The organism is Clostridioides sp. ES-W-0018-02 (genome assembly GCF_020658175.1).
GTDB lineage: Bacteria > Bacillota > Clostridia > Peptostreptococcales > Peptostreptococcaceae > Clostridioides.
The window spans coordinates 1-57,671 of the sequence record NZ_JACVVY010000002.1 but is presented as its reverse complement, the minus strand read 5'-3'; the positions used below and the strand labels follow the sequence as shown (position 1 = coordinate 57,671).

At 28.3% G+C, this 57,671-nt stretch carries 49 protein-coding genes (1 of these 49 running past the window's edge); 9 read left to right on the top strand and 40 right to left on the bottom strand.

What is annotated here, in order from left to right:
- From glsA to IC219_RS06660, 7 genes are all read right to left on the bottom strand, one after another.
- Window positions 1-277, bottom strand: partial view of a glutaminase A gene (glsA, locus tag IC219_RS06690; protein ID WP_227483645.1) — the 5' portion only. Its footprint begins 653 nt before the window's first position; only the first 277 of its 930 coding nucleotides appear in the window; the start codon lies at window positions 275-277; the stop codon falls past the left edge of the window.
- Window positions 278-622: 345 nt separating this feature from the next.
- A complete protein-coding gene (locus tag IC219_RS06685; protein WP_227433612.1) occupies window positions 623-2,290 on the bottom strand; it encodes a nucleoside kinase in 1,668 nt (555 codons plus the stop codon).
- Window positions 2,291-2,363: 73 nt separating this feature from the next.
- Window positions 2,364-3,119: a sugar phosphate isomerase/epimerase family protein gene (locus tag IC219_RS06680; protein ID WP_227433613.1), complete on the bottom strand. Its 756-nt coding sequence runs from the start codon at window positions 3,117-3,119 to the stop codon at window positions 2,364-2,366.
- 9 nt (window positions 3,120-3,128) lie between these two features.
- Window positions 3,129-3,665, bottom strand: coding sequence for a signal peptidase I (lepB, locus tag IC219_RS06675; protein WP_227433614.1), 537 nt, complete (start codon window positions 3,663-3,665; stop codon window positions 3,129-3,131).
- Window positions 3,666-3,839: 174 nt separating this feature from the next.
- Window positions 3,840-4,376 (bottom strand): signal peptidase I, encoded by a 537-nt coding sequence (gene lepB, locus IC219_RS06670; protein WP_227433615.1) that lies wholly within the window; start codon window positions 4,374-4,376, stop codon window positions 3,840-3,842.
- A 100-nt stretch (window positions 4,377-4,476) separates the two neighbouring features.
- Window positions 4,477-5,787 (bottom strand): RsmB/NOP family class I SAM-dependent RNA methyltransferase, encoded by a 1,311-nt coding sequence (locus IC219_RS06665; protein ID WP_227433616.1) that lies wholly within the window; start codon window positions 5,785-5,787, stop codon window positions 4,477-4,479.
- Window positions 5,788-5,828: 41 nt separating this feature from the next.
- Window positions 5,829-6,581, bottom strand: a complete 753-nt coding sequence (locus tag IC219_RS06660; RefSeq protein WP_227831367.1) for a PrsW family intramembrane metalloprotease — start codon at window positions 6,579-6,581, stop codon at window positions 5,829-5,831.
- 250 nt (window positions 6,582-6,831) lie between these two features.
- On the opposite strand from IC219_RS06660, the gene sleC reads away from it, so the two are divergent.
- Window positions 6,832-8,103 carry a spore cortex-lytic germination protein SleC gene (sleC, locus tag IC219_RS06655; protein ID WP_227433618.1) on the top strand — a complete coding sequence of 424 codons (1,272 nt, stop codon included), beginning with the start codon at window positions 6,832-6,834 and terminating at the stop codon, window positions 8,101-8,103.
- A gap of 218 nt (window positions 8,104-8,321) precedes the next feature.
- On the opposite strand, the gene IC219_RS06650 is transcribed toward sleC, so the two are convergent.
- The 23 genes from IC219_RS06650 to IC219_RS06540 form a co-directional block, all read right to left on the bottom strand.
- The gene (locus IC219_RS06650; protein WP_227433619.1) at window positions 8,322-8,978 is read right to left on the bottom strand and encodes a hypothetical protein; all 657 of its coding nucleotides are present in this window, start codon (window positions 8,976-8,978) and stop codon (window positions 8,322-8,324) included.
- A gap of 363 nt (window positions 8,979-9,341) precedes the next feature.
- Window positions 9,342-9,917, bottom strand: a complete 576-nt coding sequence (locus IC219_RS06645; protein ID WP_227433620.1) for an indolepyruvate oxidoreductase subunit beta — start codon at window positions 9,915-9,917, stop codon at window positions 9,342-9,344.
- Entirely contained in the window at window positions 9,917-11,698 is a 1,782-nt protein-coding gene (gene iorA / locus IC219_RS06640; protein ID WP_227433621.1) for an indolepyruvate ferredoxin oxidoreductase subunit alpha, read from the bottom strand. The genes IC219_RS06645 and iorA overlap by 1 nt, the downstream gene beginning before the upstream one ends.
- Before the next feature lie 426 nt (window positions 11,699-12,124).
- Complete coding sequence (locus tag IC219_RS06635) at window positions 12,125-12,520, bottom strand: hypothetical protein (protein ID WP_227433622.1); 396 nt, start codon at window positions 12,518-12,520, stop codon at window positions 12,125-12,127.
- A gap of 411 nt (window positions 12,521-12,931) precedes the next feature.
- Window positions 12,932-13,339 carry a hypothetical protein gene (locus tag IC219_RS06630; RefSeq protein ID WP_227433623.1) on the bottom strand — a complete coding sequence of 136 codons (408 nt, stop codon included), beginning with the start codon at window positions 13,337-13,339 and terminating at the stop codon, window positions 12,932-12,934.
- Window positions 13,340-13,552: 213 nt separating this feature from the next.
- Window positions 13,553-14,875 carry a M56 family metallopeptidase gene (locus IC219_RS06625; protein ID WP_227831368.1) on the bottom strand — a complete coding sequence of 441 codons (1,323 nt, stop codon included), beginning with the start codon at window positions 14,873-14,875 and terminating at the stop codon, window positions 13,553-13,555.
- A gap of 10 nt (window positions 14,876-14,885) precedes the next feature.
- A complete protein-coding gene (locus IC219_RS06620) occupies window positions 14,886-15,245 on the bottom strand; it encodes a BlaI/MecI/CopY family transcriptional regulator (protein ID WP_227433625.1) in 360 nt (119 codons plus the stop codon).
- Between the two features lie 204 nt (window positions 15,246-15,449).
- The gene (locus IC219_RS06615) at window positions 15,450-16,229 is read right to left on the bottom strand and encodes a DUF975 family protein (RefSeq protein ID WP_227831369.1); all 780 of its coding nucleotides are present in this window, start codon (window positions 16,227-16,229) and stop codon (window positions 15,450-15,452) included.
- A gap of 287 nt (window positions 16,230-16,516) precedes the next feature.
- Window positions 16,517-17,128: a hypothetical protein gene (locus IC219_RS06610; RefSeq protein ID WP_227433627.1), complete on the bottom strand. Its 612-nt coding sequence runs from the start codon at window positions 17,126-17,128 to the stop codon at window positions 16,517-16,519.
- A gap of 92 nt (window positions 17,129-17,220) precedes the next feature.
- Window positions 17,221-18,210, bottom strand: coding sequence for an ornithine cyclodeaminase family protein (locus tag IC219_RS06605; protein WP_227433628.1), 990 nt, complete (start codon window positions 18,208-18,210; stop codon window positions 17,221-17,223).
- Window positions 18,211-18,337: 127 nt separating this feature from the next.
- A complete protein-coding gene (locus IC219_RS06600) occupies window positions 18,338-19,201 on the bottom strand; it encodes a DUF3298 and DUF4163 domain-containing protein (protein ID WP_227831370.1) in 864 nt (287 codons plus the stop codon).
- A gap of 119 nt (window positions 19,202-19,320) precedes the next feature.
- Window positions 19,321-19,902 (bottom strand): CheB methylesterase domain-containing protein, encoded by a 582-nt coding sequence (locus tag IC219_RS06595; RefSeq protein WP_227483650.1) that lies wholly within the window; start codon window positions 19,900-19,902, stop codon window positions 19,321-19,323.
- Between the two features lie 39 nt (window positions 19,903-19,941).
- Window positions 19,942-20,745 (bottom strand): CheR family methyltransferase, encoded by an 804-nt coding sequence (locus IC219_RS06590; RefSeq protein WP_227831371.1) that lies wholly within the window; start codon window positions 20,743-20,745, stop codon window positions 19,942-19,944.
- A 36-nt stretch (window positions 20,746-20,781) separates the two neighbouring features.
- Window positions 20,782-21,222 carry a chemotaxis protein CheW gene (locus tag IC219_RS06585; protein ID WP_227433632.1) on the bottom strand — a complete coding sequence of 147 codons (441 nt, stop codon included), beginning with the start codon at window positions 21,220-21,222 and terminating at the stop codon, window positions 20,782-20,784.
- A gap of 12 nt (window positions 21,223-21,234) precedes the next feature.
- A complete protein-coding gene (locus IC219_RS06580) occupies window positions 21,235-23,361 on the bottom strand; it encodes a chemotaxis protein CheA (protein WP_227831372.1) in 2,127 nt (708 codons plus the stop codon).
- A 61-nt stretch (window positions 23,362-23,422) separates the two neighbouring features.
- Window positions 23,423-25,126 (bottom strand): methyl-accepting chemotaxis protein, encoded by a 1,704-nt coding sequence (locus IC219_RS06575; protein WP_227433634.1) that lies wholly within the window; start codon window positions 25,124-25,126, stop codon window positions 23,423-23,425.
- Window positions 25,127-25,167: 41 nt separating this feature from the next.
- The gene (locus tag IC219_RS06570; protein ID WP_227433635.1) at window positions 25,168-26,127 is read right to left on the bottom strand and encodes a diguanylate cyclase; all 960 of its coding nucleotides are present in this window, start codon (window positions 26,125-26,127) and stop codon (window positions 25,168-25,170) included.
- Window positions 26,128-26,273: 146 nt separating this feature from the next.
- Window positions 26,274-26,780, bottom strand: coding sequence for a chemotaxis protein CheW (locus IC219_RS06565; RefSeq protein WP_227853321.1), 507 nt, complete (start codon window positions 26,778-26,780; stop codon window positions 26,274-26,276).
- Window positions 26,781-26,820: 40 nt separating this feature from the next.
- Window positions 26,821-27,306, bottom strand: coding sequence for a chemotaxis protein CheD (locus IC219_RS06560; RefSeq protein WP_227831373.1), 486 nt, complete (start codon window positions 27,304-27,306; stop codon window positions 26,821-26,823).
- The gene (locus tag IC219_RS21970; protein WP_227824789.1) at window positions 27,303-27,887 is read right to left on the bottom strand and encodes a chemotaxis protein CheC; all 585 of its coding nucleotides are present in this window, start codon (window positions 27,885-27,887) and stop codon (window positions 27,303-27,305) included. The genes IC219_RS06560 and IC219_RS21970 overlap by 4 nt, the downstream gene beginning before the upstream one ends.
- Before the next feature lie 97 nt (window positions 27,888-27,984).
- Window positions 27,985-28,347: a response regulator gene (locus IC219_RS06550; protein ID WP_227433638.1), complete on the bottom strand. Its 363-nt coding sequence runs from the start codon at window positions 28,345-28,347 to the stop codon at window positions 27,985-27,987.
- 598 nt (window positions 28,348-28,945) lie between these two features.
- A complete protein-coding gene (locus IC219_RS06545; RefSeq protein WP_227433639.1) occupies window positions 28,946-29,446 on the bottom strand; it encodes a GyrI-like domain-containing protein in 501 nt (166 codons plus the stop codon).
- Window positions 29,447-29,573: 127 nt separating this feature from the next.
- Window positions 29,574-30,485: a helix-turn-helix transcriptional regulator gene (locus IC219_RS06540; RefSeq protein WP_227433640.1), complete on the bottom strand. Its 912-nt coding sequence runs from the start codon at window positions 30,483-30,485 to the stop codon at window positions 29,574-29,576.
- Between the two features lie 353 nt (window positions 30,486-30,838).
- Here IC219_RS06540 and IC219_RS06535 point away from each other — a divergent pair, with 353 nt between their 5' ends.
- The 4 genes from IC219_RS06535 to IC219_RS06520 all read left to right on the top strand — a co-directional run bounded on the left by IC219_RS06535 (window position 30,839) and on the right by IC219_RS06520 (window position 34,595).
- Window positions 30,839-31,690 carry a DUF3100 domain-containing protein gene (locus IC219_RS06535; protein ID WP_227483653.1) on the top strand — a complete coding sequence of 284 codons (852 nt, stop codon included), beginning with the start codon at window positions 30,839-30,841 and terminating at the stop codon, window positions 31,688-31,690.
- 3 nt (window positions 31,691-31,693) lie between these two features.
- Complete coding sequence (locus tag IC219_RS06530) at window positions 31,694-32,164, top strand: hypothetical protein (RefSeq protein ID WP_227831374.1); 471 nt, start codon at window positions 31,694-31,696, stop codon at window positions 32,162-32,164.
- A gap of 12 nt (window positions 32,165-32,176) precedes the next feature.
- Window positions 32,177-33,487, top strand: coding sequence for a M20 family metallopeptidase (locus IC219_RS06525; protein WP_227824621.1), 1,311 nt, complete (start codon window positions 32,177-32,179; stop codon window positions 33,485-33,487).
- A gap of 244 nt (window positions 33,488-33,731) precedes the next feature.
- On the top strand, window positions 33,732-34,595 hold the full coding sequence (locus tag IC219_RS06520) for a MerR family transcriptional regulator (protein WP_227831375.1): 864 nt from the start codon (window positions 33,732-33,734) through the stop codon (window positions 34,593-34,595).
- 376 nt (window positions 34,596-34,971) lie between these two features.
- Here the strand turns inward: IC219_RS06520 and IC219_RS06515 are convergent, their stop codons facing one another.
- Window positions 34,972-36,033, bottom strand: coding sequence for a GGDEF domain-containing protein (locus IC219_RS06515; protein ID WP_227831376.1), 1,062 nt, complete (start codon window positions 36,031-36,033; stop codon window positions 34,972-34,974).
- Between the two features lie 864 nt (window positions 36,034-36,897).
- On the opposite strand from IC219_RS06515, the gene IC219_RS06510 reads away from it, so the two are divergent.
- A complete protein-coding gene (locus tag IC219_RS06510; RefSeq protein WP_227433646.1) occupies window positions 36,898-38,439 on the top strand; it encodes an AbgT family transporter in 1,542 nt (513 codons plus the stop codon).
- A 34-nt stretch (window positions 38,440-38,473) separates the two neighbouring features.
- Window positions 38,474-39,592, top strand: coding sequence for a M20/M25/M40 family metallo-hydrolase (locus IC219_RS06505; protein WP_227433647.1), 1,119 nt, complete (start codon window positions 38,474-38,476; stop codon window positions 39,590-39,592).
- Between the two features lie 178 nt (window positions 39,593-39,770).
- Here the strand turns inward: IC219_RS06505 and IC219_RS06500 are convergent, their stop codons facing one another.
- From IC219_RS06500 to IC219_RS06470, 7 genes are all read right to left on the bottom strand, one after another.
- On the bottom strand, window positions 39,771-41,057 hold the full coding sequence (locus IC219_RS06500) for a transcriptional regulator (RefSeq protein ID WP_227433648.1): 1,287 nt from the start codon (window positions 41,055-41,057) through the stop codon (window positions 39,771-39,773).
- Window positions 41,058-41,339: 282 nt separating this feature from the next.
- Window positions 41,340-44,462, bottom strand: coding sequence for a bifunctional diguanylate cyclase/phosphodiesterase (locus tag IC219_RS06495; protein ID WP_227831377.1), 3,123 nt, complete (start codon window positions 44,460-44,462; stop codon window positions 41,340-41,342).
- A gap of 779 nt (window positions 44,463-45,241) precedes the next feature.
- A complete protein-coding gene (locus IC219_RS06490; protein WP_227433650.1) occupies window positions 45,242-45,946 on the bottom strand; it encodes a response regulator in 705 nt (234 codons plus the stop codon).
- Window positions 45,937-47,544 (bottom strand): ATP-binding protein, encoded by a 1,608-nt coding sequence (locus IC219_RS06485; RefSeq protein WP_227433651.1) that lies wholly within the window; start codon window positions 47,542-47,544, stop codon window positions 45,937-45,939. The genes IC219_RS06490 and IC219_RS06485 overlap by 10 nt, the downstream gene beginning before the upstream one ends.
- Before the next feature lie 263 nt (window positions 47,545-47,807).
- On the bottom strand, window positions 47,808-48,986 hold the full coding sequence (locus IC219_RS06480) for a hypothetical protein (protein ID WP_227483656.1): 1,179 nt from the start codon (window positions 48,984-48,986) through the stop codon (window positions 47,808-47,810).
- Between the two features lie 228 nt (window positions 48,987-49,214).
- Window positions 49,215-49,709, bottom strand: a complete 495-nt coding sequence (locus tag IC219_RS06475; RefSeq protein WP_227433653.1) for a threonine/serine exporter family protein — start codon at window positions 49,707-49,709, stop codon at window positions 49,215-49,217.
- Window positions 49,710-50,471 carry a threonine/serine exporter family protein gene (locus IC219_RS06470; protein ID WP_227483657.1) on the bottom strand — a complete coding sequence of 254 codons (762 nt, stop codon included), beginning with the start codon at window positions 50,469-50,471 and terminating at the stop codon, window positions 49,710-49,712. It abuts the gene before it with no gap.
- Window positions 50,472-51,157: 686 nt separating this feature from the next.
- Here IC219_RS06470 and IC219_RS06465 point away from each other — a divergent pair.
- The gene (locus tag IC219_RS06465; protein ID WP_227483658.1) at window positions 51,158-53,992 is read left to right on the top strand and encodes a sigma-54-dependent transcriptional regulator; all 2,835 of its coding nucleotides are present in this window, start codon (window positions 51,158-51,160) and stop codon (window positions 53,990-53,992) included.
- A gap of 41 nt (window positions 53,993-54,033) precedes the next feature.
- Window positions 54,034-55,278: a D-alanyl-D-alanine carboxypeptidase family protein gene (locus IC219_RS06460; protein ID WP_227831378.1), complete on the top strand. Its 1,245-nt coding sequence runs from the start codon at window positions 54,034-54,036 to the stop codon at window positions 55,276-55,278.
- A 455-nt stretch (window positions 55,279-55,733) separates the two neighbouring features.
- Here the strand turns inward: IC219_RS06460 and IC219_RS06455 are convergent, their stop codons facing one another.
- Together IC219_RS06455 and IC219_RS06450 are read right to left on the bottom strand one after the other, a co-directional pair.
- The gene (locus IC219_RS06455; protein ID WP_227831379.1) at window positions 55,734-56,939 is read right to left on the bottom strand and encodes an IS256 family transposase; all 1,206 of its coding nucleotides are present in this window, start codon (window positions 56,937-56,939) and stop codon (window positions 55,734-55,736) included.
- Window positions 56,940-57,278: 339 nt separating this feature from the next.
- Window positions 57,279-57,671, bottom strand: a 393-nt coding sequence (locus tag IC219_RS06450) for a hypothetical protein (protein WP_227861660.1), incomplete at its 5' end; no start/stop codon positions are given.

The following is a 57,671-nucleotide window of genomic DNA, read 5'->3' as shown; positions in this document are numbered from 1 at the left end:
TTGGCTCCATTCCAACATTTGAAAAAACGTCTTCCCAGTCATTGTCCATAAGTGCCATGGCAAGCACAATTGGTTTTGAAATGCTTTGTATTGTAAATTTTGTGCTACAATTTCCAGCACTATAAATGTTATTTTCACTATCTATAATACAAATTCCTAAATCATTTCTACGAGCATTTTTTAATTCTGGTATGTAACTAGCAACTTGTCCATAATTTGTATATTTTTTATTAGAACTTATAATTTCTTTTAATAATGTCTCATCTAACGTATTCATATGCACCTCATCATCTTATGTTATATACTCTATTTTAGCACAAGTTTATACTATAATAAAACAGTGTTAAAAGAAATTATACTTTAAAACTATTTTTTGCAGACTTAACTTTATTTTTCAAATATATTATAAAAAATATCATAATATTATAAAAGGAGTATTAAAGTTAAATAGTATTTATTATCTATACTAATTCTCACAAAACAAAGAATTTTTGATAACTAAATAGAATTTTCACTTTAATACTCCAGCAATATTACTTAAAATATAAACCATAGATTATTCAGTATCTCTAAAAAAATATTTAGTTCAATATGAGTACAATAAAATAATCAATAATACATGCTAATCAACTATTTTACTTCCTCCAATAAATTCCCTAAGGATTGAAGTTCCTGGTATATCAGAAATATCATCTAGTTCAACAAAATACTGTAAAAACTTTAATAATCTAGTAGCTTCAATATAAGCAGGATTATCTTCATCTATTTCCTCCAATAGAGGCTTAGCAAATCGCTTTAAAACCGCTAATTCATACACACAAGCGGAATTAAATATAGCATCTGCTTCATCTTGATAAGGGAATATATTTTTCTTTTCTCCTCTTCTAACTGATGCCCATTGCAAAATAGTATTATCAGCGCTATATCCTCTAAAATTATAATCTCTAACAATTCTTCTTATCATTCTCAAATCGGCAGTAGGAATTCTATTATGGTCATCTAAATTTATTTGAGTAAGGGCACTTATGTATATCTTAAATTTATCTTCATCTGGTATAGATGCTGTTAAAATAGGGTTTAGCCCATGTATACCTTCTAATATAATTGGTTGATTTGAGTCTATCTTTATCTTTTTACCAGTATATTCTCTTTCCCCAGCTTTAAAGTTAAACCTTATATCCTCAATTTCTTCACCTGCTAAAAGTTTATTTAAATCTAAGTTGAATCTCTCTAAATCTATAGCATAAATTGACTCAAAATCATAGTTTCCATATTCATCTAAAGGAGTATGTTTTCTATCTATAAAATAATCATCTAAAGATATTGAAATCGGATTTAAGTTATTTACTCTAAGATGTATTGATAGTCTATGAGCAAAGCTTGTTTTTCCAGATGATGATGGCGCTGCTATTAAAACTACTCTCTTATTGTTATCTTTTATCATATCTGCTATTTGAGATAGTTTCTTTTCATGTAATGCTTCAAATGTTCTTATTATATCTCCATATTCATTATTTTCTATTATTCTGTTAAGTGATACTACCTTATCAATTCCCATTAGTCTTGACCATTCTTCTGCTTCATAATATACGTTTGATAGCTTAGGTTGAGGTATAAATTTCATAGGTAGAGTCTTATCTTCTTCACTAGGCCCTAAAATTATAATACCTCCATTGTAAAGTATGATATCAAACGATTTTATATAACCAGTTGATGGCAACATATATCCATAAAAATGGTCTATATAGTTTCTACATTTATATACTTTAGCACTATCATATTCCTTGTATTTCAAAAGTTCTGCTTTTTCATACATCTCATTATTTTCAAATATAGAAATAGCTTCATCCCTCGTAACTTCTATTTTTTCTATAGTGTAGTCATTATTTATTATCTCTTTCATTTTATTTTTTATATTTTCAACATCAACTTCTTTAAGTTTTCTCTCTATATGAACTTCACAATATAGTCCACCAGATAGTGAATGTTCTATTGTAACTCTGCTGTCCCAAAATATCTCTCTACAAGCCATCACAAACACAAATGACATGACTCTAAAGTAAACTCTTTCTCCATCTTCATTTGTCGTATCCAAAAACTCTATCTCACAATCCTTTTTCACTCTATAATTTAACTCTTTCAATTTATTATCTACAACCGCAAGTGTTATATATCCTTTATGTTCATCACAAAACTCTTTTGCTATATCTCCTAGTCTAATTCCCAAAGAATTTTCGTCTAATGAATACTCCTTACTTCTTCCGTCTATTTTTAAATTTATTTTCTTCACTTCAACATCTCCTTCCTTTTGATGAATATACATTTTAATCAACGAGGCATATCAACAAGATAAAGAGAGGTATTTAACCCTCTCCTACAATATGATTCAATTTACTTATAGTATCTTCAATGTCTTCGTAATTTATTTCTAATACTAAATATTCTGCATCTAATTTTAAAACCTCTTTAACACTCTCTTCAGATAAAATACCTCTTCCTATACCAACATGTATATCATTGATACCATCATTATCACTTAAATGTATCAATTTTATCTTATCTTTCAAGTTATTTAAATAATCATCCTCATCAATTAAACAGTGTCCAGTATCGTAACAAAAACAAATCTTAGAATTTTTAATCCTCTTAAATATATATTCAAAATCATAGGATATATTTCCAATATTTGAAAAATCCCCACCTTTTGAATAAGTATTCTCTATACAAATATGTGAATCTGTATTTATTTTATTAAAAAAATCTACACTATTATCTAAATACTTGTCCCTATTATTTTTAAGTCTATTTGTCATAACATAACCCAAATGAAGATTAAAGTACCTTATATCAAATCCTTTTAGCTCTAATTCTATCTTCTCAATAAAACTTATCCATGAAGCTCGTATATATTCTATATTTTCACAAGTGTTTAATTCCATAGGTAAATGTATCCCTATAGACAACCCTAGTTTAGAAATTCTCTGCTTATATTTACATAACTCACTACATTCATATATATTATCAATACCAATTTCCAAATGAGTTATTTCCTTTGTACTTTCACAAAGTTTTAAAGCACCCTCAATATTAAACAACAAAGATGCCACACCAACTGCCATACAAATCACCTACTCAAAAATACCTATTTGTGTAAAAGGAAACACTCTTAAAATAACTTTTCCTTTAATATTTTGTTCATCCACTAATCCTACTTCTTTATACCTACTATCTAAACTTACTTCTCTATTATCTCCCATAGCAAATACTTTACCTTGAGGAATCACCATATCAATCTCGCCTTCAGTATAATTATCATGTATATATGAAACTTCATTTAATAACTTACCATTTATATAAACCTTAGAATCTTTAATTTTTAAATGGTCTCCTGGTACACCTATAACCCTTTTTACTAACTCTTTTTTTCTCCCATTATCTTGCAACAAGTCAGTCTTAAATATCATTATATCTCCACATTTTGGTTCTGATAATTTATATGTTATTCTATTTGCCACTAAGTAATCGTGTGGTTTAAGTGTTGGGTACATTGATTCTCCATTTACTAATGTTGGTTTTATAAAGCGAGTTATAATAAATGCCAAAAAAAGTGCAGTAATAATTATTTTTATCCACTCTACAATCTCTTCTTTAATAGTTTCATTCATTCACAAATTCTCCTTTATAGTTATATTATCTTTATTGATAATGCTACTTTTAAGCACTATCTTTTAGATAAGTCTACTAAATAAGGTGTTGTCTTTTTTATATAGACAACTATTGTGTATGGTCTGGTGATTTCAGTTAATCAGCGATTGCTCCAAATTTTATATTTATAATGTTTAGTCAATAGTTCCTATCTTAGAAAATGGATACAATCTGACTAGAACTTTTCCTAGAACGGTGTGCTCGTCGACCAATCCAACCTCATCGTATCTACTATCTAAACTTCTTTCTCTATTGTCTCCCATTGCAAATAATTTTCCTTCTGGAACTACTATATCAATATCTCCATCAGTACGATTATTATGTATATAGGAAACTTCATCTAACAATTTATCATTTACATATACCTTGGAGTCTTTTATCTTTACATGGTCACCAGGAACCCCGATAACTCTTTTTACTAAATCTTTTTTCTTTCCATTTTCTTCTGTTAAGTCTGTTTTGAATACTATTATATCTTTGTATTTTGGCTCTCCTACTTTGTACGCAATTCTATTGACTATCAAATAATCACGTTCTACAAGCGTAGGATACATTGATTCTCCTTTAACTATTGTTGGCACTATAAAACGCGTTATTGCAAATGCCAAAACAAGAGCTATGACAATCACTTTTATCCACTCTACAACTTCTTTTTTAACTGCTTCACCCACTAAAATCGTCTCCTCTGTGTTCAATATTAAGTCAATCTACAGCAAAACTAATCTACCATAAACTTACAATATAAATATTATACTTCTTTTTTCTAATAGTTTAAAATACTTTTCTAAGACCTTTAGGGTAATGATTCTTAATTGTACCAGCAGATTCTTTTCCCCAACCTAAAGGTATATCTTCAACTGATACCAAAACCCATCCTCTACTTTCATTAGAATTTATAACATCCCCTTTTAAATATTTAAGAATCGATTCGCTTTGTACACTAAAGTTTTCAACGTTTTTTACATCTTCAACTTTTAAGTAATGAGATAATGCATGAGAAGGCTCAAATCTATTCTTCTTTAAAACCCCTAAATGCAAACCGTATCTCAATACTTTTAGTTTTTTTGTATCTGGATATATTTCAGGAAGTAGGTACAAATTTTCTCCTCTTAAATAAAATTTATTTTTTTTATTACTATAAAAATCAGTCTTTAAAAATTTCTTTTCAAACTCCCTATAATCCTTTATTTCTTTATCTAAATTTTTTATTTTTAATTCTTTTACATTACTTTCTTCTTCTTCTAATTTTTTTATCTTAGCTACAAAATGACCTTCTCCCTTTATTTTATGAGGCCATAGCCTTTCCATCTCAACAAGTTCTGCATGTGGATATTCACTGATAAACTCATTTATAACATGTTCATTCTCCTCTTTTGAAAAAGTACATGTTGAGTAAATTAAAATACCATCTTTCTTTAACATTTTATATCCATCTCTTATAATCTCTTTTTGAATAGATTGGCATTCAATTACTTTTGCCTGACTCCAATCTAAGATGGCCACTTCATCTTTTCTAAACATCCCTTGCCCAGAACAAGGAGCATCTATAATCACCTTATCAAAATACCCATTAAATGTCTTTCTTAAGCTATTAGAATCAGTATTTGTTATTATACAATTTCTCGCCCCAAATCGTTCTAAGTTTTCTCCTAGAGCTTTAATTCTACTTGTATTAATCTCATTAGAAACCAATAAACCTGTGTTGTTTAATCTAGATAATATATATGTAGATTTGCCACCAGGTGCAGCACACATATCAAGTACTTTATCTCCTTCTTTAATATCTGCTTTTGGTATTACACTCATTGCAGAAGGCTCTTGTAAATAATATGCTCCAGCCTCATGTAATGGATTTCTACCAGGCCTATTAATTTTATCATCATAATAAAAACCTTCATCTGCCCACGGTATCTGATATAAATCAAATAAATTTAAATTCAATAGTTTTTCTTTATCAATTTTTAGTGTATTTATTCTAAGACCAGTAGTCTTTTCTTCATTATAACTTTTTATAAAATCATCATATTCATCTTCTAGTATTTCTCTAATATCTTCTAAAAATTCTTTTGGTAAATTTGCCAAATTTATAATCCCCCTTTTTATCTGCGTTACTTGTTCGTCATTTATTTTCTTTTCTTTTTCTTTAAGTTTCCAAAAAACACTTTTTTAGAGTTATTCATATATTTTTCAAGTTTATCAAGATTTATTTTCCACAAAATTATGACATAAACTATAAATAATATAATAGCCCATCTATATTCTATCATCAATATAAAATCAAAAACTCCATGTAATAAAATCGGAATTAATACAGCCATAAATAAGTATTCACGTTTTTTAATTTCATTCCCCTCAAACTTATACTTAGAAATATAATATCCCATAGTAATAGCAAACATTACATGAGCTGGAATGGAGATAACTGCTCTATTAATACCAACCTGTAGTGCTAAATTTCTACTTTCAGAGAAAATATAAACTATATTTTCAATTGTTGCAAATCCTAAAGATAAAAATACAGAATAAATAATACCATCTAATTTTTCAGTAAAATGCTTTTCTTTAATCAATGAAGGAATTAGTATTAAAGCTTTTACACCTTCTTCCACAAGACTTGCAACTATAAATGATACATATAATAATTCTGAATATCCTTCAAATACATTAAACTTCATTAATAGATTTTCTAAAAGAATAATTATAACACTTAAAAAAGCACCTATCATAAAAAATTTAATTAAATGGATTAGTGGCTCTCTACAATATTTATCTTTAGATCTTATCCAAAACATACCTATTAATATAGGTACTACTGCTAATAAAAATAAATCCAGCTTCATAGGTAATTTTCCTTTCAAAGTTTTTAATTCATTCATGTTTTATAATTACTACTTATTTTTAGTTTATTTGTGTTTTAAATATACACTTACTTTTAATTTATTTTCTTTCAGCTTTTATTTTAAATTTTTCTACACTCAAATTTATATACTAAACTCTTTATCATTTGATAGGTTAAAAATACTTAAAAAAATTTAAATTTATATCTATATTATTTAACAAATCTCAAGCCATATTCATATCTTGAAATATAAGGGAACTAAATTCATTTAAAGAAAGGGTGATTTGATGCAAGATGGTTTCTTAACAGTAAGTATAATTGATGCTACTAACAATAGACCCATTCAAAATGCAACAGTAAACATATATTCAATGTCTAATGGTAGCCAAAGCTCATCAACTTTATACCAGAACCTAATAAGTAATGAATCTGGCCAAGTGACTGGATTAGTATTACCAGCACCAGATGTAGATTACTCTCTACAACCATCTGATGTTAGACCTTACAGCCAGTATATAGTAGAAGCTATAGCTGATGGATATGAGACAGTTGTCATAGAAGGGACACAGTTACTAGCTACAATTGAGGCGAGACAAGGAGTTCCTATGTTTCCTAGAACAAGAAGTAAGCGTTCCTTCTCAAGACAAAGTGAATTGATTTTTGATATAGGAGAACATACTTTATACGGTACTTATCCTCCTAAAATTCCAGAAAGTAACCTAAAACCATTACCACCACCTACTGGTTTTGTTGTATTAGATAACCCTGTAGTGCCTGAATTTATAGTAGTTCATGATGGTTTACCAGAAAATACATCAGCGGCAAATTATTGGATTCCATTTAAAGAGTACATTAAAAACATAGCCTCATCTGAAATATATTCAACTTGGCCTGAGCAGACAATCTACGCAAATGTAATAGCTATAATATCATTTACTTTAAATAGAGTCTTTACTGAATGGTACAGAAACAAAGGATATAACTTTACAATCACCTCATCAACAGCATATGACCATAAATTTATAAACAATAGAAACTTATTTGAACCAATTAACGTAGTTGTAGATGCTATATTTAATACATTTATAAAAAGACCTCCTACATCAAGACAGCCACTACTAGCTCAATATTGTGATGGTCAAAAATCTCAATGTCCTAATCAAATGACTCAATGGGGTAGTAAGGACCTAGGTGACCAAGGATACGATTATGAAAGAATACTAAGATATTTCTATGGAGACGAAATAGTGTTTGAAAAAGCTCCAGTAGTTAGTGGTGTACCAGTATCATTTCCTGGAACTACACTACAAGTTGGTTCTTCTGGACAATACGTTAGAACTATACAAAACCAGTTAAATGCTATATCTAATTCTTATCCAGCTATACCAAAAGTGAGGGAAGATGGAATCTATGGTACAGATACAGAAAATTCTGTAAAAATATTCCAAGGAATTTTTGGTTTACCTCAAACTGGAGTAGTTGACTTTAAGACATGGTATGAAATATCCAGGGTTTACGTAGCTACAACTAGAATAGCTTCTTTAAATCCTCTAATTTAGATTTTAACTAACTTATTCGCTTAACATAAAAAATGGCTGTTATAAACTACTATCTGTTATAAGTTTTTTAACCTATAATCATAATAGTCTTAGCAGCCATTTTTTGTAGTTATAACTTATTATTTTAGAACCTTAAAACTCTTAAATGGGGGATTTTAAGCTTCTTAAAAACAGCAATCAATAATTCTAACTTAATAACTCTAACTTTATTGATAATCTTAATTTGTAGCTTTAGATTTATTGGCTAATGCTAAAATTAATCCTAGAGCTATAGATGCAAAAGCAGAGGCAATTACTCTATATTCAGCAGGGAACAAGAATACAATTGTATGACATGGTATCCAGAAAAATGGTATAGTTTTCAAAACACTAAAACCAAGATATGCATTCCAGTCTACAACATTTACTACATCTTTAAGAACTACCTTAACACCCTTTCCAACTTCATATTTTTTATCTATAAAGCAATCCATAACCTTATGGAATAAAAATACAGTTGGTGACATTAATATATTCATAGTTGCACTCTTAAATAGAGCATTTGCAAAAGCTATTCCTTCAAATGGAAGCATACCATCTACTTGTGCCTGCCCTACACCTGCTGAGTAAATTGACATAGCATATGTTGTAACTACACCTATAATTCCCCAAACTACAGCTCTGTAAAAGATTCCTACTGGTATTTTCCAGTCTTTATGCAAAATTCTAGCACCAAGTAAGTCTCCCATTGTTGCTAACACAGCAAACTTGAAAAAACCTCCAATATATGGATGTGCACCTGTTGCTTCCATAAATACCGCTCTACTACTTGGTATCACTAAAATAGCAATAAGACAAATAAGAACTCCACTCCATATAAAATCGCCTTTTTTCATATTATAAATACTATTTAATAATCTAAATAGTTCTCCTTCCTTTCAAGTATTTATTTTATTGTTATCTCTATATAAATATATTTATTAAATATTACTTACTTAGGTATTCATTTTCCATGTTTAAATTGATAAAATTTCATTTTTAAATAACTATCTCAGTAAATAGCTATTGCATCAAATAACTATTACATATAGTTTTTTTTTGCAATTATTTTTTAACCCTTTATATATTATATTTTTAATTAATCTTTCCTAACCCTTTTTGTATTATATCTATAATTAATCTTTCCTAACCCTTTGTATATTATATATAATTATTTTTTCTGATTCTTTATATAGTTTTTTATCTGTAATTTTTATTTTCTAAATATTCATTCCTTCTCTTAAAGCTTTTATATTAATTTCTATAAACTTAGGTTTAACCTGTTGTGATACTATCTTTTCCCAATCTATATCATTTTCTAACTGTAAAGCCTTAATCAATGCTCCCAAAAGTACTACATTCATAACCTTCTCATTTCCAAAACCTCTGGCAATATCAACTGCCTTTATCACTGTTACATCCACTTTTTCTTTAATATCGTCTATTATATTTTCAGGATAATCCACTCTACCTGTTAAAATTGGTGCAGAAGGCATTTCATAATCATTTACTACTAATTTACCCTCAGGCTTAAGAAAATCAAGATATCTTAAAGCCTCCATAGTCTCAAATGAAACTAATACGTCAACATCTCCTTTTCCAAGTATAGGAGAGTGTACTTTTTCTCCATATCTAACTTGTGTTGTTACACTTCCACCCCTTTGAGCCATACCATGAACCTCTGACATCTTAACATCATATCCAGCATCTATAAGACCAGCAGAAAGTATTTTACTTGCTAAAACAGTACCCTGACCTCCTACTCCTGATAACAATACATTTTTAACCTTTTTCATTACTTTTCACCAACCTTTTTTATAGCATTTACTGGACATACTTGTGCACATACTGTACATCCTACACATTGAGCCTGATTTATACTTGATTTCTTTTTAGATTTATCAAATCTCAAAGCAGGGCATCCTGTTGTAAGGCATTTCTTACATCCAATACATTTCTCATCATCTACGCTACAAATTGATGGTGTAAGGTCGAATCTTTTTTTATCATCTTCTGTAAATTTTTTTAATGCACATGGCCATCTAGTGATTATTACTGAAGGTTCATCAATTGATAAAGCCCAATTTAATGCTTCTTTAACTTCATTCAACATATTAGGATTAACTACCTTTACATTTTTACAACCCAAAGCTTTTACTATAGTCTCAATGTCCATCATTTCAGTAACATCACCTTGCAATGAAAATCCAGTTCCAGGATTTTCTTGATGACCAGTCATTCCAGTAATTCTATTATCAAGAATACATGTTACAGTATTACTTTTGTTGTAGATTATATCTATGAGACCATTTATTCCTGTATGAAAGAATGTTGAATCTCCTATTGTAGATATAGTCCTCATGTTAATATTATTTTTAGTAAATATCTTTTGTGCTCCATGAGCTACACCTGGCCCTCCTCCCATACATATACAAGTATCTTTAGCATTTAAAGGCTCTGCTCCTCCTAGACCATAACATCCTATATCTCCACTTATAAGTACATTTTTAACCTTTCCTAGCTCATAGAAAAATCCTCTGTGTGGACATCCTGCACATAAAGTTGGAGGTCTGCCAACTATTTTTTCTTGGCTATACTCTATTAGTTTTCTTTTTTCTCCCAAAATTGATTGAGCTATAATATCTGGATTTAACTCACCTATATTAGGTATCTTTTCTTTTCCAATACATGGTATGTTATTTTCTTTAAGATGTTCTTCTATATAAGGTTCTAATTCTTCGATTACATAAACAGTTTCTACTTGTTCTGCAAAACCTCTTATCTTCTTTGTTGGAAGAGGATATGTAAATCCTAATTTTAAATATGATACAGTATCTCCAAACACATCTTTAGCATACTCATAAGAAGCTCCTGAAGTTATCACGCCTATTTTCTTATCATTCCATTCTATAAAGTTTAAGTCAGTTTCATTAGAAAACTCTTCAAGCTTTTTTAATCTATCTTCAAGTTTAATTCTTAATCCTCTTGAAGTTGCTGGAATAGCATCAAACTTAGAAAGATTTCTTTCATATTTTTTTACAATTGTTTCTTCTTTTTCTCCTAACTCAACAAGTCCTTTACTATGACATATTCTAGTCACCATTCTAAATAAAACTGTTGTATCGTATTTTTCACTTATCTCAACCGCAGCCTTTAGCATATCCTTACATTCTTGGCTGTTGCTTGGTTCTATCATAGCTATCTTTGCAAATTTAGCATAATGTCTATTATCTTGTTCATTTTGTGATGAGTGCATGCCAGGGTCATCTCCAGATACAATAATCATCGCACCATTTACTCCCATATATGCATATGTAAATATTGGGTCTGCAGCAACATTTACTCCAACATGCTTCATAGCTGCAAGGGCTCTACCTCCTGCAATAGAGGCTCCTATTGCTGACTCTACTGCTACTTTCTCATTTGGTGCCCACTCTGCAATTATGTCATCTTTATATAGTGCTATATTTTCCAATATTTCAGTACTTGGTGTTCCTGGATAAGCAGCTGCATAAGATATGCCTGCTTCGTAAGCACCACGTGCTACTGCCTCATTTCCTGTAAGCAATTGTTTCATGCTTTCCCCCTCCTTAGAAATAATACCTCTTTGATAACTTAGTGTATTTGTTAGCGATACATTTTAGAAGCTATCAACTATATATTTATTATCAATACAATTTAAATATTGATAGCAAATAATAATATGAATCCATAAATTTATAATATTGTTCTTATTTTATTTACTAAGCAATTGCCATGCCAATAGCCTTAATTTTTTTAAAACTCACTTTTAAAATACCAAATTGCCATTTTTCTTTAAATTTTAATGACTCTAATAATTAAGAATTAATTTTCGTTAGAATTTTCATAATATTTTCAATATTATTTTAAATAAAAAAAAAGTAATGTTAACATTTCTTAACATACATTAAAAAATGTTAACATTACAAGCTGAATTAGTACTCTTACTTTGTCTAGATTTACTTTTGTATCATTTAATTATTTAACGACCATAGAAACCTATCAATCCATTTCCATTGTCTATTCTAATAGGTTTCATAATCTTTAAACCTTCATTTTTTATCTTTTCTAAATCTTTTTCCATACTCTTAATTGTATTTTCAAGGTCTTGTGAACTTAAGTCTTTAACTTGTGTAGTGTCTTTAGCATACTCTTTTAATTCTTCAATACGCTTAGCATATTCTTCATAAGTGTAATACTCAACTCCATATTTTTCTAAGTCAGCAGGCTCAGTTATTCCTGATTTTATTAGAGAATCAAATTTATCTAACGTAATATTAGATACATCACTACTTCCATCTGCAAATACTGCTCCTGTTCCTCCTAATACTATAGCAGATGCCATCATTGTACTTATAAGGGATTTTTTTATTTTCATAACTCATATTCCTTTCTTAGAGATTTATTTGGGTAGTGTAGTTCACAATGACTATTGCAATAGTTATTAACTACACCTTTAGACTATCATAATAGTCATATTTATGTCAAGTATTTCTACAACGTTTTTTAGTAAAAATCCATATTTTGAATAAAAAAAGTAATGTTAACATTTCTTAATACATATAAAAAATGTTAACATTACAAACTGGGTTTAATACTTTTACTTTGACTAGATTTATTTTTATACTATTTAATTTGTTTATTTTTTACTTCTCTATCTTCATATAGACTTTAAGCCTTTTGTTATCGTTTATTTGTTACTTGTTTTGTTCTTGTTTACTATGTTTAATTACGCTTATTTAGTTTTTTAAATACTTTTTCCACCTATATCTAAAAAATTTAATATTAATTATTCAGCTCTAGATAAAGAAACTGCCAATTGAGTTCCATCTTCATTATCTATTACGATAGGTTTCATTATCTTTAAGCCTTCAGTTTTTATCTTTTCTAAATCTTTTTCCATAATCTTAATTGTATCTTCAAGGTCTTTTGAACTTACATCTTTAACTGCTGAAGAGTCTTTAGCATATGCTTTTAACTCTTCAATCTGCTTAGCGTACTCTTCATAAGTATAATACTCAACTCCATGTTTTTCTAAGTCAGCAGCATCAGTTACACCTGATTCTACTAGAGATTTAAACTTAGATAACTCAATATTAGATACATCGTCATTTCCACTTGCAAATACTGCTCCTGTTCCTCCTAGTACCATAGCAGATACCATCATTGCACTTATAAGGGATTTTTTTATTTTCATAATTTATATTCCTTTCTTAGAGATTTATTTGGGTAGTGTAGTTCATTATGACTATTGCAATAGTTATTTACTACATCTTTAGACTATCATAATAGTCATAATTGTGTCAAGTATTTCTATAAAATTTTTTAATAAAAAATACTATCTCAAAATAAATTTAATTATTTTAAGATAGTATTCCTAATTCTCAACCCATCCTTATTTGTCATATATCTAGTTGCTTTCAGAATCTTTATACTGCAATTTATTATTTGTTAAAATCTTCATACTTTTTGTTACAGATATCTTCTTAGAAATATTATCAGTTGGTACAACTGAATACTTTGACATATTAGAATACACTTCTTCTACATCAACCTTTGAAGTAATTTTCTGCATTTTATATGTTTCTGATGTACTTAAATCAATGCTTTCATCACTTTTAGCTGATAATCCCACAGAAATATTTGTATTATTTATCTTAGATTCTATTTTTAATGGCTGACCTCCTATTGAAAAGTCGTTTTTATTACTTTGCTCAATTTCCATTAGATTAAAAGATTCAACTTCATCAATTTCTTTATTTCCAGTTGCAAAAACAACACTAGTCCCACAAATTAACACAGCTGAAACTAAAAAAGTAATATAGGTTGATTTTTTAAACTTCATAACATTAACTATTCTTTCTTCTATCTTTGTCTTTCCAAATCCGTTATAAAGTGTCATTGGAAATGTATTATGTTCCTCTGCCAAACTTATAAGCGCAGTTGCATAATCAGCTCTATATTCTTCACCAACTATACTCATTACCTTTTCATCACAACTAAATTCTATATCTTTATTCAATAAAAAAAGCATTACCCAAACTAAAGGATTGAACCAATGGACAGCAAGAGCTACAATCATAAACAACTTCAATATATTGTCAAACCTATTGATATGAACCAATTCATGAGTTAAGACAAAGTTTAGAGTTTGGTTATTGCTATAGTCCATTTGTTTTGGCAAAATAATATTCGGTTTTAAAATACCAGTTGTAAGAGGTGTTTTAGTAAATTCAGAAATACAAACAAAGAATTTTCTAAAACCTCTATTATCATATGCCCACTTTTTAATAAATTCATGATTTTTTATATGTATCGAAGTTTTAAAAAGATTAATCGTCCTGGTATACTTAAAGCATAAAAACATAATAAAAGTAATAGAAATTCCAAGCGTTAAAATACTTGATACTTCCAATGCTGTAAAATTCTCAAGATTGAATAAAGCCTTAGAATCTCCAAAATTATTCTTACTGATAGAATTATTATTTTTCTTAATTGAATAATCCACAGCGGATGCATTTCCCAATTGAGCATCAAAATTTGACTCAATAATGCTATAAATACTAAAAGTAGAATTTAAACTTACTGGTACTAAAAGTTTAAACAAAACAACTAGCCATAATAATACAAATACTTTTTTAGGCAATTTTTTAAACAAACATGCTCTTATAAAAATAACAATTAAAATTAAAACCCCAGAAGTAACACTCATTTCTAACAATTTAGTGAACATTAATCTTACCTCACTTTAATTTCTCAACAATTTGTTTAAGTTTTGTAATCTCATCACTTGAGAGATTTTCTTTATTAATAAAAGCTGAAAGAAATTTCTCTGAAGACCCTCCAAACATTTTATTAATTAAGCTTTCTGTTTCATGCTTCTGAACTTCTTCTTTGCTTATTAAAGGTCTACAAACAAAGTTTGGTTCAATTCTTTCTATTGCACCTTTTGATACTAATTTTTTTATAACTGTATACGTAGTGTTTCTATTCCACCCTGTTTCTTCCTTTAAAACTTTTACTAATTCCCCTGCCTTACTTTCTCCTATCTCCCATAGAACTTCCATCACCTTAAGTTCTGAATCAAATAATTTTATTTCCATATAAAATCGCTCCTCAAATATGGTTATCACAATAGTCAATATTATAATTTAAAACTATCACAGTAGTCTATGTGATGTCAACCATTTATTTTTTTAATAACAAAAACTGTCCTTTAAAGAAATAGTTCTTGTAAAAGACAGTCTTGTCATTTTTATACTTTAATATCTAAATAAAGCTTTATTTTATTTAACTATAAAACCATCTTAATACATAGAATAAGATTTTTCCTTATCTAATAATATATCTTCTACATCTGGATTATCTTTTAATAATTCTCTATAGAAATTACAATTAGTAACTCCTATATATGGAATTAACCATAACAAACCTATTCCTAAAGTGAATATAGTCAATATATACCATCCTATAAAGCTAAGATTTAATATAAATAGTTTAAGTACATTACCCTTCATCATATCTAAACTAGCACCCATTGCTTTAAATACACCAAGATTATCTTTATCTTCACATATTAAAAAAGCAGCTTGAGAAATGTATAATAACAATATATAAACTGGCAACATCAACACAATTACTATAATAACTAGAGTTATGGCAGTAGAAATTACAGTTCCTACTCCAACATTATTACTTGATAGGTATTCAATTGCTCCACTAGTGAGTAAAACTCCAAATGACAAAAATGCTCCGATAATTGTGATTATAAAAGAATAAATATAAACAACAATTGATTCTAATATATAAAGTCCAAAACTTCTTAAATAAATTCTTCCATTTACGAAGATATCTCCCATCTTGACTTTTTTATCTTTAGTAATCTTTAAAAACATACATGTAAATCCTGCTGCAACTAAAAAACCTATTATCGCTACTATGATAGTAGTTAAGGGTTCAAAAGGCAATCCTATAAATGATATAGCTACTATCAACGCAATATATATTGCCATATTAATTGCACATGTTCCCCAGTTTCCAGATAACTGAGCTTTTGATACTCTTTTTAATTCTTGCCTTGATAACATAAAAAACACCCCTTTCATTTTATATAAAAAATCTCCCTAAAAGCATATAAATAAACTTTTATCATATAATATAATATTAATATATCATATTTTCGACTATATAACACACAATTATTCACCATGTTTTATCAAGATATAGCATAATTGTATTGAAAGTTTTATATAGTCAAAATTGCCAAGTATATCAAATAAATTTGAAAGGTAGTGTTCAATAAATAATAAAATAAACTATCTTTCAAACAGTTTATTATATGTTTAAAAGATAGTTTTAGTGTCTTTAAAATAAATTAAATTGTATATATTCCTTCACATAATTTTTGTATATTGCTAGGTGGTTGCCATTTACCATCTTTTTTTGTATATGTAATTGAAGTTGTAACATCTTTCGTTGGCTTTTTGTTATAAAGGTCTATAATCATTTTTGCCATATCATCTTGAACTTCTTTTTCTGCTTTATTGTAATTATTTTTATCAGTTACATATGATTTTACTAAATCGTTTGCCTCAGACATTACTTTACTAGTATCCAATGCTTTACTTACAACTTTTAAAGTTATCTTATCCTTACTAGAAGAATCTACTGTTACTGTTTTTTCAACACCTTGTATTAATTTAACAATTGTGTCATATATCTTTTCAGCATTCTCTTTTCCATAAAGAGGTGTTAATTGAGCAAGCATTGAAACTTTATCTGTGTTATTATAAGTTTGAATTTGTTTATATTCAGCTTCTGTTAAAGCATCAGAAATGCCTTTTTCATCGTATTTATACATTTCTAGTGCTGCTAAATTAGCTTCAAAATTCGACTTTACTTTTTCTTCTGCATTAGAACAGCCTATAGTTAGAACTAAAACTAAAGCCATAATAGAAGATAAGATTAATTTTTTTACCATTTTCATACAAATATCCTCCCTCAGTTAATTGAATAAAAAAATTTATTTATTAATATTATAGCATAATTTTGTCTAATTATAAGTTTATTTTGAAAATTTTACCATTCCCAATCTATTCCAATCCCTCTATCTTTTGCTTTATCATATATTCTTTTCGCTGTTACGACATCTTGTACACCTATTCCGACACTTTTAAACACAATTATTTCGTCATCATTTTCTCTTCCGGAAATAGTTCCATTTATAACATTTCCCAAATCACCACTAAAATCAGCTTTGCTTATTTTACCTTCTTCTAGAGGAATTAATATATCTCCTGATTCTGATAAAACTGCATCTGTTGATTCAAAAAATATCTTAGATGCTCTAGTTAAACAAGTTGGACACATCTCTTGCATATCTGGTAAGTATGAACCTACAGCACTCACTAATGCTCCCTTTTTAACCAAATTTCCATCAAATACTGGTTTTTTTGATGTTGTTGCTAAAACTATTACATCAGCATTATCTATGGCTTCATCAGATGACTCAGCTGCAACTATTTTAGTATTATATTTACTTAGCTTTAAGTTCATCTCTTTTGCAAATTTTTCTCTACTTTCTTTATTTCTACTGAAAACTCTTACTTCATCTAAATTTCTAGCTTCTAACATAGCTTCAAGTTGTGACTCACCTTGTCCTCCCAAGCCTATTAAAGCCCCTATCTTAGAATCCTTTTTAGCTAAAACATCTATAGCTGCACCAGATGCTGCACCAGTACGAACTTGAGTTATATAAGTACCATCTAAAGCAGCACATACTTCTCCAGTCTCCCCATCTAATAATAATACTGTTGCTGGAATTACTGGTTTGCCTTTTTGAGCATTTTTAGGGAATACAGATACAATTTTTATTCCTGCACACCCTAAGTCCTCTACATATCCTGGCATAAATAACATACTAGCATCCTGACTTGGAACTGGTATATTAGTTCTCAAAGGAGTTACACTTTTTCCTTCACAATAAATTCTAAAAGCCTCTTTATCAGCCTCAATTGCATCTCTCATAGTAAATACTTTTTTTATGTCGTCTTTTTTTAAAAGTAGCATTTTATATACCCCCAATTTTAATAAGTTTCTATGCTAGATATTATAACATAACATTTTAATACAAATTCTATTTCATATTAAATAAATATATTTCATATTAAATAAATATATTTCAAATTAAATAATCCTATTTCAAATTAAACAAATCTACATACTCCGATTTTAACATATAGCTTATTAGTTTTTTGTTTATTGAAAATTCTGGTATTCCTGCTGCATATGGAGTTATATCGTATAAATCAAAATATATAACTAAGTTATCATCTTGCAAATAAAAATTTTGATTTTCTTTTATCCCTTTAAAATTATATATTCCTACATTTTCTTTATCTTTCTTTTCTAAATCAGTTATTTGTTGTTTAATTTCCTCATCTATAACTTCTTTATATTTAGTATTATCTTTAAATAAGTCCATTAATTCTAAAAACTTCCCTGTTCTCATATCTACATTATAAGCTATATCTTGATAATAACCATGTGCTCCACCACTGTAAGTATAATATCTTACCTTTATACTAAGAGCAGAATCAGTATTCTTTTTAAGTTCAAAGTCTACATTTGCAACAAATTTATTTTCTTCATCAGGATTATCTTTAAAGTATTGTTTTGCCTCTTTATACGATTTGTTATAAAATTCAAATATATCATTTTTTATTCTATCATTTGTAGACCTTTCAACAATCTTATTTGAATTTGTTATTATAGGCATATTTATAGTACTTTCTATATATTCATCATTTTTCACTATTGTCTTACTTCCTATTGTACTTACTGATAAAGTTTGTTTACTATTTGTAGTATCTTTTGGCAATGATTGATTACTCATAACGCTTACAGCTTCTTTGTCTTTATTTAGATTAAGTAAAGCATCTTTCCCCAAATTATTATATCTATAGTCATGTTTAATTGCTAAAATAGCTATTATAGTCAAGGATAAAACAAACACATATCTTAAAACTCTAGCTTTCGTATTTACTTTAAAAAATTTCATCTTATTATTTTCCTCCTAAATATAAATCTCTCTTATTATATTTGGAGTTTCTAGGGTTTTTTATCCATATAATTTAATAAAAGATTAATTTTTATTTATAAAAATTAATCTTTTTCTTTTCAAATATTAAGATGACTTATCAGACAACTTGAAATTTTATCAAGTGGTAATTGGATTACAACAGAACCTCTATCAAATGCTACCATTGGCATTCCATATACAATGCAAGAATTTTTATCTTGCCCAATTGTAAATGAACCTTTCTCTCTCATTTTCAAAAGTCCAGTTGCTCCATCTGAACCCATTCCTGTAAGTATTATTCCTACTGAGTTTTTACCTGCTACTTGTGCTACTGAATCAAACAAAACATCTACAGATGGACAATGTCCACTTATTCTTTCACCTTCTTCACAAGTTACATAATACCCATCTTTATCTAAATGTAATTTCATTTGATATCCACCAGGTGCAATAAGTACATTTCCTTGCTCTACTCTATCATTATTTTTAGCTTCTCTTACATTCATAATACACTGCTTATCAAGTCGTTGTGCATACATCTCAGTAAATATAGCTGGCATATGTTGAGCTACAACAACCCCTGGTGTAGATTTTGGTAAGTCTTTTATAATCTCAAGTATTGCTTCTGTTCCACCTATAGATGCGCCTATAGCAATGACCCTGTTATTAATATTTTCCACATTACCGCCCCCACAAAATCATATATCTAAAATATTCTTCTATTTTTTATAAACAGCAGGTTTTACATAGTCGTATTCTGTATTTCTTCTATTTACTATCTCTGCATGACCTACAAATAAAAATCCATCTTTTTTAGTTACATCATAAAATTTATTTATAAGCTCTTCTTTTGTTTTTAAATCGAAATAAATCATAACATTTCTACAAAAAATCAAATCAAAAAGTTGATGTGAGAAATCTTCAATTAAATTGAATGGTTTAAAAAATACACTTTTTCTAATCTTATCACAAACTTTAAATGTACCATCTTTATTATCTATGAAATATTTTTTCTTCCATAATTTTGGAACATTATCAACATTTGCTTCTGTGTATACAGCTCTTTTAGCTTTTTCAAGTGAATTCATTGAAATATCTGTGGCTATAATTTTAATATTCCACAGGTCTTTCCTACTCCCAAAATAATCATCTAAAGTCATAGCTATTGAATATGCTTCTTCTCCACTAGAGCAACCTGCACTCCATATATTTAAGTTTCTGAGTTTATTATTTTCTTCCCAAAAAGGAAGTATATTATTATACATATACTCAAAATGCTGATGTTCTCTCATAAAAAATGTATGATTTGTGCTCAACCTATTTATTAAATTTATAGCTTCATTTCCTGTCTTATCTCTAAATAATAGGTTCATATATTGACTAAAAGAACTAAACTTTCTCTCTCGCATTGTATTATATAGTCGTCCTTCAATTAATACTCTTTTTTTGCTTAAATCAATTCCGTACTCTTTTTTTATATAGTTTACAAGAATTTTAAATTCTTCATCAGTGAGTTTTATCATACAAAAAACTTCCTCCTGCCAATTTATCAAAGCTAATTACATGCTGTCAATTAGAAACTTTCGAATATCTAAAATTAGTATAGACTTATCTCCAACTTTTACAATCTCTTTTATAACTTTATTTATATTTATGTTGTTAGAAATAGTTGTCTCTAGTAAGTTTAAGTCATCTATAAGAACGACATCAACAACTTTGTCTACAATAATTCCAACTTGATACTCATCAATTTTTATAATTATTATGCATGTTCTCTCATTATAATCAACTTCAGGAAGATTGTATCTAATATGCATATCAATAACTGGTATAATTCTTCCTCTCAAATTAATAACTCCATTTATATAATTTGGAAGACGTGGTACATATGTTATTGGTTGAAACCTTATAGTCTCAATTACATTTTCTAATTCTATTCCATAAATAACATCATTAACATAAAATGTTAATACTTGTTTTATAATATCATTTGTAGACATACTTTAAATCCCCTAATATATTTCCATAATGTTATCTGCATCTATAATCAGACTTATACTTCCATCACCAAGTATTGTGCATCCTGAAAAACCATTGTTTTTCATATTAAATCTGTTAAAATAAACTGGAAATGGCTTTACTACAACCTGTTGAGTTCCTATTATTTCATCCACAAAAATACATACTGCTTTATGCTCATTTTCTATGATTATCATATTTCCATTTACTAATTCAGTTATATCTGTATGAATATCATATATTTTATGTAATCTTATAATAGGAATACATGCTCCATATATTGTAATTAATTCTGTTCCACTACCATCTTTAATTACTTGGCTTAAATCTGCAAGTTTAAATGTACTTCTTATTGATGATATTGGCAAAGTAAACATAGATTTTCCAACTTTGAACTCCATACCTTCTACTATAGAAAGTGTCAGTGGTATTTTTATAGTAAATGTTGTTCCTTCATCTTTTGTACTTTTTACACCAATTGAACCACCAACTTTTTCAATACTTTTACGAACAATATCCATCCCTACTCCTCTACCAGAAAATTCAGTTATAGATTCCTTTGTAGAAAATCCTGGAGTCATAATTAAAGAGTTAATTTCATCATCAGTATATTCATTAATTTGATGTTTAAGAAGACCTTGTTCTTTAGCTTTTTCCAAAATCTTATCTTTCATGAGACCTCTGCCATCATCTGAAATACTTATGACAGCTTCTCCGCCTAAATTTTCAGCAGATAAAATTATAGTTCCTATTTCTTTTTTACCCTTAGATATGCGTTCATCAGCAGGCTCTATTGCATGGTCCATAGCATTTCTTATAAGATGCATAAATGGTTCTGCTAAATTATCCATTACATTTTTATCTACTTCTGTTTCATTTCCTATAGTTACTAGTTCAACATTTTTATCTAATTTTTTATTCATATCTCGTACAATTCTATGCATTTTTTGAAATACACCTGCAATTTTAACCATACGCATTGACATTACTATATCCTGCAATTCATCTGTAAGCTTATGTAATTGTCTGGTTGCTTTATTGAAATTATCTATATCAACACCTTTAGAATCTACACTATTTACAACCATTGATTCCATAATTACAATTTCTCCAACTATATTTTGAAGTAAATCTAGTTTTTCTAAATTTACAGTCATAATATTTTGTTTACTTATAGGAAGATGCTCATTTCCTTCAATTAAAACATCTTGCTCTAAGTCAATTTTCTCATTTAAGACACTTTCTTGTAATGCACTTTTTTCTTTTACAAAATTATTTTCATCTTTAGAATTTGTCTCCAAATTAGTTTTTGGGTTTTTCACCAACATATCATCCTGTTTTTCACTTGTATATATATCATCTTTATCAACATTTGAATACTCTTTTACATATAGATTATCTTTTATTGTTTTATAAATTATGTTTTTATCATCTTTAGCAATAAATTGTATATAAAATCCATATTTTTTAATATATTCTGCTGTACCTGTATTCTTTTCTACGTCTTCAGGATAAAATGCTAGAAATTCACAGTAATCTTGCAATTCAAATGTAAGCATAAAAGCTCTTACATTTTCCATCATACAATCTTGTTCAAAAACTATTTTGACTATGTCTGAACCTTCTCTATATGAAAAATTTAAATTAGTTATTTCTTTTTCGTATGTGTCTTCTAAGTTCAACTTATCTTGTAATTTTGTAGAACTTGATAGTTCTAGAGTACTTACATAATCTTCAATATCTTTTATAAAGCTAGAGCAATCAGAAGTTGTACAATCTCCTGATTGTAATTTACCAATATCATATTTTATAAAATCTAATGCTTGAAAAACTAAATCAAACAATAAATCATTATCTATAATCTCTATTTTTCTTTCACGTATAATATAAAATAGGTCTTCTACACTGTGTGCTAAAGCAGACATATTATCTAGACCCATCATAGAAGCTGAGCCTTTTATTGTATGCATAATTCTAAAAGTTTCATTAATATTACTGTCGCTAAATATTCTTTCTTTTTCTGTCTGAATCATAATTTCATCTAATTGCTCAAGTAATAGACTTGTCTCAAATATAAACATATCTAACATTGGTCTCATACTTGGTTCAATGTAATTCATATTTATCACCTACAGTCGACAAATAAATTTCTATTTTTTCTTATATATAATATTCTATAATCTAAATCCACGATGATTTTCTTATCTCACTTTCTTTTAGATGAAATTTTTCTACTAATTCTTTTAAAATTTGTGCTTGAGCAGACATTTCTTCTGAAGCTGCAGCACTTTCCTCTGCTGTTGCAGAGTTCATTTGAACTACTATTGAAATTTGCTCTATTCCAGATAAAATCTGTGTAATTGCTATCTCTTGACTATGCACAGATGAAGAAATTCCATTAATATAATCAGTAGTTTTTTCTACACCATTTACAACTAAGTCTAATGCTTTTGCAGTTTCTTTTGCAATTTTGACACCATTTTCCACTGTTTTAATAGCTTCTTCTATAAGAATTGCTGTGTTTTGAGCTGCTTTAGCACTTTTTCCAGCCAAAGACCTAACTTCATCTGCAACAACTGCAAATCCTCTACCATATTGGCCTGCTCTTGCTGCTTCAACGGCTGCGTTTAATGCAAGAATATTAGTTTGAAAAGCTATCTCATCTATGGTTTTGATTATCTTTGATATTTCATTTGATTTTTCACTTATTGCCTCCATTGATGTCATCATATCATCCATACATCTACTTCCAAAACCAACTTGTAATGCTGATTGGTCAGATACTTCACATGCAAGACTAGCACTATCTGCACATTGCTTAATTCCATCAGATATTTCATTAATTGTAGAGGCTAATTCTTCTACTGAACTAGCTTGTTCAGTAGCACCCTGCGAAAGAGCTTGTGCTCCTGCTGCTACTTGTTCTGATGCACTTGCAACTTGCTCAGCTGACAGATTTATTTCATAGAAATCATCATTAAAAGAATTTATTATACTTTCTAATGATGTTTTGATTGATTTAAAATCTCCTATAAATTCTTGTTCTATGTCTATTCTTAAATCCCCTTTTGCAATGCTAGTTAATGTACTGTCTATAAGGTCTATATAATTTAATAACATATCTTGCATCTTTTTGACAGAACTTACTAACATTCCTATTTCAGATTTACTTTCTTCAACATCTATACTTGTTCTTAAATCACCCGATGCAATTCTTGAAAAATGTTTTTCTACTTTATTAATAGGAATTACTATCTTTAGTTTTATTACTGCATATTCTATTATTGTTAATATGATTAATAGTGAGAGTATAAATATCGTTCTTAGTATCAAACTTTGTAATTCTTTTTTAACTTCTACAATTTCAGAATTTGAACGAGTAACTACATCCTCTTGAAATTCATCTATTAAAGAATCCATTTTTTCCTGAGATTCTACATATTCGCTACTAAAAATTATACTTTGAGCTAAGCTCTTGTCATTACTTTCAACTGCATTTATAGCACTTTGTTCTTTTGGTACCAAAGAATCAGATATCTCCTTAGCTTCCAAAATTTTATTTGACTCAGTCTTTGTAAGACCAATTTTTTCAAGTTTATTTAAAGCAGATTCTCTTGTTTTTCCATATAGCTCTTTTTCATAGACATCTTTATCCTTTTTTTCACCTGTAAAAACGTACCTTCTTAACATGTCACAAACTTCTCTTGTTGTGTCTTTTATATACTGACTTTCATTTCTCAAATTGTTCATGTCATTGATACTTTTTTCCACTTTTTCAAATGCTTTATAAGATGAAATTGAAGAAAAAATGCCTGCCATAACAGCTAGTACTATAATAATTAGCAATACTATTGCCAATTTGGAAAGCTTTACTTCTCTTTTCATATCTATACTCCTTTATAAAGTAAGTTTATCAAGATATCAATCTATATCTTCTTTAGTCCATTCATTGTACTTACTACACTGCAATCTTTTCCTAGATTTTTTCCCTCGTACATTGCCTTATCTGCTAGGGATATATTTTCTTCTAATGATATGTTTGAGTTTACCTCTACTACTCCTAATGTAATAGTACACTTTATTTCATTTCCTTTATAGTTAAATTCAAATTCCTTTATTTCTTTGCGAATTCTCTCTGAAAGTATTTTTGCCCCTTCTATTGAAGTATTAGTGAGCATTATCAAAAATTCTTCTCCACCCCACCTTGATACAGTATCAATTTGTCTACAATTCTTTTTAATTATACTTGAGATTACTGTTAGCACAAAATCTCCTGCTTCATGACCATAAGTATCATTAATAACTTTAAAATCGTCAATATCTCCAAGAATAAGAGATACTGTTTCATGACTATATCTATTAATTTTTCTTTGTTCCATAAGCTGATTAATTATATGACGTCTATTGTAAAGACCTGTTAGATAATCCCTTACAACTAATCTATTTAATTTTTCAAGAGAAGATTCCAGTTCATTATTTATTTTTCTTAATTTATCTTGAGATTTTTTGACTTCAATATGAGCCATAACACGAGCTTTTAATTCTGTCATACTAAAAGGTTTTACCATATAGTCTATTGCTCCTACTCCAAAACCCTTTACTACATCTGTATCTGTATTTTTTGAAGTTATAAAAATTATAGGTATATCTTCTGTACGAATATTAGATTTGAGTTCTCTACACAATTCAAATCCAGAATTGTCTGGCAAAATTATATCAAGCAGAATAATGTCTGGTGTACACTCTTTAATACACTCTTTTGCTTCTATTGCATTAAATGCTTTTATGACTTTAAAATTATCTTTTGTAAGTGTTTTATCTATTAAATCGCACATTAGAACACTATCATCAACAACTAAAATTGTTCCTTGTTGCTTATTTTCCATATCCAAACCTCTCTTAAACATAATATATTCAAATTTTAATAATTTAAAATTCTTACACTTAATAATTATACCACTATAGTTCCAAATGTTCTCATTATAATATAATTACAATGCCACTAAATTATATATCTGTGTTACATGATAGTTTAATTGTATTTAAAAAGCAATTCATCTATCAAAAGTTCTTCTTCATCAGTCAAAAGCTTCTTCAAATCTAACAAGGTAATTATTTGATTGTCTATCTCTCCAATACCACTTACAAAATAATCTGAATATTCAAGAGTAACCCTTGGTGGAGGTGATATCTGATTTTCTTCTAAATCTATTATCTCCTCAACTTTATCAACCATAAATCCCACTACTAAATTTTCCAATCCGGCTATTACTATATATACATAATCAGTAGTATTTAAATTATTTTTCCTCAGTCTCAAATGCATATCTATTATCGGGATAATTTTTCCCCTCAAATTTATTATTCCTCTTGAATAGGTTGGGAGTTCTGGAATAAATATGATTTCCTGATTCCCAACAATTTCTATGACTTTTTCAAGTTCAATACCAAAGTTCTGTTCGTCCATTTTAAATTTTAGGTACTTAATCCCCTCATCTACTAACTCATAACCTAAATATGGGTCATCTGGAAATCTCATTCAATACCTCCCCCTTAAATATCTTCTAAATAAAAATAATCTATATTTTCTTTTTTCCTTTATTTATTGAGTCTACAATTAAATCGCCTGTCTCAGTATAAAAGCGTATTGTTCTTCCATAATTCATTCCTGTATCTTCTGCTATTATTGGAATTTTTAAGCTTAAAAGAGTTTTTTTTACTGCTTCAACATTCCTATACCCTATGCTTGCAATTGATGAATTACTATTTTCTAAAAACATCTGGGCTCCTCCAGCTATTTTTGCTTTTATATATGTCCTATTTGCACCTATATGCTCCATAGACTTAATAAGTTCCTTTATTCCTGTGTCAGCAAATTTATATTTATTTTCAATGTGAATAGCATCTTTACTATATGGCAACATAACATGTAACATTCCACCAATTCCTGCTGTTTTATCTATTAAACATACTCCTACACAAGAACCAAGTGCATAAGTAACCAAAACATTTGGTTTATACACTATTTTCATGTCTGCAATATTTACTACTATCTCTCTACTCATACTGATAATCCCAATCTTACTAATATGTCTTTAAGCGAGTCCATTTCTGGAATCATCAATATGTGGCTAATAAAATAATTATCACTATTTTTAAATTTATTTTCTATAAATAAAATTTTGTCCCCAACATCAGAAAATCTTATCATAGGAACATTCAACACAGCTCCGACCATATCAATACACATATCTGGAACCGAAATACTTATGTTCATGTTTAGCATAGATGCAATAGCATTTACATAAGAACTTGCCATAATATTTCCTATTTCTTTGATTGCAGAAATTTCAATACCTGTAATTTCGTCTAAGAAAGCTTCATCTTTATTAAAAAGAGAATTAAGCATAAGTTTAGTGATTGATTCATCCAACAAAAACATAAACATCCCATTAATATCGCCTTTCATATCAAGTAGAATGCATACAACCTTGTTTTCTGGACCTCCAAGTAAATTTGTAGCTTCATTATATTTAAGTATCTTGACCATGGGTATTAATACTTCTATCTTACTATTTATCATGGATGCAAGTGCAGTAATTGCATTCCCAGAGCCTATATTACCAATTTCTCTAAGAGCATCTATATGAATATTATCAAGTTGTGAATAATTTATAATATAAACCCCTCCCTCTATTGTTACATTTATGTATTTTTACTATATAAAGGTGTATTTACAGCCTTTATTTTAAGGCATTATTTACAACTTTAACCAATGTTTCTGTTTTAAATGGTTTTACTATAAAATCTAGTGCTCCAAGCTTTATAGCTTCCACAATCATATTTTCTTGCCCTATTGCAGAACACATCACCACTTTAGCATTTGAATCCAACATTTTTATTTCCTTTAATACCTCTAGACCATCTTTTTTAGGCATTGTAATATCAAGTAATGTCAAATCAGGCATTTCATCTTTAAACATATTATAAGCTTCTTCTCCATCACTTGCTTCTACTAAATTCTCGTAGCCACTTTTACTCAGAGCTTCTTTAATCATCATTCTCATAAAAATAGCATCATCTACTATTAAAATTTTATTTTCCATAAAACTAACTCCTCCATACTTGTAACAATAAATGCTATTATTTTTCAGTCATTGTTTATACTTACTGACTATTTTTCCTACATAATAAATACATTTCATCTATAAATAAAAGTACATATTCATGCTATACTATATTCAACTTTATTAATACAGTTTATAAATTAAAAAACTTATATATCTATTGTAATATATGTTTTGCATTTTGACGAGTTATTAAAAACATAATCACATAAAAACGTAAAAAACACAAAAACGTAAAAAGTTGTCAAAAACCAATTATATAGATATATAATAAATTGAAAATATTTATATAATATACATCTATTATCGGCTGAACTATAATTAAATTTATATCCTATTATTAATTAATAAATTTTTACATATTGCTAAAGGAAGATTTAAATTATGAACAAAATATTGATTATAAACGATTATAGATAATTTTGTGAACTATTCAAAAATTGTGTACTTAAAGAAATCACAATATTATCACTTTTAAAGATAAAATAAAAATTAGGAGTGTATAGTACACTCCCTCATGATTATCAACTTGTTTATTCCTATAATAAGTTTTATATATTAAAATTTATCAATGAATTTATCTTATTCCAATGTAAATATGAACTTCTTGCTTATTCATATCATATGTATTATTTTGATATTCTTCAAAATCACTTATATAAGTTCTATCAAAATCCATTTTCCAAAACTCAAACCAGAATTCTCCTACTGACTTTTGTATATCTCCTGTTATAGTGAATTTTGCATATTTACCACCTGGTATAACTTTGCTTATAACAAACTCTCCACAAATATCTTTTTCATTAAATTCACTTAAGTTGTTGTCCTTATCATCTTCACTATTTACTTCACAACATGCTACAAAGTTATATGGATTTGTAAAATCACCTTGATAGTCTGTATATAAACCTATTGTTTTATCATTTTTTTTACCTTTTATAGCATTATAGATACCCTTCCCCATAAAGCTTTTCCATAATTCACCTATGTCTTTTACTGCTTGTCCGTTGTTATTTGTAGTTTCTTTTGATACACCCACAACTATTTTTTCACTTATATGTACTATTTCATAATCCATACTTTATACCTCACTTTAGCTTTATTGATTGCTTTTGATTATCTGTTTCTTTAATTTAATTATAATTTATAAAATACGACATCTATATGTCATATATTTTAATATAATTGAATTTAGTAATAGTAACTTATAAGGAATACATCTTAAGCATCTCTTTCAATCTATTTATAACATTATCTCTAATGAATTTAGGTTCAAGTACTTCAACACTATCTCCAAAAGATAAGATATATCCATAAATCCACTCTCCAATTGGGAATTCTGCAATTACATCATATGTATTATCTTCATTTTTAGTTATTAAATCATTGTTAAAATCATCAAAAACTCTATAGAGCATCTTTTCCTTAAATCTTAACCTCAGAGTTACTGTATCTTCTTTAATTATTTTAGAGTCATCTAAGTATGCCTCTTCAATTATCTTTCTTGAAAATATGTCTTCTTTTACTACTAAGTTTTTCATTCTACTGATTCTAAATATTCTAAAATCGTCCTTTAATTTGCAAAACCCATACAAGTACCAAGTCTTACTTTTATACATTAGCTTCATCGGTTCAACAGTCCTATTTGTCTGACTTGAAAAACTATTTACATAATCAAAATTTATAGTATTGCGTCTTAAAATAGCATTTTTTATTTTTGTAAATTTATCATCCTCATTAAAATTACTTCCCCATTCAGTAAAATCTATTTCAATCCAGTTTGCAAAATTACTTTCTCCAAATATTGAGCCAATTTTATCTACTACTGAATTTATTTCTGGATACTTTGTTGCTTGTAATGTTTGAAGTGCTATTATTAAACTCTCCTTATCTTCCTTTGACAATATAGTTTTGTCTATAGAATATTCTTCTATTAAAGATATTCCTCCTCCTTTGCCTTTAGTCATATATACTGGTACTCCTGACATAGACAGAGTTTCTATATCTCTATATATAGTTCTTGTAGAAACTTCAAACCTCTCAGCCAATGCTTTAGCAGTAACTAATTTTTTATTTAATAGTATTACTATTATTTCTGTTAATCTATTTATTTTCATCTATTATCACCTACTAAGATTATTATATTTATCTTTATTTTCTATAATTATATTATTTATTTTAAAGCTTTTTATATTTTATTCATACAATATTTAAGTAAATTTTTAATAAATAAATTTATATGTTAATATTTTTAAGTTATGTAATATTTTACATATTTTTTCGTTGACAATGTTAAATTTTTGATTTATCCTTAATTAAGGACATGTTATTGACAGTTCTTAAACTTATTTGAAAAACAATTTTACTATATAATTTTATGTAATTTAGGAAAACGTATTATATTCAAGAAAACGTATTTTCTATTTCAAATTCAAATAAGTACAATATTTATTTTTTTAGGGAGGCAATCATGGAAATTAATAAAAAACACTTTATTCAAGTCTTTTTAACTTGCTTAATCTTAGTAGTAGTATGTGAATTTATAGGACAAAGAACATTAGCTATTGGCTCAGCTTCTATAATACTATTTCCAATGCTTTATGCAGTTATAATCGGACTTATAATAACACCTGACTTATTAGGCAAAAAAATTAAAGCACTTAAAAAAGTTATTGGAGAAAAAGAAATCAATATTGCTGGTGAAGTTGTTGGAATTGCGCTAGTAATGCTTGGTATAAAATATGGGACTACAGTTGGCCCAAACATCGATAAGATAATTCAAGCTGGACCTGCATTTCTTGCTCAAGAATTTGGTCACATACTTGCACCAATAGTTGCATTACCTCTTGCATTAATATTTGGTATGAAAAGAGAAGCTATTGGAGCTACTGCAAGTATAAGCCGTGAACCATCTTTAGGAGTTATATCTGAAAAATATGGGATAAATTCTCCAGAAGGTAGTGGCGTACTTGGTACATATTTAATGGGTACAGTTCTTGGTACTATATATTTTAGCGTATTAGGCTCAGTCTCAATTTATAGTGGCCTTCATCCATATGCTTTAGGAATGGCTTGTGGTGTTGGTAGTGGAAGTATGATGACTGCTGCTGCTGGCTCACTTTCTACCATGGTACCTCCAGAAATGGCAGATACAATACTTGCCTATGCAGCAACAAGTAATATGATGTCTAGTATAACAGGAATTATATTCTTGGTCTTTGTATCTTTACCATTTACTAATTTTATGTACAAAATTTTAGAACCTAAATTTTCAAGAAGTAAAAAAACTGACAAAACAAAAACTACAAAAGGAGAGTGCTAATAAATGTTTGCTAATTTAGATTTAAAGAAAAGTTCATATCAATTATTGGTTATGTCTATTATTGGAGTTATAATTCTTATAGGACAAAGAATTAGTGTTGGTACATCTATAGTAACAGCTTTTCCTGGAATGGTAATGTTAATATTAGCTGCTATGGCTGCTATGATTATAAAGGATTTATTTCCTAAATCAATATTTCCTGCTTTTGGATTTGCAACTATAATAGGTCTTTTACTTAGTATGCCATATAGCCCAACATCTGAAGTATTCTTAACTAACACTAATAATATTAATTTTATGGCTATAACAACTCCTCTATTAGCTTTTGCAGGAATTTCTGTTGGAAACAAAATAGAAGCTTTAAAGGAAATGTCATGGAAAATAATTATAATATCACTTGTTGTCTTTACAACTATATTCTTTGCATGTGCAAGTATAGCTCATATAGTTTTAAGTATTCAAGGTAAAATATAGGAGGAACTTATTATGAATAAAGAACAATTAAAATCTCTAGTAATAAAGACTATCGATGAAAATAAAGAAAAAATATTAGAAATAGGTCATGGAATCTACAAAAACCCAGAATATGGATATAAAGAGTATAAAACTACAGAAGCTGTTTCAAACTTTTTTGAACAAGAACTAAACTTATCTGTCGAAAAAAATATAGCTGTTACAGGATGTAAGGCAGATGCAAATTCTAGTAAAGAAGGTCCTCATATATCTATACTTGGAGAATTAGATGGTATATCATGCAAAGAACACAAAGATTCTAATGAAATAGGTGCATCTCATACTTGTGGACATAACATACAAATAGCTGGAATGTTAGGTGCAGCTGTTGGTTTAGTAAAAAGTGGGGTTTTAGAACATTTAGATGGTAAAATATCATTTATGGCTACTCCTGCTGAAGAATTTATTGAATTGGAATACAGGGAACAATTGAAAAAAGAAGGAAAAATAACTTACTTTGGTGGAAAACAAGAACTAATAAAAAGAGGTTACTTTGATGATATAGACATATCTATGATGTTTCACTCTTCAGATTTAGGAGAAGATAAGGCTCTAGTTGGTCCTGAAAGTAATGGCTTTGTCGGCAAAAAAGTTAAATTTATAGGAAAAGAATCTCACGCTGGTTCTGCTCCACATGATGGAATAAATGCTTTAAATGCAGCAATGCTTGCTATAAATAATGTAAATGCACTTAGAGAGACTTTTAAAGAATCTGAAAGAGTTAGATTCCATCCTATCATCACAAAAGGTGGAGATATAGTAAATGTTGTTCCTGCTGATGTTCATATGGAATCATATGTAAGAGCTAGAACTATAAACGGCATGATAGATGCTAATAAAAGAATAAATAAAGCATTGATGGCTGGTGGAATGGCGGTTGGAGCTGATGTTGAAATAACTGAAATTCCTGGGTATCTACCAATATTAAGATACAAAAACCTTGATAACTTATTTAAAAATAACCTTGAAGATTTAGGTTTAAAAGGAAAAATTATTGATGGTGGAGATTTCACTGGTTCATTTGATTTTGGAGATGTATCTCATATAATGCCTACCCTTCACCCTATGATTGGTGGTGTAAAAGGTGCTCTTCATACAAGAGATTTTGAAATAATTGATGAAGACTTAGCTTACATAGTACCTGCTAAGGCTATGGCACTTACAGTTATAGACCTTCTTTTTGATAATGCTAAAGAGACTAAAGGTATATTAGATGCCTTTACACCAGTTATGACTAAAGAAGAATACTTAACATTCTTAGAAAAACACGACAAAACTTTATAGGTCTATTAAGTATTCTTTTTATAATACAAAGATGGTATATGCTTTAAAAGCTATACCATCTTTTCTTTTCTTTCATAAAGTCCTCAATATTTATTTAGAAAAAATACAATAAATATATTCATCCTCATGTATAGTAATAGCATACATTAGTAGTTAGAGATAGCATTTACAAATACTGTATATTTCTTATAAAAAAATATTAGCTAACTCTCAATTATTAGGGTACGAAAGAAGGTGAGTTGAAATGATGACATTAAAACAAGTTTCTTCATTAACTGGTGTCAGTATACGTACTCTACAGTTTTATGACGAAGTTGGTTTATTTAAACCTACAAAAATAACTACTGATGGATTACGATTATACGATGATAACGCATTAGAAGTTCTACAAAAAGTTACATTTTTTAAAGAACTTGATTTCACATTAAAAGAAATTGAAGCAATCATGGAAAATCCTCAATTTGATTGTCTAACTGCATTTAAAAATCAAAAAGAACTAATCCAAATAAAGCGAGATAGATTAAATGCTCTATTAGAATTACTTAATAAACTTATAAAAGTAGATAAATGTGTGGATTTTAAAGATTTTAATATGAGTGAGTATTTTCATATTTTAACTGAGTTCAAAGAATCTCACACTGATGAGAGTGTCGCACAAACTGAAAGCATTGAAGATTTTGATAAAACAACTTCAGAAATCAAATCATATGAAAATGAAATAGCAAATATGGCAATTAAGCAGTTTGGAAGTCTTGAAAAATACACAAAAGCTATGGAAAATAACTTTCAAAATTTTTTATCTAACAGTACTGCTACTTCTCAATCAGAAGTACTTAACCTTATTAAAAAAGGTGATGATATTACAAGAAAACTTACAGAAAATCTAAGTAAAGATGTTGCATCTTTAGATGTCCAAGAATTAGTTAAAGAACTGATTTCTTTTACTAATAAAATTAATAATGGAATAGATATGGGAGATAATTATTGGCCTATTATGTCTGAAAATTATATATCAAACCCTGTATTTATTGAGGTTAACGATAATAAATATGGAGATGGAGCATCAAAATTTATTGGTCTTGCTTTAAAAGCATACCTTGAAAAATAAAAACTTGATATTACAGTTAGCACTTTATACTATAAATTTGCAAAAAATAGCATTGGTAAACATAATAGATATTTACTGATGCTACTTATTGTAATATTTACAAGGTTACCATTTTTGTAGAAAGCATACAATATTTAGAACGTTGAATTTGAACAGAGTGGCTTCCTGACTCTAGTTATAAATATGTAGAAAATATTTCAGATATAGAAGTTTACTTAAATTCATACCTACAAAATGCAGAACATGAAGTCTGGCTTCCAGTTACAAAAAAATCAGAAAAGAAAAAAGGCAGTTTCAAAATTCCAGCTGAAACTACCGTTTTTCTTTTTAAAAATTATATATTACATATACATAAAAATCATGATGAAATATTAAATCAGTTTATTCGATAACACCCTTTTCCTGCTTCCTTTGCTGCATAAAGAGCTTCATCTGACCTACTATATAAATCTTCAAAATTAGCAATGTTTTTATCACAAATTGAACATCCTAAACTAATATGAAATACATAATCATTCTGTGATAAATCTTCCATATTATCTAATGCATCAAATAATTTCTCAAAGCGTATTTTACAATTCTCCTCATTCTTTAAATCCTTAGCATAGATGGCAAATTCATCACCACCTAATCTTAAAACTACACTATCATAGAAAATATTCTTTATATTATCAGCTACAGCTTGTAAATAACGGTCACCTACAATATGACCATAGGAATCGTTGATATATTTAAAATCATCTATATCGATAAGAATAAAAGCTCCATACTTTTTTTCGTCCATAAGATGTTCAATCATTTCAACACCAGCACCTCGATTATATATACCTGTCAATAAATCAATTTCTGATTTAGTTCTATATTTAATGTAGTTTTCTACACTTTCGATACGGTCATTCAGAATAAAAAAGTTAACACCCACAGATAAAAAATAAAAAGTAACTAAATCAACTAAATCCGCCATAAACATATTTATATCCTTTGCTATAAAGCAACAAATACCATAGATTATAGCAGTTCCTGTTATGTAGAGAGTAATTCTCCATGGTTTATCCAATATGAATAAAGGAAGTACACATATAAAGACCATAATTGTGATTGATGGTTCTGTTTTATCTAGAAAAGTTCCCCTCAAAATACCCATTATCATAACTGGAGTTAATGCCAAATAAAAGATAAGCGTTATATGCTGAAAGTGTTTTTTTAAGTAAAATTTAGAAATAATATAAAGAATAAAAAAGTATCCAAGTATAATAAAAAACTCTATATTAAAAGTAACAACTTCTGATAAAATCAATCCAAATACAAACACCATAGCTGAAATAGTGAGTCCTAATAATGACAAACCGCAGAAACATCTATAATTTCTCAATCTAATTTCAGATTTATACAAATTCATCTTCTTTGCTTTAAAATTCTTTAATATTGTTTCTAACATCCTACCTCCCTTGTACATTCCACACTCTTATTCATGAATTATTTTAATACTTCTATAGTTCAACTACTGTTGATACACTTATAAATGAACTCTCACATTATTTATTAATTTAAAGAGTGATTTAACTATCATATAGAGCTATTATTCATATTTTTTCATTTCTCTATTAAAATTAACCCAATAATTTCCAATTATATAAATTGATTATATTTCCAATATATTTTTTATAAAAATATAATAATATTACTATCTAGTTTACAAAAACATATAAATAACTTAATATTTTTAATTTTATTTTAATATTTCTTTACTTATAGTTAGAATATATTATATCATTCTCATATACAAAAGTCATTAAAAAGAGCTCCTACATAGGTTATATTCATCATAATATAAACTTGTGTATTTTACTATTTCTCTACAATTCTTTAATCTTTTTATATTTTTCATATAACCTTATGACAATTTATCCCCTTACATATTATTTTTTAGTTCTAACCTAAATACTTCACTTGAGTTGTTATTTAGTTGTTATAAAGTTTTGTATTTTATTAATTTATTCTTTTACTAACTTAATATTCCACTAGATTTTTATAAAGTTTTGTTTTAAAATTAATTTTAAAGTATATATATAATACAAATAACTTAGATATAATTCGTCATTAATCTACTTAAAGCATATTTAATTAACATCACTCATCCAGAAAATTCAGAAAATTACATTGACATAGGAAAAAGTTTATTTTATACTTTTTTTAGGACACATTGTGGACACGTCTTAAATTGACAGTCATAATTTATATTATAAATTTGACCACAATACTTATTTTCAATATTATATTTTAAAAACATAGGGAGGATATTATGAATGATAACGTAGTTAAAAAGAAGAACTTTTTTGACAGAACATTAAACAGAATAGAAATTGTTGGTAATAAGCTACCAGACCCAGTTACAATATTTCTAGGATTATGTGTACTTTTACTTATACTATCTAGCATAATCGGTTCTATGGGTATATCAGTAGTTCATCCTGGTACTGGTGAAACTATAACTGCTGTAAATTTATTAACTGTAGAACAACTTCAGATTTTATTAGGAAATATTGTTAGTAATTTTCAAGGCTTTGCACCTTTAGGACTAGTTTTAGTTACTATGATAGGCGCTGGTGTTTGTGATAAAACTGGACTTATGACAGCAACAATAAAGGCATCAGTAAGCAAAATTCCTGAAACAAAAGTAACTCTTGTTGTAATGACTATAGGTATGCTTGCAAATATTGCATCAGATGCAGGTACAATACTATTCCCACCATTGGCTGCACTTGTATATCTTGGTGTTGGAAGACATCCACTTATAGGTTTATTTTCTGGATATGCCGCAGTCTGTCTAGGATTTGCAGCAAACATCATGATAAGTGTTAACGATATACTTGCTGCAAGCTTTACAGTACCAGCAGCTCAGATGATTGATTCTGGATTTGAAGCTAATGCAACAATGAACTTATTTTTTATGATAGCATCAACTTTTGTATTAATATTGTTAGCAACTTGGGTAACAGAAAAAATTGTAGCTCCTAGATTTGGTAAATACGAAGGAAATGCAGAGTTAGATGTTGATGGTAGCCTTAGTGATGTAGAAAAAAAAGGGCTTAAAAAAGCTGGTATAAGTATATTAATATATGCAGCAATTATGATAGCACTTAGTGTAATTGGTCAAAAACCATTCTTAGCAGACCCAGAAACAGGAGATTTATTATCAAATAATGCTCCTCTTATGAAAGGTATGGTACCTATAATAGCTTTAGCTTTTTTTATACCTGGTGTTGTATATGGAAAAACTATAGGTAAGATAAAAAAGGATAAAGATGTTGTCTCTATAATGGCTGGTGCAATGAGTGATATGGGCGGATATATAATACTAGCATTTGCTGCTTCACAGTTTTTGCAATTATTTACAAATAGTAATTTAGGTTTGATACTCGCTGTAAAAGGTGGAGAGTTTTTGAAATCAGCAGGAATAAATGGTCCTTTATTATTGATAGGATTTATTATATTATCATGCTTTATAAATTTATTTATAGGAAGTGCATCTGCAAAGTGGGCTATACTTGCACCAATATTCGTACCAATGTTTATGATGGTCGGATACAATCCAGCACTTACACAAATGGCTTATCGTATAGGTGACTGTATAACAAATCCACTTAGCCCCTTATTCCCATACTTCCCTATTATACTAGCATTTACAAGAAAGTATGATAAGGATGCGGGTATGGGTACTGTAATAGCTAATATGCTACCATACTCTATATCATTCTTGATAGTATGGACTATACTATTGATACTATTTATGGTGTTTAATATTCCATTAGGGCCTGGAATATTCCCTTCTTATAGTATGTAATTTATTTAAATTTTTCTAAAAGGAGAAATGATTTATGTTAAGTAAAAATAGACTTATAGATAACTTTATGGATATGGTTAGGATTGACAGTCCATCTAATCAAGAATTAGAAATGTCCAAGTGGATAGTAAACTATCTAAAAGAAAGAAATATAGACGCTATTATAGATGATGCTGGTGAAAAATATGGTGGTAATACGGGAAATGTTATCGCATATATAAAAGGAGAAGAAGGAAGTAGACCTCTTTGTTTATGTGCTCATATGGACCAAGTTCAACCTTGTTTAGGTGTAAATCCAATACTAGATGGTAATGTAGTTAGAAGTGATGGAACTACTACACTTGGTGCAGATGACAAAGCTGGTATAGCTGCTATCCTAGAAGCTCTAGAACATGTTATTACAGAAAAAATACCACATAGAGATATATATCTATGTTTTACAATTTGTGAAGAAGCTGGTATGCATGGTGTTAAAAACTTTAACCCTGATAACTTACCTTGCAAGGATATGGTGATTTTAGATTCTGGTGGAGCTATTGGTTCTATAGCATATAAGGCTCCTGCACAAGAATCTATAAAAATATCTTTTGATGGTAAAAAAGCACATGCTGGTATAGAACCTGAAAAAGGTATAAATGCTATATTGGTTGCCTCTCATGCTATAAGTAATATGCATATAGGTAGAATAGATTCTCTGACAACTTCAAATATAGGTAAAATAGAAGGTGGTGGAGCTACAAATATAGTAACTGATAAGGTTACATTGACTGCTGAAATCAGGTCTCATATCCCTGAAACTTTAGAATATGAACTTAATCATATGGAAAAATGTTGTTCAGATGCTGCATCTAAATTTAATACTACTTACACTTTTGAACATAATATGTCTTATCCAAGTTTTGAACTTAGTAGAGACAGTCATGTTTTTAAATTAAGTGAGGAAGCAATAAGACAAGTTGGTGTTGTTCCAAATCCAATGATAATTGGTGGTGGTAGTGATGCAAATATACTAGCTAATCTTGGATATAATTGTGCTATATTAAGTTTAGGGATGTATGACGTACACACAGTTAATGAATATGTAAATATAGATGAATTATATGATACTGCTAAAATAGTTTATCATATGATTAAGTTAAATGATGAATTGTAAAAAATTAATGATAAATTAGAGTACTATCACTAATATAAATACTTTTATACAATACTACTCTTTAACTCTCATAATTAAAAACCTATGTATTTTCAACTCTATAAGTACTATTTTAAAAAGTTGATTTACATAGGTTTTAGTATTTTATATGACACTTCATACAATCTTATATAATATTTTAAAACAATATCTCAGTAATATTCTTTGGTCTACCTCCACCAATACTAGTTTCTTTAGCACATATTCTCCCTAGATTTGCACTTACTATTTTATTCAGTATACGCCTTGCACTTCTTTCACTTACATTTAGATATTCTGCCAATTCTTTTGAATCGTAAATCTTGCTTTTTCTATTTTCACTTATAGCTATAATTTTTGCTACTGATTCGCAACTCATTCCAGTTTTTTTAGATATTTCTATTACTTTTTCATCAGACAATACTAAGGAGTAATTTAATTCATTTTCTGAGGCTAAAGGACCTCTTATATTTTCATCTTCATCTACTAAATATATACCAATTTCTTTTGAATCTATTGAATGTCTCAATGCTTTATGTGCATTATTTTCAGCTTGATATGCAGTTACTCCAGTCCCAATACCTATACTAAGAGAAAATCCCATGTCTTTTATATCTCTTTTTAACTTAAATAATTTATCATAATTGTACTCATTATCAGCTACACCTTTATGAACAAATACCACATAATCATTTCTTCCAAACGAAAATAAAGAACCTTGAATACTTCTTGCATAGTTTACTACAAGCTTATCCATATCTGATTTTTTTATCATATCAGAATAATAGTTTTCTATCTTCTCTTTATAGTCTATTAGACTCAATATTTCTACTGCAATTTGAGAAAATCTAGCCTTACTTAGAGCATATTCACTCTTCACTTTCTCATAACTTTCTTTGATTAATTGTATAGTTGCTTGTAGCCGAAATACAGGATAACCTCTTTCCTTTAACTCATTGTACACTGCTCCAAAACCAGTTATCATTATCTCGGTCTTATTTTCTTCAAACAATTGTATATGCCACTTTGCAAGTTCAGATTCTCCTACTTCTAAAGAAAATGGCCTACAAAATATACTTGTAGCTTCAATATCAAACTCTTTAAGTGCATCTTCTACAACATATCTATCAACTACATCTATACTAAATTTATCTAGCTTTATATTTTCGCTCTTTATTGCCCAAAATGCTTTCATTATACTTGTCCCACTTCTTGGAACAAATGAATGTGGTTTACTTATTTCATGTTTAGATTTTATAAACTCATAGACTCCACATCCTGTAAATATAATAGCATCACATTCATCTTCACATTTTGAAATAACTTCTACTGTATCTACTACTTTTTCTCTTACATATATTTTAGTTTCTAAATTGCTATCTATCTGTTTTAAGTCTTCCTTTATCTTAAAGCCAGAGTCTGAAGGACCTATAATACCCACTATCATAAACTTCGCTCCTAATCCATCCATATTGTACTTACTAAAAAATTATAATGTCATTGCTTTTATTTTTTATTTAATTTATTATCTCACATTCTATATTTATGGTAAAGAAGTTCTATACAAGCGTTTAGAATAAAAATCTCTAAAAATTAAATTTTAAATACTATAAAGCCTGTATATATTTCAACCTTGAATTATTAATTGACTGAATATATACAGACTATCTTACATTTAATTTAGACAACCTATCACAGAATATATTACATTTAAATAAAGTATATTATTTTAAGTAGTTATTAGTTTACTATCTTGATGATTATAAAGTAAACTTTCAAAATCTAGACTTGGAATAGGCTTACAATAGTAATATCCCTGAATTACAACACAATTCAAACTAGCTAAAAATTCTGCTTGCTCTTTTGTTTCTACACCTTCTGCAACTACATCCATTTCTAGGTCCTTAGCCATGGCTATAGTATGCTTTAAAACAATTTTTTCTCTTTCTGTAATTTCTTTTTCATTGAAAAATCCACAATCTATCTTTAATGTATCAATATTTATATTTTTTAGCATATTTAATGAAGAATATGCCGAGCCAAAGTCATCCATATTTAATATAATACCATCTGTTCTAAGCTCTGCTATTATCTTGGCAAATAGCTTTATATTTTTAATAAATAAGCTTTCTGTAAGTTCTAATTCCAAAAATGATTTTGGTATATTATATTTATTTATTAGACCTAAAACAATATATCTAAATTGAGGATTATACAAATGTAATCTTGATACATTTACAGAAATCGGTATTGGCTTCTGACCTAAGTCTATCCATTTTCTTATCAAAGTACATACTTGCTCCCATATATACATGTCTAGTTTAATAATAAACCCATTCTTCTCAAATAGTGATATAAATTTATTTGGAGGTATTATACCTTTTTCTGGATGTATCCATCTAACCAAGGCCTCTGCTCCTACAATTTCATTTATTTCAAGATTATACTTAGGTTGTAAGTATACATGAAACTGTCCATTTTCCAATGCATACTCCATTTCTCTTTCCATCTGTTTTTCTTCAATTGCATCATTCCTCATAGCTTCATCGTAAAACATATGATGACTTATACTTTGCTTCTTTACATTTTTATGTGCATATCCTGCCATTTCACAGGCATTTGTAACTGATATATTATTATCCAAAATCCTATAAATTCCAAAGCATGGTACTAACATATATTCAAATTGCTTTATACTTAAATTTTTTGTAATCTTATAAATTAATTTATCTACCTCTTTATCATGATAACACTCATAAAAAATGCAAAACACATCTGCATACATACGACAACAGATTCCCTTAGAAGTAATATTTTTTTTAATCAGTTCTGCAATATATATTAATGCCCTATCTCCCTCTTGAATACCATAAATATCATTAATTACCTTGAACTTATCTATATCTATCATTATAGCAACATAATGTTTATTAGGATGTTTTTTGAGTAATAAGTTTGCTTGTTGACAGAAGCCTTCGTAATTATATAGCCCTGTCAATATATCTCTTTGCCTTTTACGTATTTGCATAATATGGTCTATATTTTTAATAGAAAGCAAAATATGCGTCTGATTTTCACCAAATTTATTTTTACTGATGACATTTAGGATACACATAGATGCCCAATAGTACCTTTTATCCTCTCCTAAACATCTACATTCAAAACTCAACTTTAAGTCCTCTTGCTTGTTATTTTTTGAATCATCAAGAAACTTTGAATAAAGATTAGAGTAAAATATAGCTCTATCATCAGGATGAATTATATAGTTTCTAATGTATAAAAATGTTTTTTGTATGTTCTCTTTTACAGAAATTTTAAAAATATTGTTTTCTGATTGATAGATTGGAGTAATTAAGTTTTTCTCTAAGCAAATATCTAAGATAATATCATATGTATTATAAACTAATTTTTCATAAGTTTTGGAATATCCATCACTTGTTATACTGTCAAAAGATTCTTTAGTCTCTAAATCTTCATATGTAGATAAAATTCTTTTTTCTGAAGCATTTAAATTGCTTATCTCCTCTAATTTATTGGTCCTTAATTTATTTTTTTCATAATATCTTTGCTTATCTTGGTACATTCTCTCGTCAGCAATTTTAGTCAACATATGTATATTTATATTATCTTCACTCCAAGTGCTTCCTATTGCTACACTATATACCCTAGTATCTTTAAACTCCTCACTTAACCAAGTAACCTTTTCTTCAAATAGTTGTTTTGAAATTTCCTCACATAATACAACAAACTCATCTCCACCAATACGATAAATATTATATGAATGAAAGTATTTTTTTATAATTACACAGGTTGATACAATAGCAGAATCGCCACTAGCATGTCCAAAGTTATCATTGATATCTTTTAATCCATTTATATCTATAAACACAACCCCCATAGATTTAGCTTTATTGCTGTAAAAATTATCTATGTATTTAATATATTTATTTCTATTGTAAACCCCAGTCAAAAAGTCATAGTAGCTCATATGATTCAATTTATTTTCTACTTCTCTCTTTTTCATTTCAGTCAATAAAAAATAAGATAGAGAAGTCAAAAGAGATGTGTCCTTAACAGCTCTCTGTGGATTGTCAACTCCAATAAATCCAATAATTTTATCATCTTGCTTTAATGAAGATGCTATTAAACTTTCAATATTTTGAGGTTTTAAAATTTCATACTCAATTGGTTGTGTTTCTTTTAAACTTTCTATATTGTCTACTATTATAAAACCTTTTTCATGAAATAATAAAAACCAATTTTTTAGTGATTCAATATCAATATCTTCAAGGAATTGTTTTTGTCCCTCAACCCCTTGATTACACCATTCATATGTATTATTTATCTTTTTACCATCTGCTGACACTTCAAAAATATATGCTCTATCAGCCTTATGAAATTTCCCAATACTGCCTAATACAAGATTTATAGCATCTGAAAAATTAGTTTCTGTTATAAGATGTTTAATACACCCAACTAGTAATTCTTTTATTTCTAATTTTTCTTCTATCGACTTACTTATATTTTCCTTATCAGTAATATCAAGAGCTATTTCCAGTCGTGCAGCTCTGCCTTCCCACTCAATTAATTTATCTTTTAATATAAAATGTCTGTCTATTTCAGTGTTTGTATTTTCCCATATGTAATATTCATCATCTTTCAAAAAAGAGTTAGTACAAAATTCACAAGGAGAATCTCTTCCTTGTAATGCTTCATAACATTTTCTATGAGAAATATCATCAAGCCCTAATAGCCTTTTCCCATTTTTATTAATATATAAAAGTTCATATGTATCCAAGGAGGAAACATATATAATTTCATCTAATTCATCTACTAAGTTTCTCACACTCATTTATGTATAACTCCTTTTATTCAATTTTTTAAATTCTTGAAACTATGTCAAGTTTTGATGTACCTTTGATGATGCTATTGTACTTTTTTATAAAAAAAAAGAATACAATAGCATCATCTTTTTTGACAAATAGAGCTCATTATCATATTACTCATTGAGGCTCTCTAAAACTTAAATTATCATAAATATCTTTTGCTGTACATACTATTTTTTTAATCTTCATATAATTCTTGTTATTCATACCTTAACTTAGTTCTAAGCAAGTTTTACATTATAAAAATTATATTTTATACTCATATCTTCATTCAATATATAGTATAAATATTTACATAACTATTAAATAAATATTTATATTATGAAAAATCAAACTGCTTTACCCATTTAAAAAGACATAAGTTCTCATTGCTAAAAAAGTACATTCTACAATGAATTACAGTGTTGTTATTATAGTTATATTAATAATATCATAAAGACCATTATAAAAAGATAAAAATAGTAACTTTTTTATATTAAAAAATATTTATTAATAAGTAAAATATTTTATATATAAAAATTATTTATAAAAAAGAAATATCAAATTAACTAAAGCTCAATTTGAAATATATTTTATTTAAATAAAAATATAGTCTTTATTAAAATATAGTTTTTGTATTAAAAATCGCCATGCAAATATAATATTAATAGGCTGGCTTTCCTCCTACTTATTATAAAATACATGGCTATTTATATTTAGTTAAAATATTACTAGTTTAGATTAACTAATACTTTTAATTTGATACTTATTCATCTGTCATGCGATATCCTACTCCAACTTCAGTTAAAATATACTCTGGTTGAGCAGGATTTTTTTCAATTTTTCGTCTTATACTTGCCATAAAAACTCTAAGGGATTGGTTTTCACTTTCATAGTAATTACCCCAGACCTTATCTATTATAAATTTATGTGTTAAAACTCTCCCTGAATACTTAGACATTAATTCAACAAGTTTATATTCAATTGGAGTTAAGTGTATCTCCTCACCATTAATAGATACAAGATGCTTTTCATAATCTATCTTTAGATTTTTAACCTCAAAGGTGGTAGGAACGTCACTATTTATCTTACCTTGTTGAACTTTATTTCTAAGGGCCACACGCACTCTAGCCAAAAGTTCTGTTACACTAAAAGGTTTAGTTAAATAATCATCTGCTCCGCCATCTAAAGCCTCAACTTTATCTCTTTCATGCTCCCTTGCTGAAACAACAATTATTTTATTATTTTTAGCACAAGCCCTAACTCTACCTATTACCTCAATTCCATCAATATCTGGTAAACCTAAATCTAAAATTATTAAATCTGGGTCAAGAGAATGTATAAGTGATATAGCTGTGCCTCCATTGTCAGTTTCTACACATCTATAGTTTTGAGTTTCCAGAGACACTTTTATAAATTTACAAATTGGTCTATCGTCTTCTACAATTAAAACCAACGGCTTTACTTCCATTCGTCTTTCACCTCCCCTTTATCTAAAGGTATACTGAATCTAAATGTAGCTCCTCCAGAAGGATTATTGAAAGCAATAATTTCTCCACCATGAGCTTGTACTATAGACTTACATATTTCTAAACCAAGACCAATCCCTCTTCTTTCAAGATTTCTTGCTTTATTCTTTGTATAAAATCTATTGAATATATTCTTAATATCTTCACTTGGTATTCCTTTTCCGTTGTCTGCCACTTCAAATAATACATTTTCGGCTTCTTTGCTTACAGTTAATTCTATCTTAGAATTTTTAGGTGTATGTCTTATAGCATTGTCAATTAAGTTTACTAAAACTTGCTCTATCAATAATACATCCACATGAACTATTATTATTTCATCTGGTATATTGGTTTGTATCTCTCTACTATTGGCAAATTTTTTAACTCTTAATATAGATTCCGCAATTATTTCATCTACAACCTCTGGACGTTTTTCAATATCCAATTTTCCTTCATCTATTCTGGTCATGCTAAGTATATTCTCAACAGAGTGTGTTAACCAACTTGTATCTTCATATATATTTTTTAGTAGCTCTACTCTAGTTTCTTTATCTATTATGTCATCATTTTCAAGTATAGTTGAAGAAGAACCTAGTATACTTGTAAGTGGAGTTCTCAAATCATGAGAAATTGATCTAAGTAGGTTTCCTCTTAATCTCTCTCGTTCTGTTTCAAGATTAGCTTTTTTATTCTTTTCAAATAGGTTTTCTCTATCAATTGCTAATGCAACCTGTGTTGAAACTGCTTCCAACAATATCTTTTCATTTTCCGTAATAATATCAATTTTAAAACATGCAATACCTATAACACCAAGAACATTGGATTCTTGACCTTTTATAGGAAAATAGTAAGCACTACTATTTTTACAATATTTTGTTCCAATCCCAACTGGTTCGCCTGTTCTAAAAGCCTCTTTTATAGCTTCCTTTTCTAATACTGAGTGGAATATATTCTCACTTCCATCATTATTACAAATATAAATACTTGGCTTACCTAGATTATTATCACCATCTGCAATAGTTACTATAACAGTTCTATTTAACATGTTTACCAAATTAGACCCACAAAATTCAATTATTTGATTTTTATTTTTTGCTTTAAGAAGTGTTTTATTATTTTCATAAAGCAACCTTATCATTTTCTCTCTTTTATGAGAAAGTCTTACTTCTTTTTTTATTCTAGAAGTTAAAGTGCTTGTTATAATTGCTGCCAAAAGCATAATACAAAAGGTCATTGGATAATCTTTTCTATAAGCTATAAAAGTATATAATGGGTGTGTAAAGAAAAAATTAAATGATAGCACTCCTATTACTGAAGAAAGTATTCCAAAAAAATACCCATGTGTTATACTTGTAGCAAATAATACACCTAATATATACACTAAAATAATATTAGATTCATTAAAACCTACTTTTTTAAAAGCTACTGATATTCCAGTAGCAATTATCATAACCAATATAGTTTTTATAAAGTCCTTAATAATTATTTTCTTACTGAGATAGTCATCTTCATCATAATCATACTCTTTTAAGTCTTCATGATGTAGTCGTTCTTTTTTCATTTACTGCAATTCCTCCTTACTGTTACTGTTTAAATTGACTCTAATGTATATAATACAATTTTATCATAATAAATTCAATCAATACATTTAATTAATACCTTCAAATTACTAAAAGGTGCTGTCTTAAAATGAAAATAAATCTCTATTTCAAAACAGCACCTTTATATATTTAAATCACTAATTTAATTTTTACATATTTAAATTGTTAATTTGATTCAATCTAATAAATTATAATATCTTAATATTTGATTTTTAAAACATTCCTATCCAACAAGCATAAATATAAAGTGGGCACATACACCTGCACATAAACCACCTATTGTATGCGAAAGAATCGCTTTACCAGCTAATGGTCTTGCATCTAAAGCATCCATCATACCAATGTGTGTACTTAAATATCCACTCCAACACATACCCATTGCTGTAAATACTGCTATATCATTAGGAGTTACAGCACCTGATTTTATAAATTCTGGCACTAGAGATATTGCTGCCCCAACAGCACCTAATGCAGTTACAGGGAATGCTATTGCTTCTGGTGAAGTAAATCCAAATAATGGTTCTATTATAAAACTGATTTTGTCACCAATAGCAGGTAATAATTTTATACCTTCATATGCAGCTCCTGTGTAAACAGCTTGACCTGTAGCAGGGTCTGTAGATGGTCCAAAAGTTAATAACATAACTAATGTACAAACTACTAAAACTCCTGGTATTATAGCCATACCCATTTCAACACCTAGCTTACCACCTTCAAGTATAGCATCCAATCCTCTTTGGAATACATTACCATCTCTTATTTCTCTAAACTCTTCAATCTTTTCACCTTTTCCATTTGCTTGTTTGTCATTATCAATTTTAGGGTCATAATTATAATACTTTTTAGTAAAAGTCAACATAATTCTAACACTAATAATACTACCTATTATTGCTCCAACGTTACCAATTATAGCTGGTAATACATATTCTTTACCTTGAGCTATCATGAAAGTTGTTACAATAAGTCCCATACCAAAAGCTGTTCCTAAGTTACATAAAGCAGGTATTTGGTGTTTTTTAAAGTATTGTGTAAATGTTTTGTCTTTAGCGAATGGTATAATAGCTGGGTTATCAGATAAATAAGTTGCCACTACTCCTGCTATACTAGCACCAGGTAAGCCCCATATAGGTCTCATAAGGCCCTTAAATATCTTATTTACTAAAGATATTACTCCAAATTCTGAAAGTAATGCACTAAGTGCACCTGCAAGGACTGCCATTGCCATTATCAAAAATACTGTTTCTAGTAAAAGTGCATGTGCTGTACTCATTATTACTTTGAACATCATTCCTGCACCCATGATACTGCCTACATAGCCAAATCCTACCGCCAAAAGTACAATAAATACGAAGGTTTCCATACTTACTGCCTTGACTCTCCTCTTCTCTGACAGCTTCTCCATTGTGAATCTTCCCCCTTTTAATTTAGAATTAAGGTTTCTACATTAATACAAATTTGTTAATACAAAACAAGTTCTAAAACTTACATCTGTGATTCAAGTTGTCGGTTTGTTGAAATAAAAAACCGTGACTAATATTATGACAATAAGAATATCTAATTTAATAAAAGATATTCTTATTCTATTTTATGTTATTATATTATCATCCTTTGGCATAAAAGTCAATTTTTTCTATTTCTGTGGTTTAATTTTATTTATGCTCTTCTTATATTTTTCATTATTTTTTATCTTTGAAACTATTCCATATAGATTAACTTTCCTAAATACTGTGGTTATAAATACTAACCCCAATGCAATCGAACTTGCACAAGATAATGTACTTACCCCATACTCTACTGCCTTAATATAGTCATTAGTTAAAACAGAATACATAGTGTTATATATTCCATAACCTGGTACTAGGATTATAAGACAACAGACACTTAAAGTTGTCGATGGAGTCATATAAATCCTAGCACATAATTCACAATATATTGCAAAACATACTGTAGCTATAAAAAAGCACAAATTTACTGATACACCCATATTCAAACAAAACTTATATGAAAACCATGCTATACTTCCACCGACACCTGATATTATCAAGTTTTTTCCCTTCATATTAAATAGAATTCCAAAACTTAAGGCTGTAAAAAAAGCTGCTACTACTTCTATAAACAATTTCATTTATATACCCCCTAACTTGAAGTATAATCCTAGTACCAAAAACATTCCTACTGCTATGGATACACCTACAAAAAATACTTCTGCCAACTTTGCAAGACCAGATATCAATTGACCATCTAACAAGTCTCTTAACGCATTAGTTAAAGCAAGCCCTGGAACCAAAAGCATTATTGCTCCTGCTATTAAATGGTCCATAGTCTTTATAAATCCAAGCTTTAGAATTACAATGGAACAAAAAGCTATGACAACTGCTCCTATTGCATTTACAAAAAAATCGTTTAGTGAAGACTTATTTAAGTACATAATAACAAATTTAGTCATTATTCCCACCATAAATGCAGCTATAAATTCTTTTAAATCTCCTCCAAATAATATAGAAAAAGTTGCTGCTGCAATACCTGCAAAAATTATTGTTACTATATCTGAATAATAATTGTCTTCACTTATCTCATCTAAAATCCTCTCACATAACTCAATATCTAAATCATTTATACTGATTGCTCTTGATAATGAGTTAACTTCATGAACTAAGTTTAGGTCTACCCTTCTTGAACTTATTCTTTTAATTGCTGAGTGTAGTTTTCCATCTACAAAAACAGATGCCATTACAGCTGTTGGAGTTGCAAATACATCTACATGCTCTATACCAAAAGATTGGCATATTCTACTTATCGTTTCTTCAACTCTATAAGTTTCTCCTCCACTCTGCAACATAGCTTTACCTGCATTTGAGGAAAAATTTAAAATTCTATCTATATCCACAAAACATATCTCCCATTCTTTTATAATATTATTCATATTTTATTACAATATATTAATTATTTAAACTAGTTTAAATAATTAATATCCAATATTTAGATTTTATGAAAAAATTTGTTTTTTATGCTTGTCAAAAATAAATTATAAAGTTATTTACACCATAAAATGGCTGAATTAATATTTCATAGACACTTTCAACCATTGATATATAACCTCTTTAAATTTTATAAGCTTATTTTTCTTTTCATTATTTTTGTTTCAATAAAAAATTATCTCTCCACCTAGTATTCATTTTATTAATTCTTCATTGAATACTTTAAAATCTACTATAATTTATGATTTACAATAACTATAATTTTAAATCTGTACACTTGCAAATTGCTCATAAGATAATAATTAATTTTTATGTTTATTTAAATAATTAGTTTTTATATTTATATGAACATTAAATAAAAGTGCTACATACATTACAAAGTTTATACTTATCTAATATAACAACATAATGCCTTATGTAAATCCATAAAAATCCATATCTCATATAATGCAACTATTATTTTAACACCAACTACTACACAAAACAACATATTAAAAAGTAAAATACAAAATATCCACTATAAACCTTATTTTAATATAAAATATATATTATAATATATTTTATATAACTTAAATATAAAGAAAGGGAGTACTATATGTTAAGAAAAGATAAAGTTTTATTATCACTACATAAGTTATGTAATAATATAACTTTAAAAGACCTACAATCAGAGAAAACAGGATTTACTACTCTTGAAGTTGCTAACAATTCATCTCTTGATAGAAGTAATACTAGTAAAGAATTAAATAATCTATACAATGAAAAGAAAGTTGTAAAAATATCTGGTAAACCTATTTTATTTTTACATGCTGGTATTATTGAAAATTTGATTGGCCGTACTTTAAATAGCTCAGAATATTCTATAAGCAATTGTAATGAACTATTTAAATCAACTAAAAATGATTCAGAGGATGTCTTCTCAACATTACTTGGATATGATTCTAGCCTTAAATTAGCTATAGAAAAAGCTAAATCTGCCATACTTTACCCTCCAAAAGGTCTTAATACATTACTTATAGGGCCTACTGGTGTTGGAAAAAGTACATTTGCTGAAACAATGTACAAATATGCTATAGAAAGCAAAGTCTTTTCTTCTGAAAGTAAATTTGTAGTATTTAATTGTGCTGAATACGCAGAAAATGCTAACTTACTTCTTAGTAATTTATTTGGTTATGTTAAAGGTTCTTTTACTGGTGCTAACAAGGATAAATTTGGGATAGTTGCACAGGCTAATGGTGGTATATTGTTTTTAGACGAAATACACAGATTACCCCCAGAAGGTCAAGAGATGCTTTTTCTTTTGATGGATAAAGGTATATACAGACGATTAGGAGAATCTGATGTCGTACACAGAGCTACAGTCTTTATTGTGTGTGCTACAACAGAAGATATACAGTCTTCCTTACTTGGAACTTTTCTAAGAAGAATTCCTGTTACAATTAACCTACCTGCTTTACAGGATAGGTCCTTAAAAGAAAGATTATCTCTCATTAAGTATTTCTTCATTATAGAATCTAAATATACTAATGCAACTATAAGAGTTCATAAAGATGTAATTAAATCATTACTACTTTATGATTGTTTTGGTAATATAGGTCAACTTAAGTCTGATATACAACTTATGAGTGCAAGAGCATTTTTAAATTATAAGACTGAATTAAAAGATAACATAGAAATAGACTTGTCTCTTGTGCCTGACTATATTTACACTGGTCTTTTAAAGTTGAATGAAAATCGCAGTAATTTAAACAAATTATCAGAACTTGATTATATGCTTTTTTATGAATTCAATGGTAACAACTTAGAAGTTGAGTATACAAAAGAACTATCTAAATACAATATAGATACATCAAACAATGGATTTAGATACTCTACAGAGATTCCTTATCTAGAAAATGATATAAGGAGTATGTTTATAAATTATATGGAGAAATACTCTACAAAATTACTTTCAGTATCATCAGTGACTCATTCTGATTATACAAGTAATGAGATTTTTAAAGTAATCAACCCAAAGATTTACTATGCTGTTGAACACTCTTTAAAAGAAGCTGAAAAAATATCTAGAAATAAATATACAAAACAGACTTATGTTGCTCTTTCAATGCATATAAGTGCTCTAATAGAAAATATAAACCAGGATACATATAATCCTAAGTACAATCTATATAATGATAAAATTTTCTTAGAGAAAGATTTAAATATAGCTAAAATAGTTTTAAGTATAATTGAAAATGACCTACAGATATCTTTACCCAAAGATGAAGTAAAATTTATATCTATGTTTCTAAATAGTACATACCTTGAGCCTAATAATCACGCTGAAAGTATTGGAGTTATAATACTTGCTCATGGAAATTCAACAGCTAGCAGTATGTGTGATGTAGCCAATTCACTACTTGGTACAAACCATTGTAATGCAATTGATATGCCTTTGGATGTGAAAGTAAGTACTATACTTGACAAAGCTATAGAATTGGTAAAAGAATGTGATAAAGGTAAGGGAGTACTCCTTTTAACAGATATGGGCTCTCTCATAGCTTTTGGAGAACTTATTTCAGAAAAGACAAAGATTAAAACACGCTCTATTGAAATGGTGTCTACTCCAATAGTTTTGGAAGCAGTAAGAAAAAGTACTCTACCGGAAATGACCTTAGATGAGTTAGCTAACTCTTTAAGCTCTTTAAATCCATATATTGGACGAGCTGCAATTGACTCATCAGAAATAGATTACCCTGAAAAATCAAGAGATTATGTTATAATAACTACTTGTATAACAGGTTATGGCTCAGCTATGAAAGTTGCAGACTTTATAAATTCTTCACTTAAAAATATTAATAAATACAATATTAACTTAGTTCCTCATAATATAGAGAGTTTTAAAATGTATAGGAATAAATTTAGTAATACTAAAATTTTAGCAGTTGTTGGTAGTGTAGACTTTAATGTTGCTAACACTCCATTTATACACATAGAAGAACTTCTAAATGGCTATGGGCTTGATATGTTAAACAAGATAATAGAAGGTACATTCAATGCCAACATTATCACTAATATAAAGGAAACAAATCTATCATATAACAGCTTAATAATAAACTTTATGTCTCAGAACTTAGAGTTATTAGACTCAGTTAAATTATTCAACTATGTTAATTCATCATTATTTTCAATAATAGAGTTAATAGACAAAGACCTTAAGAGTAAATTTAAACTTGGATATATATTACACTGCTCTTTTATGATAGAAAGATGTTTTAAAAATACAACTTTTCCATATAATAACATTACTGATTTAATTGGTAAAAATTATAAATTATATGAATTAATACGAGAAGCTTTTAAAACAACTGAAGCTTACTTTAATATTTCGATACCAGATGAGGAAATTGCTTATATAATAGATATGATTAATGAATATCTAAATAAATAAAACTGATAGTTCCTATCTTGCGCACATAATTAGTATATGAAATGGAGGATGAAATTTTGAAAAGAAAAATAAAACACTTAGCAATACTTGCATTAATTTTTACATTTATAACACCTGGATTCTCATTTGCAGATAATCCACCAGTCCCAAATTCGTCAAGGGCGGCATTGCTTATAGACCAAGATACTAGAAGAATATTATTTGAAAAAAATAGCGACGAAAAAATGCCTCTAGCTAGCTTAAGTAAGATGATGACATTTTTACTTGCAATAGAGGCAGTAGATAAGAATCAAGTTAAAGAAACTGATATAGTAAAAATAGACAAGTCTACAGCTTCTGTTGGAGGTTCTACTTGTAAGCTTAAAGATGGAGATGAAATACCTCTAGGAGAGCTTATGCAGGGTCTTATGCTTGTTTCTGGAAATGATGCAGCTATGGCCATAGCAAAATACATTGGTAAAGATGAAAAGAGTTTTGTAGATATGATGAATAAGAAAGCTGAAGAAATAGGAATGCATGATACGTATTATTTTAATCCAAATGGTCTTCCTAGATATACTGACCCAGAACGTAAAGAGCCTCCTATAGAAAACATATCAACAGCTCATGATATAGTTACTCTTGGAAAGTATATGTATGACCATTATGAAAGTCAGGTTACTAGAATAACTACTATGCAAGTTTATAATGATACTAAAAAGGATTTTACACACTACAATACAAATCCTCTACTTGTTTCAGTTCCTGGTGTAGATGGAATAAAGACAGGTTATACAGATAATGCTGGATATTGTTTTGCATTTTCTATGATGGTTCCTAAAGATGCTAAAAATGAAAGAAATCATAGATTAATAGGTGTTGTGCTTGGTGATGGTAATAAGAAGAGTAGAATTTCTTCTTCTGCTAGTTTATTGAAGTATGGTAAAGATAATTTCCATTCTAAGAAGATAGCTCATAAGGGAGATACTATAGAAACTCCTTGTGTTGATGGTATTGATGATTTTAAGATAAAGGTTAAAGTAGATAAAGATTTATATGGTGTTGTTTCAGATAATGAGAATATCAATCCTAAGATAGTGTTTAAGAGCATGAGCTATCCTATCAATAAGGGAGATATTGTTGGTGTTGCAAAGTATTATAATGATTCTGGTAAGTTTGTTGGAAGTGTTAATGTGAGAAGTGAAAGCAATATAGGGTGTATCCCTTTGAAGGACAAGATTAAGATTAAGGTTGCTAAGATAAATAGAGAGCTTGAGGTTAAAAATTCTGTTTGTTTTAAGGCTTAGGTTAGATGAGATTTATGAAAGACTCCACTTTATGGTGGGGTTTTTTGTTTTATACAAAAAATTAAAATAGTGGCAACAATTGAGGATGTGAGGGAGAGTTGCCACTATTTTGTATAGGGTATTATATTATGTTTTTAAGCTAGTTTTACTATCTTCTATGTTTATATAATAACTCTTGTGTGTGAATTTAATAGATAATTCATATGAAAATTATGTGAAGTTTTAAACTGATATAAAAATATTAAAAAGTTAATTTAATTATAGAGACTGTAAATTAATTTGCACTTTTAAAAATAATTTCTACTTTATAGCAACAATTATTTATTTACTATTAATATTTCCCAATATATGAATTTTATTCTAATAAATTGTAAAATATATATACTGGGATATTTCTAAATATTTTTGGAAACCATATATATTATGGCAAATTTTTGAAATATAATTTTTAAAAATTATATTCTGTTATCAAAGAATATAGATAACTGATTATATATACTATCCCAGTTTCTATATCTCATAGTCCATTTTTTCATCACATTTTCACTTGCTAAGAACAATATTTTTAATAGTGAGTCGTCTGATGGAAAAGTGGACTTTGTTTTTGTGACCTTTCTAAACTGTCTATTAAGTCCTTCAATTATATTTGTAGTGTACATTATAGTCCTTATTTCTTCAGGAAAACTAAAAAATGGTGCTATAACATCCCAGTTATTTCTCCAAACTTTAATTGCCGAAGGATATTGTTTACCCCATTTTTTATCTATTTTATCTAAAGCCGATGAGGCTTCTTGTTCATTAACTGCTTTATATACAGATTTAAAATCACTTATTAATGCTTTTGAATCTTTGTATGAAACATATTTAAAAGTATTTCTTATCTGATGGATTATACATTTTTGTATTATAGAATTAGGATAACTTGCGGCTATCGCCTCTTTAAAGCCATTTAATCCATCAACACTAAAAATTAATACATCTTTAACACCTCTATTTTTTAAATCGGTTAAAACACTATACCAAAACTTTGAAGTTTCGTTTTCACCTATCCATATTCCTAAAATATCTTTGAAACCATCCTTATTTACTCCTAGAACTACATATGCAGCTTTATTTTTTATTTTTCCATCATCTCTTACTTTGTAATGAATTTCATCCATAAATACAAAAGGATAAACTTGTTCAAGAGTTCTATTTTGCCACTCTTTAGCTCTTTGAATTACAATATTTGTTATATTACTTACTTGATCAGCTGAAATTTCTATACCGTATAAATCTAATATTTGGTCATGTATATCTCTTGTTGACATACCTCTTGCATAAAGTGATATTATTTTTTCTTCGATTCCTGAGATATCTCTAATATTTTTAGGAACGACTACTGGGTTAAAGTCATTATCTCTGTCTCTTGGAACGTCTAGTTGTAAATCTCCAAATTGTGACTTTACAGTTTTTTTGCTATATTCATTTCTTCTATTAGTTGTATTCTTGTTATGGCTGTCGCCCTTTTCATAACCTAGCTCTAATGCCACTTCTCGTTCTAACATCTCTTGTAATATATCTTTGAACATATCTCTTAGATAACTACTTATATCTCCAGATTTTATAAATTCTCCATCTGATATAATTTCTTTGACTAATTGTTTTCTTAAAGTATTCATAAAAAATCTCCTTTACGACATTTGATTATATTTAAATCATTGCCATAAAGAAGATTTTTATTAACCTTGAAGCACAAATTATTTTACATTACCGCTTTGTTTTACATTTATTAATTGTATTCATTAAAAAGACTGTAATAAACTTGCTCTTATACAAATTCATTTACAGTCTTTAATATTTTTTATTTCTATCATTTTAAATCAAATAAATTATTTATTATATTAAGGAAAGTAATAATACTTATATTATATTAAATAACTTACATTAACCTATTTTAAATGGTACAGATTAATATAAAACTATAGTACCTATATAGTTTATATAAAGACCAATTCAAACTATCTATTAAAATTAATTATATTACTCATCAATCTTCCTAAAGAAGATAAAGAAGTTGAAATTGGATTACTCTGTAATTCTATATTATATTCTTGTTTAGTTGTTCCATCTTCTGCTGTTATCTCTATTACCATAGTTGTACTTACTGTATCATCTTGATTTGTTACTGCACTTCCACCTGTTGCATCTAATATCTCAACACTTGCTCCTGATGATGGTGTTATTGCATTTTTTAACTCACTTACTTTTGTTGCTACTGGTATATCTGTTACTTTTTTATTCGCTTCATCTAATGTTCCTATACTTGTTGATTCTATATCATTTGCACTACTAGCTGCCAACTCTATCTTATATTCTTTTTTAGTTGTTCCATCTTCTGCTGTTATCTCTAT

Coding starts and splice junctions, on each gene's coding strand:
- IC219_RS06560 (WP_227831373.1), bottom strand. CDS start 27,306: ATGAGTAGAGAGATAGTAGTAAATATTGCAGACATGAAAATAGTGTAT.
- IC219_RS06580 (WP_227831372.1), bottom strand. CDS start 23,361: ATGAATTACATTGAACCAAGTATGAGACCAATGTTAGATATGTTTATA.
- IC219_RS06460 (WP_227831378.1), top strand. CDS start 54,034: ATGGAGGATGAAATTTTGAAAAGAAAAATAAAACACTTAGCAATACTT.
- IC219_RS06585 (WP_227433632.1), bottom strand. CDS start 21,222: ATGTCTACAAATGATATTATAAAACAAGTATTAACATTTTATGTTAAT.
- IC219_RS06600 (WP_227831370.1), bottom strand. CDS start 19,201: ATGAAATTTTTTAAAGTAAATACGAAAGCTAGAGTTTTAAGATATGTG.
- IC219_RS06505 (WP_227433647.1), top strand. CDS start 38,474: ATGTTAAGTAAAAATAGACTTATAGATAACTTTATGGATATGGTTAGG.
- IC219_RS06590 (WP_227831371.1), bottom strand. CDS start 20,745: ATGATAAAACTCACTGATGAAGAATTTAAAATTCTTGTAAACTATATA.
- IC219_RS06510 (WP_227433646.1), top strand. CDS start 36,898: ATGAATGATAACGTAGTTAAAAAGAAGAACTTTTTTGACAGAACATTA.
- IC219_RS06660 (WP_227831367.1), bottom strand. CDS start 6,581: ATGAATGAATTAAAAACTTTGAAAGGAAAATTACCTATGAAGCTGGAT.
- IC219_RS06475 (WP_227433653.1), bottom strand. CDS start 49,709: ATGAAATTGTTTATAGAAGTAGTAGCAGCTTTTTTTACAGCCTTAAGT.
- IC219_RS06610 (WP_227433627.1), bottom strand. CDS start 17,128: ATGAAAATGGTAAAAAAATTAATCTTATCTTCTATTATGGCTTTAGTT.
- IC219_RS06520 (WP_227831375.1), top strand. CDS start 33,732: ATGATGACATTAAAACAAGTTTCTTCATTAACTGGTGTCAGTATACGT.
- IC219_RS06680 (WP_227433613.1), bottom strand. CDS start 3,119: ATGGCAGTTGGTGTGGCATCTTTGTTGTTTAATATTGAGGGTGCTTTA.
- iorA (WP_227433621.1), bottom strand. CDS start 11,698: ATGAAACAATTGCTTACAGGAAATGAGGCAGTAGCACGTGGTGCTTAC.
- IC219_RS06500 (WP_227433648.1), bottom strand. CDS start 41,057: ATGATAGTGGGTATTATAGGTCCTTCAGACTCTGGCTTTAAGATAAAG.
- IC219_RS06650 (WP_227433619.1), bottom strand. CDS start 8,978: ATGAAAAAAGGCGATTTTATATGGAGTGGAGTTCTTATTTGTCTTATT.
- IC219_RS06525 (WP_227824621.1), top strand. CDS start 32,177: ATGAATAAAGAACAATTAAAATCTCTAGTAATAAAGACTATCGATGAA.
- IC219_RS06465 (WP_227483658.1), top strand. CDS start 51,158: ATGTTAAGAAAAGATAAAGTTTTATTATCACTACATAAGTTATGTAAT.
- IC219_RS06490 (WP_227433650.1), bottom strand. CDS start 45,946: ATGGAAGTAAAGCCGTTGGTTTTAATTGTAGAAGACGATAGACCAATT.
- lepB (WP_227433614.1), bottom strand. CDS start 3,665: ATGAATGAAACTATTAAAGAAGAGATTGTAGAGTGGATAAAAATAATT.
- IC219_RS06535 (WP_227483653.1), top strand. CDS start 30,839: ATGGAAATTAATAAAAAACACTTTATTCAAGTCTTTTTAACTTGCTTA.
- IC219_RS06515 (WP_227831376.1), bottom strand. CDS start 36,033: ATGTTAGAAACAATATTAAAGAATTTTAAAGCAAAGAAGATGAATTTG.
- IC219_RS06575 (WP_227433634.1), bottom strand. CDS start 25,126: ATGAAAAGAGAAGTAAAGCTTTCCAAATTGGCAATAGTATTGCTAATT.
- IC219_RS06630 (WP_227433623.1), bottom strand. CDS start 13,339: ATGAAAATAAAAAAATCCCTTATAAGTGCAATGATGGTATCTGCTATG.
- IC219_RS06550 (WP_227433638.1), bottom strand. CDS start 28,347: ATGGAAAATAAAATTTTAATAGTAGATGATGCTATTTTTATGAGAATG.
- IC219_RS06645 (WP_227433620.1), bottom strand. CDS start 9,917: ATGAAAAAGGTTAAAAATGTATTGTTATCAGGAGTAGGAGGTCAGGGT.
- IC219_RS06530 (WP_227831374.1), top strand. CDS start 31,694: ATGTTTGCTAATTTAGATTTAAAGAAAAGTTCATATCAATTATTGGTT.
- sleC (WP_227433618.1), top strand. CDS start 6,832: ATGCAAGATGGTTTCTTAACAGTAAGTATAATTGATGCTACTAACAAT.
- IC219_RS06615 (WP_227831369.1), bottom strand. CDS start 16,229: ATGTTATCAAGGCAAGAATTAAAAAGAGTATCAAAAGCTCAGTTATCT.
- IC219_RS06545 (WP_227433639.1), bottom strand. CDS start 29,446: ATGGATTATGAAATAGTACATATAAGTGAAAAAATAGTTGTGGGTGTA.
- IC219_RS06480 (WP_227483656.1), bottom strand. CDS start 48,986: ATGGAGAAGCTGTCAGAGAAGAGGAGAGTCAAGGCAGTAAGTATGGAA.
- IC219_RS06565 (WP_227853321.1), bottom strand. CDS start 26,780: ATGAGATTTCCAGATGACCCATATTTAGGTTATGAGTTAGTAGATGAG.
- IC219_RS06635 (WP_227433622.1), bottom strand. CDS start 12,520: ATGAAAATAAAAAAATCCCTTATAAGTACAATGATGGCATCTGCTATA.
- IC219_RS06605 (WP_227433628.1), bottom strand. CDS start 18,210: ATGCTACTTTTAAAAAAAGACGACATAAAAAAAGTATTTACTATGAGA.
- IC219_RS06495 (WP_227831377.1), bottom strand. CDS start 44,462: ATGAGTGTGAGAAACTTAGTAGATGAATTAGATGAAATTATATATGTT.
- IC219_RS06540 (WP_227433640.1), bottom strand. CDS start 30,485: ATGAAAATAAATAGATTAACAGAAATAATAGTAATACTATTAAATAAA.
- IC219_RS06455 (WP_227831379.1), bottom strand. CDS start 56,939: ATGAATACTTTAAGAAAACAATTAGTCAAAGAAATTATATCAGATGGA.
- IC219_RS06485 (WP_227433651.1), bottom strand. CDS start 47,544: ATGAAAAAAGAACGACTACATCATGAAGACTTAAAAGAGTATGATTAT.
- IC219_RS06620 (WP_227433625.1), bottom strand. CDS start 15,245: ATGGAAATAAAATTATTTGATTCAGAACTTAAGGTGATGGAAGTTCTA.
- IC219_RS06625 (WP_227831368.1), bottom strand. CDS start 14,875: ATGTTCACTAAATTGTTAGAAATGAGTGTTACTTCTGGGGTTTTAATT.
- IC219_RS06570 (WP_227433635.1), bottom strand. CDS start 26,127: ATGGAAAATAAGCAACAAGGAACAATTTTAGTTGTTGATGATAGTGTT.